Below are 57,671 nucleotides of genomic sequence, written 5' to 3'. Positions count from 1 at the left end.
AGAAGGGTCAAACTGCTCGTTTCGGAGTTTGAGGAAGTATCCGGAGACCCCCCGGCTTCCATTCTTGAGATCCGAAACAGTCAGGTTCTCCTGTTCCAAGGTATCGAAGAAGGTGGCGGCAATGGTAATCATCCGCTCCTTGGCATCGTCACGGATCTGTCGGAGCGTCTTGGTATATTCCTCAAAGAAACCCTCTTCCGTCATCTTCTCATTCAGTTCCTGGCGATGCTCCTTATAATAGTCACGGAAGATCGTCTTTCCAAAGTGTTTGATCTCACGGATGAAACTGGTCTTCTTCTCATCATTGTTACTCCAGCTCTTATCTTCCATAAGACTGTCCATGATATAGCGGAGCAGCCATTGCAGGATGAGGTCGGTATGTTTGAGGTTGTCGATGAGTTGGTCGACAGCCATTTCCTCCACCTGGTCACCACTCAGTCCCACACGGAGGTTTGCCGTCAGTTCCAGCTCATGGGCGAGGTTCCGGAGCACACTCTGGAAGAAGGCGTCGATGGTCTGTACCCGGAAACTGTTATAATGATGCAAGAGGAGATGAAGCGCCTCTCCTGCTCGTTCCCGGATGGTATGGATAGGGAGACTCGTCTCTTGTTGTACCTTCTGTGTATAGTTGTCTGAGTCAGGAAGCTCCTTCCAGATACCATACAACTGGCTCAAGATACGCATCTTCATCTCTTCCGTCGCTTTGTTGGTGAAGGTGACGGCAAGGATGGTGCGATAGTTCTGGGGGTTCAGCACCAGGAGCTTGATATACTCTGTGGCAAGAGTGAATGTCTTTCCGCTTCCTGCACTTGCCTTATAAACGACTAACGGTTTACGCATGTCTACCACTTTCTAAACAGCTCAAAGGTGAATTTGAGTCCGAAATCCTTGAAACTGGCATTAAGGAAACTGGCAAAGGCACCGATAGAGACGAAGCGGTTCGTGATACCATAGCCTATTTCCGCATAAGGTCGCGTATGTTGGATGGAGAGGAAACTTAAATAGATGGTTTCCCGCTCGATGAATTTGCCGATGATAGGAAGGAAGGAGAAGACGAGTAGGGGAGACTCATAGGAGGTATTGAACCTGAAATAATATTTTGAGGTGTTATACCATTCGCTGTTCACCAACTGGAAGTTACCGGTCCAATCGTCCTCCCAGCCACCAGGAAGGTTCTCGTCACGGAAATTAGCATAGTCGAGGAAGTAGGTGGTCTTGTTATTGGTGTACATACCGAATCCGCTTTTTAAGTTGATCCGGCGCAAAGGGTCTAGTTTGAACTGATGACTGGCGTCAAACTCATAACGCTCATAACTAAGTGTGGAGGCGAAGACACCTTTAATACCACACTCGTAATTCAACGTGAAATAGGGACCTTTTCTCCAAGGTGACACATGAAGGGTCAACAAGGGCGCAAAGCTTCGGTAGACGGTAGGCTGGTCATATTCGATCATTCCAGACTCATTGTCTGCCCTGCGGATGTGGTACACTATACCAGCCTTGATCTCCAACCAGTCGAAGGCTGCCACGTTATTGACGGCTTGGATGTAGTTATCTGTGAAATACTCCAGATCCTTATTCTTGAACTCTTCGTCATTCTCCACTCCCGGGTTCAGGTTCTCGATAGCCAGCTTGACACTGTTGTTGGAGATACGGTTACCGTTAGCGACGATGATCTCAGCATATCCGTTACGCTTGGGGTTATACGTCATACGGATGGGAGTATAATGGAAGAACTGCTTGATCTTGAAGTTATAGCCAATCTGTGGCTGAATGGTGAGATAGCGTTTCTTGTTCCAGTTATACCTGGCACCCACTTGGATCTTATAGGACAAGCCCCGGCTGCGACTATAGCTGATATACTGCGGATTGATGATGGGTGAGAGACTGAAATCCGCTCCCATAGCATCCGCATGAGAACTGGTTACCAGGTGGTCTCCGATATTCCATAGCACATCACCGACACTTCGTTTCTTGGGATGAAGGGAGTCTTCTTGCTCCTTGGCTTTCTTTGCTTCTTCAAGGTCTCGCTCCCGATCCTCATCATATTTCTGGTAGATGCTCTTCTCCTCGTCATTCAACTGGAAGGTTCGCAAAGAGTCCATCATCTGACGGTCATTGACTTCATTCAAGGAGTCGGGCAGTGTTGTGGGGGTGTTGTAGGTTGCCAGGAAATGGGAAGAGATACGGTTTCCGGCGAATTTGAAATTCAAGTCTGAGACACACCTCTGGGGGATGACGGTGTTTTGCCCGTCATTGTTGTAAACGGCATCGACATGGAATTTCAACATGTCAAACTCACCGTCATACATGGTATATACGACACGTCCCGTATTGGCGTTCACTAAGGCATATCCTTTCACCAGCTGGGTGTTCTTTAACTTGGGTCGGAAGGCGACATGTACCAGGTTCGCGTCCGAATTATTGATCTCATACCGATAATACCTGCGGTTTTTGCGATAAAACGGTGACAGGATTTTCTCCTCGTAGATGGTCATGTCATAGATGTTCGGTGTCAGGAAGTCAGTGAAAACCGTACTGATCTGTCTCTCATGGGGTATCGTACTACTGATGACCTGCGGCTTGGTATTAAAAGAATGAGCTCCATTTGACTCCATCTTACCATAGATCTCGGAGATATACAGGCGTTCTCCTTTGGCGAAGGAATATAATGTCGGTACCAGGAACATCGTGAAATTACGACGCTCGGTATTCAGCGTGTATCGCATATATGTGTTTGTACCCCCACTACTAGTGTAATGGGCATAATTACGCCTGTAACTCCACATCTTCTCAAGGATGGTGGAGTCATTCCGCACTTTGGCAAAACAAATGGCAGGCATGAATATCAACATGCCTGCCATCATCGTTAGAAGGTATATCTTTCTATTCACACTCCAAAATTACGAAATAATTTTGAAAGCGCAAAGATTTTATCCTAAATATTTCATTAAAATACGTGCATTTCCAGATTCACGGAGTTTTGCGATACTCTTCTCACGAATCTGACGAACACGCTCACGGGTCAGTCCCAGACGGTCACCGATCTCCTCAAGTCCTTTCTCATGACAGCCAATACCGAAGCATTCGCGGATGATGGTGATCTCACGGTCTTTCAATACTTTCTGAAGGACGGTATTCAGCTCTTGTGCCATAGACTCATGGTCAACCTGACGGTCTGTACGGGAATCGTCCCCACTTGCCATCACGTCGAGCATACAGTTGTCCTCACCCTCTTGGAAAGGTGCGTCTATTGACACATGATGACCATCTGCCATCAGACTCTGTCCGATCTTCTCCTCATCAATATTCGTCACCTCACTCAACTCAGAGACAGAGGGGTGACGCTGGTTCTCTTGCTCAAACTTGTTAATCTCGTGATTAATCTTGTTCAGACTTCCAACCTGGTTCAATGGAAGTCGTACGATACGGCTCTGCTCTGCAATAGCCTGGAGAATGCTCTGACGAATCCACCATACAGCGTAGGAAATAAACTTAAAACCACGTGTCTCGTCAAACTTCTGTGCGGCTTTGATCAAACCGATGTTACCCTCATCAATCAAGTCAGTCAGCGTCAATCCCTGATGCTGATACTGCTTAGCAACTGATACTACGAATCGGAGATTGGCTGTCACCAGCTTGTCTTTGGCACGCTCACCCTCGGGACCGCCTTTGCGAATCTTCTGAGCCAGCTCGATTTCCTCATCAATACTGATCAGGGGTGCACGACCAATTTCCACCAGATACTTATCCAGTGCCTCACTAGAGCGATTCGTAATACTTTTCTGAATCTTTAATTGTCTCATTTAAACTTTTCTCTTTTTCCTTAACTGCTTGAGAATCAAGCGCGTGTACTAATTAATACCGTAAAACGCTGCAAAATTACAAAAAAATACAATACGTTGTTCTCCTGACACTCATTATTTTTCTTAAAAATGCTTAATTGCCCGTTTCCTCTCTCTAAACTTCGATCCTTGAAGGTGCCGCCTTCGACCCTTGAAGGTGCCGCCTTCGACCCGAGGAAGCGGCACCTTCAAGGGCAGGAAGTGCCGCCTTCGTAAAACACCCCTACAAGGTGCTTTTTATTCCGATATCTCCTATCTCAGTAAATTCACTGAATTTGGTGAGTAAATTCACTGAATTTACCGAGTAAACACACTGAATTTACTTTCATAGGAGATACATTATAGGAGCAAAACCACCAATCGTTGTCACCGTTGCCACCTCGTTGTTACCCGCAACCACCTGATTCCCAAACAGTTTTGCAAGGCGGAAACGGTGACAAGGGTTTTAAAAATTACGTGGGGAGGAAACTAATTATTGCCGATACCGGCAAGAAATCATCATAAAACTTCCAAGAAATTAGCTTTTATGCGAAAGAATCGCTACCTTTGCATCAAATTTCTGTACGAACAGTATGAAATGGGTTCAAAAACATCTTACGATAGTCATCAGGATAGTAGCATTATTGGTGATTGCCGGTGCTTTGCTGCTTTTCGAGAGTGACCAACTTTGGAAGGTGCAGGAGAAGAATCTCTTTTTCTGCACGACATTTTTCTTGAGAGAGCAGTTGGTGGTACCAGGTGGTCTGCTGACTTGGATAGGCAGGTTCTTCACACAGTTCCTCTATTATCCGTGGTTGGGAGTGTCACTGCTCTGTGCCTGGTGGTACTTGCTGATGAGTCTGACGAAAAGGACTTTCCGCATTTCAGACCGATGGACCGTCTTGTTGCTCATACCCGTCGTGATCCTGTTGATCAGTAACATGGATATGGGCTACTGGATTTATGTCCTGAAACTAAAGGGACATTTTTTTGTGACGACCATCGGGACGACGATTGTGGTAGCGCTCCTGTGGGTGTTCCGGAGGATTCCGGACCAATACTGTCTGCGTGCTGTCTGTATCCTCCTCACCACCATCATTGGCTATCCGCTTTTCGGTATCTATGGACTGGTTGCCGCCTTGTTGATGGCACTCTGGTCTTGGCGGTTGTCAGCGCATCGCATGAACGCTATAGCATGTAGTGTGGCTGCTGTCGCAGGTGTTGCTGCCGTTCCCCTGTTCTGTTACCGCTTTGTCTACTACCAGACGAACCTAGTGAATATCCTATGGGCAGAACTACCCGTCTTCATCACTACGGAGGAGTATCCAGCCTATTACATACCTTATTATTTATTGGCGCTCTTCTTCGTCATCCTGATTGTGAGGTACCATGTTGACCGTCAAGAGGTGAGACCCATGAAGAAGTCCTATTATCTTGCTTGTCAGGCTGCGCTAACCATCCTGATGGTAGGTTGTGTCTACCATTTCTGGATGAAGGACGAGAATTTCCATCATGAGCTTACCATGCAGCACCATATCGCCCGATGTGACTGGACGGGAGTACTGGAAGAGGCTGCTGCCCAGGAGGATGAGCCGACACGCTCCATCGTGATGATGCGGAATATCGCCCTCTCCCGTATCGGTAGACAAGGGGATGACATGTTCCTTTATAAGAATGGCTCTAAGATGTATGCTGCCCCCTTTATGATGCGTCTGATGCTGGTGGTCGGTCCGCAGGTCTATTACCAATATGGGATGCTGAACTACTGCAACCGTCTGTGTATGGAAATTGGTGTCTTGTTCGGTTTCGGCGTGGAAGACTATCGGTTGATGGCAAGCTGTGCCCTGTTGAATGGTGACAAGCCCCTTGCCCGTAAGTATATTGGTGCTCTGAGAAAGACACTTTTCTATCGTGACTGGGCAGAGAAGGCTGAGACACTTTTAGATCATCCCGAACTGATAGCCCAGGATGCGGAGCGTGAGCCGATAACCCACATGCTTCATTACAAGAACTCACTGGGTGGTGATCAGGGAAATACTGAACGGTTTATCATGACAGAGCTGGCGAACAGTACGGATACTACTGACCCCGTCTTTCAGGAACAGTGTCTGCTTGCCACCTTGTGGACCAAGAACATCAACCAGTTCTGGTATCATTTCAAGGAATATGCCCTAAGACATCCGCGAGGTCCTATTCCCCGCTATTATCAGGAAGCCGCCTACCTCTATGGTCGTAAGGAACGCAGACCGGAGGTGGAGGCGATGCCCTTTGATACCAGTGTCAAGGAATCTTTCCGGCGTTTTATGTCTGTGGCACCTAATTATTATAATGAGGATATGGAGGTGGTCCGTCAAGGATTATACCCCCTCTTCGGAGACACCTATTATTATGACTATTATGCCATGAAACAGTTGCCGGAGTATTAAATAAAGAAAGACAGAGAATGGAGAGATTAAGAGAATTAGCATATATCGGATGTTGTCTGATGATGATGGGCTGCGCGAGTCCTTCCGTACCAGAGGTATATACCGACTCCAGGGAACTGCCGAACATCTATCCCGACTATACCAACGTGACTGTTCCCATCAATATCGCACCGCTTACCTTCGAGTTTGACGGGGAGGCAGATGAGATGATAGCCCGTTATGCCGCAGGCGATGAGGAACTCGTCTTCGCTGACAAGGTACAACCGGAGATGGCTGACTGGCGTATGCTGACGGAGAAGGCGAGGGGTGGTGCCATCAAGGTGGATGTCTATACCCGTAAGGGTGACCAGTGGACACACTACAAACCGTTCAGTATCTTTGTGTCACCAGACAGCATAGACAGTTACCTGAGTTATCGTTTGATCTATCCGTCATTTGTCAATTACGAGTCGCTGACCATCAGTCAGCGTTGTCTGGAGAACTATGACGAGAGTGTCATCTATGACAATATGCTCTGCAGTCTTGAAAAAGGAGGACAGTGCATTAACTGTCATCACTACCAACAATATAACCCGGAGCGCATGCAGTTTCATGCCCGTCAGAACCTCGGCGGTACAGTCATCGCTTATGATGGACAGGTCAAGAAGGTGAACATGAGTAACGACTCCATTCTAACGGCGGGTGTCTATCCTGCGTGGCATCCTTGGCTGAAACTGATCGTCTATTCCACGAACATGACCGCCCAGAGTTTCCATACCGTACATCATAACAAGATAGAGGTATATGACTCACAGAGTGACCTGATAGCCTATGACATAGACAAAGGGGAGGTGACGAATCTGGAGAATGACACCACCGAGCTGGAGGTGTTCCCCGCATGGGCTCCCGACGGAAAGACCCTCTACTATTGCAGTGCCCACTTTGAGTGGAAAGACTCTACCTTGTCTGAGATTGATGAGATCATCAACCGTTCGCAGGAGATCAAGTATAATATCTATCGGAAGCGTTTCGATCCGGAGACGATGACCTTCGGTCCCCGTGAGCTTGTCTTCGCTGCCGACAGTCTCAACAAGAGTGCCACCCTGCCGCGTGTCTCACCCGATGGTCGCTATCTGATGTTCGCCCTTGCGGAGTATGGTGTTTTCCATATCTGGCATCATGACGCTGATCTGTGGTTGCTAGACCTCCAGACGGGTGATGTGAGAGCCGCAAAGGAGATCAACTCACCTGACACAGAGAGCTACCACTCCTGGTCGAGTAATGGCAAATGGGTCGTTTTCAGCAGTCGTCGTGACGACGGTACCTATACACGTCCTTTCTTCGCACATATCGACAAGGACGGACACGGTACCAAACCCTTTGAGTTGCCTAGTGCCGACCCGGATATGCATCGTCAGTTCATGAGATGCTATAATATTCCGGAGTTCATGCGAGGTCCCGTCACCATTAAGCCGCAGTCTTTCGCCGATATCATCAAGAGAGAGGGCGAGCCTGTGAGATATGTACGGACACTGACTCCTAAGAAGTAAACTGTTAATAATGAATACTCAATTACTTCCTATGAAAAATATATTAATGATCATGACGGTCTTGCTGTTGATGGCGTGTGGCAGCAAGAGAGGGGTGGGGATGGTTGGAGAAGATATCCAGAATGATTCTCTGGCACTGATACAGCCACAGTATGCCAAAGGCTTCTCCGTGAAATATTTGGAGAATGGCATCCGACTGGTGGATGTCGAGGATCCGCAGAAGGATGAGGACAAGATGCCGGTCAGTTATCATTTCGCCCTGGTGGAGAAGGGTGGTGATGCTGACATTCCTGAGGGATATACGAAGGTGGAGGTCCCTGTGGAGCGCACCATCGTGATGACGATGTTGCAACTCTCGAACTTCACGGCACTGGATGCCCATGAGGTGGTGAAGGGTATCACAGGAACCAAGAACCTGTTTAACAAAGATATCAAGAAACGGGTGAAGGATGGAAGTATCGTGAAGATCGGTATGGAGGGAAACTTCGATCCGGAGTTGATTCTTGCCGCTAACCCGGAGGTCATCTTTATCTCTCCCTTCAAGCGTGGCGGTTATGATGCGATCAAAGAGACGGGTATCACGTTGATTCCCCATCTGGGATATAAGGAACTGGATCCGTTAGGACAAGCGGAATGGGTGAAGTTCGTCGGACTGTTTATCGGAAAGGAGAAAGAGGCTAACGAACTCTTTGCAGGTATAGAGAAACGGTATCATGACTTGAAATCGAAGGTTGACAGTTCTAAGTTTAAAGAACTTCCTACCGTCTTCAGTGGGGAGATGCATGGTGGCAACTGGTATGCTGTGGGTGGAAAGAATTTCCTTGCCCGTCTGTTTCATGATGCTGGTGCCGACTATGTCATTAAGAATGAGGACACGGGAGGCTCGAATATCGAGTTTGAACAGATGTATGCTATGGCAGCGAATGCTGATTATTGGCGTATCCTGAACAGTTTCCCTGATACGTTCTCGTATGAGGCTCTGAAGGCTTCCGAACCTCGTAACGAACTCTTCAAGGCTTTCAAGGAGAAGAAGGTCATCTACTGTAATATGAAACAGACCGCTTATTACGAGTCGACACCGGTAGAGCCTGATGTGGTGTTGAAAGACCTCCTCGCTATCTTCCATCCGGAATTGGTGGAGAAGGACTATAAACCGAAATATTACCAGTTGCTGAAATGAGAAACCGTGTCTTCTCCAATATCGTCCTGCTGTTGTTGAGTATCCTCTTGTTGTTTGTGCTCAACCTGTTATTGGGTACTGTCAAGATACCTGTTTCAGACGTGGTGGCTACCCTGATGGGCAGTCAGGAGGTGTCGGAGATCCATCGTAACATCATCTGGAGCTCTCGTGTGCCACAGGCATTGACGGCAATGGTGGCTGGAGCGGGACTCGCTGTGAGTGGTTTACAGATGCAGACCGTTTTCCGCAACCCGTTGGCAGGTCCTTCTGTGTTGGGTATCTCCAATGGTGCTTCCCTGGGTGTCGCCTGTGTCGTGTTGATGTCTGGCTCTTTAGGTGGTGTCGCTCTGAGTCGGCTGGGATATATCGGTGATGTGGCGATGTCGGTGGCAGCCATTGTTGGTTCCCTTGCTGTTATGGCTCTCATCCTCTATGTGTCCCAGAAGGTAAAGGGTAATGTCACGCTGTTGATTATTGGTGTGATGATCGGTTACCTTGCTACGGCAGTCATCGGTGTGTTGAAGTTCTTCTCTGCTGAGGAGGATATCAAGGCGTATGTGGTATGGGGCTTAGGTTCTTTCTCCCGTGTCTCTGGCAACCAGATGGTACTCTTTGTCGTCCTGATGGCAATCCTGTTGCCGATGAGTATGTTGTTGGTAAAGACGATGAACCTGCTGTTGTTAGGTGACGGCTATGCCCGTAACTTAGGATTGAACATCCGTCGTGCCCGTATGCTGGTCATCCTCTGCTCTGGTGTGTTGGTTGCCATCGTCACAGCCTATTGCGGACCCATCATGTTCATAGGTCTTGCCGTACCACACCTCTGTCGTGCTATCTTCCGCAGCAGCGACCATCGTATCCTGATGCCCGGAACTTTGTTGGCTGGTGCCGCCTTGGCACTCCTCTGTAACCTCATAGCCCGTATGCCAGGCTTTGAGGGTGCCTTACCCGTCAATAGTGTGACGGCATTGGTAGGTGCCCCTGTTATAGCGAGTGTATTGTTCCGTCGTCGTCAATCAATAGAAGAGTAAGTGCTGTATGAGGCACTAACGGTTGACAGTGCTGCATACAATGTTGGAGGACGACACGACAGAAATCCTCTATCTTCTCTGGAGAGATTCTCTCCCATAGTTCTCTGGCAAGTGTCAGGTTGGTGAGGTCGATAGGACAACCCGCTTCTTCAAGCATAGATGCTATAAAGGTCTTGTCCATCACCGTCTTCTTGCTATGGGTATCCAAATTGCCGGCTGCTAACTTCACAGCCTTTCCTAACATCACCCCCAAAGTGACTTGTCGGAATCCTAGTTCATGAGCAATCTTCAGTGTCTCACCAATATAGTTGCCGTACTCCACAAATGCTTGTGAGGGCAGGGTAGGATAGTATGCTCTTACAAACCGCTCACTCTTCGCTCCGCTGTTGATGACGACACGATCGGAACCACTTGCCTTTGCCACCTCCATACACTTACGGATGCTTTGGATGAAAGCCTCTTCAGAGAAAGGTTCGACGATACCGCTGACCCCGATGATCGAGATTCCTCCCTCAATACCCAAACGGGGATTGAAGGTGCGATGAGCAATCTCCTTTCCACCTGGTACGGAAATGGTGACGGTTAATGATTCCTGGTTCCTGGTTAACGGTTCAATATTCTGGTGTATCATCTGACGGGGACCTTTATTGATAGCTGGTTCACCTGGGGGATAGTCAAAACCAGGGAGGGAAAAACGTCCCACACCTTCACCGCCTTCAAAGACAATTCCCCCCTCGTCTATAGGAGAGGGGTTGGGGGTGAGGCTCACTCTTACCTCAATACCATTTGTCACATCAGGGTCGTCACCTGCCTCCTTGATGCAATACGCATATCCATCGCCATAACCGACAGATACCATAATGGTCTCGCCATCAGGTAACAGTATAGGAACCTCAGCAGGAGTCTCGCCTTTTATCAGTCTTGTTGTCGCGGCGACAGCGGCAGCCGTCGCACAAGTCCCTGTCGTCAGTCCACTATGCAGGGGGAAGAAGTCGGGAAGGAGTTTCTCCACCGCCCGTCGAAGACCATGTGGTCCATTGACAATATGATAGATACTGGGTGTAGCAGGACGTTTCAATACGATGATACGCATTCCCTTTGCTTTTGCGACATCCACTTTCTCTTGGAAACCACCAGACAGTCCACTCTCTTTCAAGAGGACAGCCTCTGTCTCCACATCAATTACCGCACTATCTTCATAGAATAGCAATTGCTCGTCTGTCGCACCTTGTTCCTTGGCAAGACGGATAGAAGACTCACGAGGAAGAATACGATAATATACCTTTATGCCTTTAGCTTCCAGAGGTTTCAGTTTCGCAATCGACTGTACCCCAGTAGTGGCTAGTAGGGAATGAATATCCGTAGGAACTTGGGAATAGTCGTCAATCCATGTCAGATTGCTGTCCCTTTGTGGAAAGATACGTTCATAGCGGATAGCAGGAACTCGTAACTCCTTTGCCACTTCAGCAACCGTCTCGTGCAGTTGTCTGGCAAAAGGATGGGCGGCATCAACCAGCAATTGGATATCATGCTCCCTACAAAATGCAACCATCGCATGATGGTCTAAGGCTCCATGCAATCGAATACCATGATGCAGCGAGACATCCTGCTCACCAGTCTTGGTGCTATAATAATAAGTGGCACCTGCCTTTTCGAGTACCTCTGCAGTTCTGCGGCCTTCCGTTGTTCCTCCGAATACCAGTATCATGCAGGCAAATGGTCTTTGCTAAATCTGTAGCTTATGGGAATAATTCTTCTAAGAAAGCCGCGGCTTCCTTGTCTCCCTGTCTTGCTGCTTTCTCCAACAAAGACTTAGCCAGCTTCTCGTCTTTCTCGACTCCTATGCCGTCATAATAGCAGAGTCCTAACAGTTTCTGGGAATTGGCTAATCCCTGGTCTGCGGCTTTCTTCCACCAGATGAAAGCCTGCTGGTCGTTCTGTGGGACACCATTACCTTTGTAATAACAGAATCCTAAGTTGTTCTGGGCGTTAGCATATCCCTGTGCAGCCGCTTTCCGATACCATTCAACAGCTTGTTTGTAGTCCTGGACGACACCATCGCCATTAGAATAGAGGACGCCTAAATTATACTGGGCAGCGGGATAGCGTTGTTCTGCCGCCTTTCGGAACCAAGCGACGGCTTGCTTATAGTCTAAGTCGACACCCTCACCATTGTTATAGCAGAGTCCTAAGTTATATTGTGCCATCACCTGTCCTTGTTCCGCAGCTTTCTGATACCATGCGACAGCCTGTTGGAAATCCACTGCGACACCCATACCATTGTAATAACAACGTCCTAAGTTATATTGGGAGTTTTCCTGACCTTGCTCCGCGGCTTTGCGGTAATAAGCAACAGCCTGCTTGTAGTCCTGAGCGACACCTATACCGTTTTCGTAGCAGTAACCTAGGTTATGCTGTGCGTCAGCGACACCCTGTTGTGCCGCTTTGATCCACCAGCTGACGGCAAGTCTCTCGTCCTTCGCGACCTCCCTTCCTTTATAATAGCAAAATCCCAGGAGGTATTGGTCCTCGGCGTTTCCTTTCTCGGCAGAAGCCTTTATTTTCTGGAAGTCATTAGCATCTTGTGCATAGCACATCATCGGCAATATAGCCAGTAATATGAATAATAGCTTTTTCATAAGGTTTATTAATTGGTTTGATGGGACAAAGATACGAATTCTTTTGTGAAACAACAAATTATTACAACATATTTTGCAGTTGACGATGAGACAGCGTAATCATGCCTCACCCTGTCTGAAGAGGTGGGTGAAGTATTTCGAATAGAGCTCGGAGAGTCCTTGGCGATTGTCAATAGCCTCACCCACCACTATCATCGTGGTGAGTGTGAGGTGGTTGTCATGAATGATTTTCGCTAAGTCTTTGAGGACACCCCGGTATATCTTCTGGTCTTTCCATGTGAGGTGATAGCAGACAGCGACTGGTGTGTCCTCTGGGTATTCCATCAGTAACTCTCGTTGTACGTCATCCACGATGGAGGCACTGAGGAAGATACACATCGTCGACTGACTCTTGGCGAGTAGGTGCAGTTGTTCTTTCTCTGGCATCGGAGTACGTCCCTCACCACGTGTAAGGATGATGGTCTGTGTACGTTCCGGGATGGTAAACTGACTGCGTAGCTCTGCTGCTGCGGCAAGGAAGGAAGAGATACCAGGAGTGATATGATAGTCCATACCCTCACGGTCGAAGAACGCCATCTGCTCCTGAATAGCCCCGAAGATACAAGGATCGCCCGTATGCAGGCGGACGATGAAGTGTCCTTTGTCGTAATGCTCCTTCATCAACGCACACTGTTCCTCTAACGCCATATCAGCAGACGAGCGAACCACAGCACCGGGTTTATGGCAGTCTGTCAACTCACGAGGGACGAGACTGCCCGCATATAATATCAAGTCGGCACGCTCCAGCATTTTCCGTCCTCGTACACTGATCAAGTCTGGGTCACCAGGACCAGCCCCCACGATCTCGATATGTCCCTTCTTCTCCCTCAGATATTTGTAATCGATCGCTAATGCAGCTGTCCAGTTCCTTCCTTTCACCTTCGGGACGATGAGTTTTCCGTGGTTAGAACCGAGAATGGCTGCTGCCTCGCAGACACTGGGTGTCCCGACATGTTTCGCGACAGTATCGCTGGGGTTAGGAACTTCCACTTTCGCCAACTCCTCAGCAGTGTAGAACACCAGTTCCTCCCCTAAGTCATCCACTAGCATCGCACAGAACTCCTCATCCTCCTTCACGTCGATGGTACAGTATCGCTTATAACAGGGCAGCACCCCGATCTGACTCATGACATCGTCAATCTCATCATAGATCTCCTCATAGTCATCGGGATGATTGGCAAGTCCAAAACCTAAAGCAGCAATCATGGGCACGAAATGTAATTCGAGTATGCCACCAGGAGGGCAGAGGTTATATGGGGTCACCATAATCAACAGACTATATTTCTTAGGGTCTACCTCAGCAAGACTCTTGACGATGGTGACATGTGAGGGAAGTGTCTTCTCCAGATAGTCAGTACCCTCATCACAGATCTCCATCAACAAGGCTGTCGGCTTTTTGTTGACGAAGGCATAGATGCACTCGTTCATATCATCATCGCTCGCGATCGCCCAGTTGAAACGTTCTGCGAATGTGTCAAGCGCCCATAATCCGGCATTGTCGCTCTGGGTGGTGATGACAGGTCTCGCTCCTAATATGCCGGATACCTGTTGGGTGAGGTCATTGGCTCCTCCGATATGCCCGGACAATACAGAGACGGTATGTTGACCCGACGAGTCGACACAGACGATAGCAGGATCCTCATGCTTGTCCTGGATATAGGGTGCGATGGTACGCACACAGATACCCATGGCACCGATGAAGATAAAGGCATCAAACTTCTTCCATTGTCTGCCGATATCTGAGCGTCTAATAACTTGAGCGTGTAATTCTCTTCTGAGTAGGTCTGCTATATCCTGCCCGGCATCACTAATGGGTATAATGGCTATCTTCTGCATCTTAATATTGTTATAGGGTGATTGTCGTTGAATTGTATTCTGACAGGCGGGTCTTGTCGGAGTCCTAACGCCGCACATGCCTCGTCCCACAGTTGGTGACTGTCTGTGGTCACCTTGGGGGCAATGACGCTATTCATCACGATGACGCCATCAGGAGCAAGGATCGTCTGTACCTTTGCCATGATCTCCTTCAGTCGTCCTCCGTGTCCGCCGATGAAGACAGCGTCAGGAGACCCGTTCCCAACTCCTTTCTGTTGAGGGAGGGGAGATGTAAGGAAGTCTCCGATATGGATGTTGATCCCTGGAGTCCCGAAGCGACGGGCATTCTCCTGAATGATGGTCTCGCACTCCGGGCGTATCTCGAAAGCCTCTACCTGTAGGTGTGGGAATTGCAGTTTTGCTTCGATGCTGACACTCCCCGTACAGGCTCCTATGTCCCAAAGGATATGTCGCTTGGGCAGGTCGAGTGCCTGAAGTGTCAACAGACGAACGGGCATCTTCGTGATCATCTTCTCCCTGCCGTCAAGGAGGGTAAATGCTGCGTCTGGAATACCGAAAGTTTTAGTTGAGGGTTTTGCGTGTAGTGTATAGAGTATGAGACAGTTGGGTTGCTCGAACGATTGACGGACAACGTCTGTAAGGGGTAGGGTCGTCACCTTCTCTTTTTGGGGATTTCCAAGATGCTCACCAACACACATAATATAATCCTCATAGCAATAGTCCAGCATCCGTTGGGCGATAGCGGCAGGTGTGTGTTCCTTGTCGGTCAGGACACCGATCTTCCCAACTCTTTCTATGAGTGCCTTGTCGAACTCCTGCCAAGGACGACCTGTCAGGGATACAATACGCATATCATGGTAGGGTATCACCAGACGGTGAGCCAACAGCTGCAGGGAGTTGAAGGTAGGATAGACTATTATCTCAGCTCCAGGGAATTCACGTTTCAGGGTGTTTGCGAAACCGAAAAACAAAGGATCGCCTGAGGCGAAGACGATGAGAGTTGAGAGATGAGAGTTGAGAGATGAGAGTTGGTATTTTTTGAAGACAGTATCAAGGGGGACAGTGATGTCTATCCATTCAACCTCTTTTGGCAATAACGGAGCAACGATCTCATGATGACGCTTGCCACCAGAGAACACCTTCCCTTGCTTGATAATCTCCATCACCTCAGGAGGAAACCAAGGTTTCGGATGATCCGTGATACCTATGACAATAAATCTCAATTTTATAATTATTACATTTTATAATTGTTTAATTTTTACATTTTACAAGTCTCTCCCCGGTTTCAACAGTGCGGCATCATCAAAAGTCAGTACAGCATTGCAGAGCGTAGCGGCAAGATTACTACCACCCTTGCGTCCCTCAACGATGATCTTGGGGATATCCTTAAAAGGTTTCACCATGTGTTTAGACTCTTTCACATGGACGAAGCCGACAGGTGCCGCGATGATACCAGCAGGACGAGCCTTGCCTTTACGGATGAGGTCACAGAGCTCCATCAGTGCTGTGGGAGCATTACCAAAAGTGAAAAGAGCATCTGGATGTTCTTCTACGGCAAGACGGATACCTGCCTGTGTGCGTGTTATTCCATAAGAACTCGCCAATTCTGCTACACGAGGGTCGCTGAGATAACACTTTGCCTCAATACCCAGTCGTTGCAAGGCTCCTTTGCGGATACCGCTGGTTACCATCGTGACATCAGTGATGATGGTTCTCAGCGTACCGTCCTTTATCTTGTTATACAAGGTCTCTACGGCACCTGGATCCGTATAGAGGATATCCTCCATCTCAAAGTCGGCAGTAGTGTGGATCGCATGGAGCAAAGCCCATTGATGATCCAAAGGATAATCCTTCCTCAGCTCACCAGCGATGGTGCGGAAAGACTGTATCATGATAAGCTGTCCAGGTTTCTCCTGACTCCTGTCTCCTCTCTCCGGATTCCCGTAATATCCGCGTGGTGTGATGATCTTGCCGTCAGAGATATACGACTGTGAGTTACCTATCAGGATGACGGTAAACATGTCGATGTCCTCAGGATTGAACTGGGCGAGGGTAGTGACCTTCACTTCCTGTTCCTCACGACCAGCCTGACGGACATAGCCTACAGGGGTGTCTCCGGAATGTTCCTGGAGGAATAACTCTTGCAGGCGGTAGAGCTGCCAGTACCGTTCATGACTCTTGGGATTGTATACCGCCGTCACGAAGTCGGCAGTGGCAGCAGCCTTGATACGCCGCTCGATTGTTTCCCAAGGTGTCATCAGGTCACTCAGGGAGATGATGCACATATCATGTCCGATAGGGGCACCCAACAGGGAAGCGGCTTTCTGGAAAGCGGAGATTCCAGGTAAAGAACAGATCTCTATATCCGTCCCACGCTGCTTCCTCATTTCATAGATGAGTGGTGCCATGCCATAGATACCGGCATCACCGGAGGAGATGACGACGACCGTCTTGTCTTGCTCGGCGAGGTCGAAAGCTTGTTCGGCACGCTCACGTTCTTTCTTCATCCCCGTGTCGATACACTCGCAATGCTCCTTGATATAGGGTTCTATAAACTGGAAATAGTATTTATACCCGACAATGGCGTCTGCCTGTCGCACAGCCTCCAGTACAGCGGGTGTGATGTCTTCCTGACTGCCGGGACCGATGCCTGCAATGATAATCTTTCCCATAATGATGGCAAATATACAGAAAAAAACCGAGAAGTGGATATTTTTATTGCTTAAACTTTACTTTCAGTCCGACCACCAGCATACGACCGGGGGTATACAGGGCATATTTCCGATTGGTGGAGTCAATACGACGGTCTGCCTTGTCGAAGATATTGTCGATACCAATGCTGGGCTCGATGACAGCCCATTTGGCACAGTCGATGGTATGGGTGGTATGCAGGTTCCATACACCAAAGCCAGGGGCATCCTCATCATCTGGATAATACGTCTTCGACTGTAGTCTGCCGTTCAGGTTGATGTTCATACGGTATTTCCCCCATGTGTGGTGATAGTTGGCGGCAATAGTAGCTGCATGACGGATGCTCCGCTCTAAAGTCGTCCACTCCTCCTCACTCTTGGTACGGGCATAGGTATAGACATAGTTGGCAGAGAGGTTAAAGCCCTGGAAGAGATTAGCGGAGGCGTTTATCTGGAAACCTTTCACATCTCCCTCGTCACTGTTCTGGTAGAGGGAGTAGCGTTCCAGTTTGGCAGCCTGGTCCGTCGTCATCTCAGGGAACTCTGTTTGTAGCATCAGCAAGGAAACGTCATCCACATTGATGTTCTTGCGCACGACCATGTCCTTGATACGGTTCAGGTAGCCAGTCACACTGACAGCGATGATGTCTGTACGGTATTCCGCGTTCAGGGAGAGATAATGACTCTTCTCCGGAGAGAGGTCTTGGTTACCGAAGATGATCTGCGGTTTCCCGCGGTTGACAGAGAAATAATGATAATACAGCTCGTCCAGACCTGGTGCCCGGAAACCAGCGGAGTAGGTCGCGCGGAGACGGAAATTACCGGGTGCGTACATCAGGGTCACCTTAGGTGTCAGATGGTTCTTGAACGTCTCATGATGTGTCATACGTAACCCGAGTGTCGCCGTGAAGTCCTTGAGGAATCTCATCTCATGCTGGGCATACGCCGCGATGTTGTAGACATGTTGCTCGATATTCCCGGAAGATGCCGTGAGATAGTCTTTGTGCCAGTCTGCTCCGAAGATCGTGGTGGAATTCTTGTAGAGACCGAGGATCGCCTTTACCTGTCCTTCTATAGAGCGTTGCTTCTTCGACTGCACATAGTCACCGACAGTATAGTCCTTGGTGGCGACGTCATATTCCTTGCCATAGCGGAAACGGTCGACGGTGAAGTCTGCCTGTATGGAGTTCCTGTTATCGAACTTATAGATACCGCCGACATTCCAGCGGAAACCCTTATTGCGCATCTCATAGTCCGTACCGCCTGTGATGTCCTCACGGGTCTCCGGACGGTCCGTGATCTTATAGGAATAGTCCAAGCCGGCGTTCAAGGCAAGGTGCTGACTGGGTGTGTAGGTGAGTTTCTGACTGAAGATACTGGAACGGTATCCAGTGAAGTAGGGGGCTATCGTCTCCTGTGTCTCCGTATCAGAGCCCTTGATATACTCCAGGTTGTTGTTCTGATAGCTGTCAGCACGATGATGTGCGAAAGAGGTATAGGAACCGATCTTTCCCTTATAGATGTCCAGACCTACACTCTCCGTCAGGACTCCGTGACCACTGACTTTCGTGTCGTTGGTGACAGCAAGCTCTGAGGTGGTGGGCTGGTCTGTGATGATGTTGATGACACCGGCGATGGCATCACTGCCATAGAGGGAGGAGGCTGCTCCGTCAAGGACCTCTATCCGTTTCACCCTTGACATGTTGATACGGTTCAGGTCGACATTATTGGAGATGTCGCCAGACAGTTTCTGTCCGTTGATGAGAATGAGGATATACTTGTTTCCTAATCCGTTCAGACGCAGGAAGGTACCCATGGAGTTCGGTGCCATAGACACCTGGGGCATCATTCTCGTCAGGGCCTCGTCAAAGGTCGTGATACCCTGTTCACGGATTTCCTGGTTACTAAGGACATGAACAGGTGTCGCTGTGCTTTTCAGTCGCTGGTGATGACCAGATCCTGTCACGACGACAGGGTTCAGATTATAGGTGCGACTCGTCATCGACGAGTCTTTTCTCTCCATCTTATGGATCTGTGCCTGTGTCATCATGCAACAAGACAACAGACAGAGTATAACTATTGTTTTTATCTTTCTCATGAATTTTTTTGAAAGCGGGAGATGCTATCTCACGACAGCATCTCCCGTCATAAACTTATATAATAATACTTCAGTATGGTTATTAATCCTCAGGTGCCGTTGTCGGTGTGGACATCGCCTCGTCAGTACCTAACTTGTTGATGGCGTCCGACGTGTGCTTCTTCCAGAGGGCACGGACGGCACTACGCTCGGCAAGACCGGGGATATACTCGTCTCCTGTCTTGTAACTTCTCCAGCATGCCTCCTTGAAAATGGTCTCGTAGGCTTCAGTCTCGATGCCGGACTCATTAAACAGTGAATACCAGCTCTCGGGATCATCTGCGTCAGCCATGTCGTTATGGGCATGGTCACCGGCGATAGACATCAGGACGAAGAGCTGAGCCTTGGAAGAGGTGTTGGCAGTATAAGTGATTGTCTTGGTGACATCACCGACCTGATAGTGGAATGTACCACCGTTGATATGCTCCAGGACATCCTCTGCGTAGGTTTCATCCATATCCACCGTTCCTACGTAGTAGTGAGAGCTGATGGCACGGAGATAGGTCTCTAACTGCAGGTAGCGGATGTTACCACCATAGTAGTCGTAACCCTCGGGGTTACCATGTCCCATGAAGGCGACGATACCCTCAGCCACAGCAGCCTTGATGTCTGACTCGTTGTTCAAGGTGATGGCGAGTGTCTGGGCGTCGCTCTCCTCAGCCATCAGCGGAGTACCTACGACAACGTTCCTGTCGAGACTCTTCATATAGGCTTTCGTGAAGTCACCGTTGCGGTTGTTCATGAAGTCTTTCACATAGCTGTCACGGACGCGGCGGTATTCCTCACCAGGGATCACCTGCAGCGACTGGACGATAATCTGCTTGTAACCGGCAAGACCGATTGCTGTCAACCAGTGCTCTGGGTCGAAGTAGTCCTTGGGTGCTACATTCTCACCGGCACGTGCGTTATTGATACAGATAGCAGAAGAGAATGAGAGGTAGACATCCCAGCCGGGGAAACTGCTCTTATAGTCTGCGACCACTTTGTCGAAGGTGTCGTATGCCTGTTCCCAAGTAGAACCGAAGGCAACGAGTAAAATGACTTTGTCGCTTCTCTTCTGACTGTTAACGGTATTGTTGACAGTCTGTTGGTACTTGTCGTAGTTTGACCCTTTTTGCTCATTGTCATCACTACTGCTACATGCTGTGAATGTCATACCGGCGATAAGTGCCATCATGGCAATCATTAAGAATTTAATTTTCTTCATTGTCTCTTGAATTTAAATTAGACTTGTATTTATTAGTAAGTTTCTTTCCTTTGTTAAAGCGGATGACCAGCGAGGCATAGACCGTAGTGCCAGGGGTTGTCGTCCCCAGATGCAGTCCGTGGGGAGTGCGGTCCACATAGTTGAAGATATTGTCGATGCCTGCCTCCAGACGGTAGTTCTTCCCAAACTGATGAGAGGTGGAGAGCCGCCAGAGCTGGTATCCCTTGCCGTCTCCGTCAATCTGGTAATAGCGTTTGCTGGACATGCGTCCGTAGATACCGATGCCCAGATGGTAATAGCGTGAGAAGTCGTGGTTCCAGGTCACATAGACATTCGCTTTGTGATGTGCCATACCGTCGATAATGACCTCTTTCATCGTCTCGTCTTCCGAGTCATACTGATGTGCCTTGGTGTCCAGATAGCTATAGGAGCCGCCAGCCGTCCACTCCTTCGTCTGATAGCGGACGGTGACATCGACACCATAGGTCTTCGCGTCTTCCATATTCTGATACTGACGTACCCGGATGGGGTCGTACTGGGTGATCAACTCACCTGGAGCATCCTTGGTGGGGATGGTGACGAGGGTGATCATGTCGTTCACCTTGTTATAATAGGATGCGACGGTCATCGTCAGGTTTCCGATGGTGTATTCCGCACTCATACCGAAGTAGTTGGAGTGCTGTGCCTTCAGGTCTGTGTTACCGAGATACAGGTAGACTCCGTTCATGTTCTTGATATACTGATAGTGCAGCTCCTTGGTCGTAGGGGTCTTATACCCCTGGCTCCAGGTGGCGCGCAGCCGCAGGTCACCGAGTTTCAGCATCGCCGAGACCTTAGGGGTCAGACGGAACCCGAAACCCTCGTTTCTTGTCAGTCGCAGACCAGCGGTGATATGGAGCGGGTTCAGTAGTGCTAACTCATCCTGCACGTAGAGGGCCTCCGTGTTGTCTGTCGCCTTGCCGCTCGTGACTCGCATGGGTGCCTTCAACCAGTCGTAGCGATAGTCGAAACCAGCACTCAGCCGTTGTTCGTAGGGTAGGGTGAACACTCCTTTCAGGGAGACGTTCGTCAACCGGTGGTCGCTCTGCAACTCCTTGTCGCCGGGGAAATAGGGGAAGTAGTTGGTGAACCGTCCGTTCACATAACCGTCTGTCAACGTGGTGTCTGTATAGACATAGTTATACGCATGTTTCTTCCAGTCCACGTCGAGGGTGATGACATCCCTCGTCCCTCGGTCCTCCTTTTTCGACCCTCCTAAATACCATTTTCCGCCTGCCGATATCGACGCGTTGTCATATTGGAGGTCGTAGGTCTTCACATCCACACCGGGATGATGCCCACAGGGTCGGTAGATTCGTTTCCAGTAGATGCTGCCGTCGGCATATACCTCAATGTTCGGGGAGAACTGGTAGGTCAGGTGTTCTGACACTTGCCAGTTGGTGTGTCGGTTGACCGTTTTGTTACGGGAGTCCGTGATATGATACTCCGTCTGGGAGATAGCTTCCTCTGACGTGTTCTGCCATCCGTCGGAATGCTGCAACTGGAAGTTGGTGTAACTCGAGAACTTCCCATAGTTCAGGGCGAGTCCGTTATGCTGGCGGATATCCCCGTACGAGCCGAAACGGGTGGTGTTCTCCAACATCAGACCTTGTTCTTTGTGTTTCTTGGTGATGATGTTGATGACACCAGCGATGGCGTCCGACCCGTAGAGGGCTGAGGAGGCACCTTTCACGATCTCTATCTTCTCGATATTGTTAGGGTCAATCAGGGAGAGGTCGTTCTCTCCTCCGTTATCACCATGCAACCGTCTGCCGTTGATGAGGATGAGCACATACGAGTTACCCAGTCCGTTCATCTGCAGCCGGGAACTCATATCGCTCTCGCTGAAGTCAAAACTCGCCGTCAGTCCGGAAAGGATATCCTCGATACTCTTTCCCGCATATTGCTGGAGCTGTCGCTGACTGATCACCTCCGTCTGCACGGGTGCGTCTTTCAGGAGGTGCTGTGTACCAGTACCTGTCACCACGACTTCCTGTAAACTGTCAGCACGCCACACGTCTGTCTGTGCCCATGCACCAACAGCCAACAGCCAAAGGCAAAAAGCCAGTCCCTGTCTTAGTTTCATCATACGTCTTTGTTTTCCGCCTACGCATCTTCCTGTGCGGGCGTACATTTATAACATTATAGGCAGGTATTCTGACTCTCCTCAGTCTGCTTTACCTTCCCGGTCTCCCAGTGGCGTTATACAAGCAAACTCTTTAATGAGGATTACAGCTGCAGGTACAGTTCCGGACTCTCACCGGATTCCCTTACATCAGGCGGCATCAGCCACCAGATTGCCATTTCCGGGTGCGAAGGTACGAACTTTTTTCGATATTTGCAAATTATTCCACTATTTTTTGTGGTTATGACCACCTCTGAACCCTGAATCTTGAACCTAAAGAGCATCAGATGGTGGAAGGAGAGTTGTTTTAGAAAGACAAACCTCATACCTAATTTAGGTATGAGGTTTGTCTTTTCCTGATTTCAATTCCTCTTCTCGAATCCAAGCGGCTACGCTCTTGTGCAAGCGCTGCTTGAAGGCGCTGCTGAAGGTGCTGTAACTGTGGTAGCCACTCTTCTGTGCCAGCTGTTGGGCGACGATGGGCTTCTGTGCTGCGGCAAGCTCGCGATAGCGGGCTATGAAGTGACGGATGCGAAGGTCGTGGATGTATTCATAGTAGCTTGTGTTCTGACTAGCGAAATACTGGCTGAGATAGTAGCGGTTCACACCGACGGCAGCCGAAAGTTGTGACAACGTCAGGTCTGTCTGCAGGTAGAGTTGTGTGTCCTCACAGTGCTTCGTCAACAATTGTCCGATATGGGAAACCTCGCCCTTGGGAGAAGGATTCTTACTAAGGCAAGCATCTCCTTGGGCGGAGCAGGGGTTGAGGCTGTCGGTGCTCAGGTCTTTCAATGTCTCCACACGCCACAGCAAGAGACCCGCCAGCGGGAATCCGATGAGATGGGCGATGGTGCACATCACGTAGTTGTCGGTATATTCATAACTCATGAGCAGTAGCATGAGACCGATGAGCAGTGTAAGACTGAGCCACACCTCCTTGTGCTCCAGGTCGGCGTAGTTATCACGCAGCCACCGCCCATATTGTCTTACTGCCACCACCATATATAAAATAAATGCCACGGCGAGGACTAGCCCATAGATCTTGTTCGGTGTCGTGAGGTCGACAGATGGCAGGAAGACCTGCAGTACTGAGAGCATCGCACAGGGTGTTATGACGACAACAATGGGCAAAAGAGGTCGCTGTCGGTCCTGTAACATAGTCAACAATGTGCCGACGAAGACGGGAGGCAATGCCATGCAGTCGATAGCGACAAGCAGTCCGTAGATTACCGAACGGGTGTCGTTCGAGTAGGTGTAGAACAGTATCCACCAGATGTGTGCCACTGCCATGATGCCGAATAAAGCCGCAGCCCAGCGACGTAGTCGTGCGGGCGGTGTGATGTCGGGTGCAATAGCCTTGCCCCGACACAGCAACAGGTAGAGGAACAAGACCACTGCTACGGCAGTTCCTGCACCGTAGAGCAGGAGATACAGTATCGACAATGGAGTTATCTGTTCGGGCATATTGTTATATTATTGTTCCTTTGGTATGCAAAAATACTACTTTTTTACAGAAATCTGTCGACTTTTTCAAATAAAGTTTTGTTTTTTTGCCATTCATCAACGGTTTCCGATGTTGAAAATGCGTTAATTGAGGTTGAAATTACGTTAATTGACAAATCTGTAAAGCCGGTCAACTCTCAGTTAATGCAAAAAAAGTCTCAGTTAATGCAAAATCCTCGCTTGCGGCGATTTTGACCTTGCTAGTCTTGTTTTTTTTGACTACCTTTGGAACTAAAATTATATATATACGATTACTAAATGATAATTATGAAAAAGAGTTTAATTGCTGAAAATGCTACGGAGTTCGACTTTATTGAGCCATCCACCTCATGGAAATTCAAGGACATCAAGTGTAAATAAAAAAGGAATTTTTGCAGATGAAGAAAAAATATAATTTGAGACCATGCATGACTGTCGTCAAGATGAGGAATCATCAACTTCTGGCAGGAAGTCCTGATCCCCCCGTAGAGGGCGAGGGCTCTGACTATGAATGGGGAGATTAAGAATTAGAAAACTTAAGTTAAGACAAAAGACGATGAAGAAACAAATCCTATATGTTACTACGATGCTGCTCTTTGCAGGTTGTTCCTCAGACGTTGCTACCGGTCCTTCTGAGACCGATGTGTGTCAAGGCGTATATGGTTATATGCCAAGTTATGAATTTGGCGACCAGTCTGACGGCGCACTGATGCGTGTCACGCTGACTGCCGGCGACAATGGGCTGTCATTTGCCTGGAATGCGTGTGATGAAATTTGTATTGTCGGCTCGTTCAATGACGATCTGCAGAGCACGACGCACAAAGCCGCGAGCAGTACCTCCTCGGGCAGTCTGCAGACTGGTTTCAACGGCGGTGCCTTTACCCTCAATCCCAGTGCTGTCTATTATTCCTACTATCCCTACAACAGCTCTACTGACGGAAAGACTAACCGACAGATTTTATTAAAGACCCAGACGCAGACGGGCAACAACAGCACGGCACACCTGGGCGCCAAGAACTATATGGTGGCTCCGAAGGTGACCACCGATGCCGAAGCGTCGTGCCTGTTCCATTTTACCAATGTGCTCAGCCCCTGCCGCTTCACGCTCACGTTGCCAGCTTCAGCCAATGGCAAGACCGTCAGCGACCTGACCGTGACGCGCTATGCTGACAACAACCTTTATTTTCCCACCAAAATCACGGAGTATTTCTCCGGGTTGAATTCCGAGGATAGCGAAAACAAAAAGGCTACGGGTATGACCTATAACGAGGGTATCGATGCGAACTTCAAGCAATGCAAGCAGTCGCTGTCCTTTACTGATTGCACCATCGATGACGAACACACCCTCGTGGCTTGGATGATGCTCTTCCCCAAGAACCACTCCACGGGTCGCTACCATGTCACTGTGAAGTGCAGTGACGGCACCGTCTATGCCGGCACCGTGGCTGGCAAGAATCTGGTCGGTGGCAAGGCCTACCGCTTCAATGCCACATTAGGTGAACAGGTTGAAATGACAACAGGCGTGTCCTGGGCTGTTCGCAACGAGGGTGCCACATTGCCTTACGATCAAACATCAGAGGTAACATACGCCAGTCTGTCGGATGCCATCAAGGCTGCCTTGCCCACGGAGGAAGAGGCGCAGGCACTCCTTGACAACAGTGATATCCTCACTGGTCAAGGCTACAACAACAGTGGTACGTTGGTAAGTGGTGTCTATTTCCGCGCCAAGAGCGGAGTCAGTTCCAACCCTGCCGGCAATATCATCTTCCTGCCGTTTACGACCAATGAATCAGGTGGATATTATTGGCTCAGTGGTGGAACGAAAATTCTACATATAGGTACCGACGGCACAGCCAGCATCACTACTGGCTCTTCCGCCGCTGTCCGCACCGTGACCCGATAGCATTCATTGATAACTATTAATTGACAATATGAAACACTTTAAAATTTTTCTAACTGTCGTTTTCGTCATGACATCGGTCGTGACGATGGCTATGGACTACCCTGATTTGGTGTTAGAACATAGAAGGACCACCAATGAACCGTATCAGCAATTCTCCTTGAGGCTTGATGCGCTGTATGGTATTGACAACTATCTGACAGAACACAAATTCTATTTAGGTCAGAGGTCAGGCTATGATATTCTCGGTGCGTCGTCTTTTGAATATGCAGGTTTCAATAATCGTCGGGACGATGACTTCACCGGCTCATACGGAATGAATGACATTATTTTCGAGGATGAACATTATGTGGTTGTGCTCACGAAGATTGAAGGCTTTGACAACCAGACTGCCACCGTGTGGGTGTATAAGCGTGAGGATCCGTTGGAAGACTTTTCCGTCAAGTTTGAATGCTCTTGGAAAAGTAATAACGCTAGTGAGAGTTGGTATACAAAGTATTTGGACTTTTACGCTACGGCTGACGAAAAAAAGAAGTTGAACGAGATGCAGCTTATTCAAAAAGAGAGTAGGGTGTATTTCGTGTCACCCGAGACCATGGTCATCGATGCCCATTTCGGGACCTCTACCAAAGAACGCTATTTTGATGTGTCTGGACAACCTCAGGATGCTGCAAAAAACACGTTCAACGGCAAATCGCCCAAGCAACCGTCAGGCAAGTATGCAGTCAAGGTGAATAAGAACGTGGGATTGTATGCTATTTCCCATCCCTACAAGGTCTCTCTGACAGAGCACATGTCCTTGCACGAATATTGTACGCAGACTTTTCCTTCCAAAATGTTCACGTCCAAGATTTATGCGCAGCCCGCTGACCTGAACTGTGCGCCAGACCAGTATGCCAAGAGCGTTACGCTGACCTGGAAGATGGCTGATCCCAAGATCTATGACTCTAATGATGCCGCCTACGCAGGAAAATGGTATGTCTATCGCCGCAGGAAGGGCGAGGGTGACAGTTCGTGGACCCTGCTGAAATCGGTATCCATCAAAGATGCGGATGACGTGTTCAAATATGAGGATAAGGATGCCCAACAGCTTGAGTTCAATACGCCCTACGAATACAACGTGTGTTTCTACCCCAACTATTGGTTGGAGAGCCGTGGCCATGGAGGCACTGTGGACCCCGAGAAACAAGCCCCGATGGCGGAGTTCAGTAAGACCGCGGAAACTCAGATAGCAACTATTTCGCCACTGATTGGCAATCCGGAGGCAGAGCCGTTAGAAGACAGAATCAAGGTGACGTGGAATCACCACTATGTCCCCAAGAGGACCTTCAACGGCACCTTCCCCACGTTTACCATACAGTATCAGAAGACCAACAGCTCTGAGTGGGTGGAACTTGCCAAACTGAAGATTTCGGATCTGGAGCAGGAATCCAAGGTTGACGGCAGCTTAACGGAAACGTATGTCCACTCAGAGGGTATCGAAGCCTCGTGCATCGGCTACAAGTACCGCATCGTGTTCGACCGTGGCGACAATGTTTCTCCTTTCATGAGCACGTCCACCGTCTCGCCCACCAGAATCAGTAGCGGAACCACCGTCACCTCCCTGGTGACCAGCAAGGGCATCGATAAGAATGGGTGTAACCTCACGTGGAAAGCCCATCAGGTGAGCTCTACTCCCACCACGTTCCGTGTGTCGCGGCGCGAGGTGCGCGAAACGGAGTTCTATACCATCTATACAGTCCAGGGCACCGGTTCCACTTATTCTTACTATGACCAGGGCTGTGAACCAGGCATATATTATGAATATCGCGTGGAGGCCTTTACCGATTGCGAAGGACAGCTGACCTGCAACAACTACAAGTTGGCTATCGGCTTTGCACAGAACTATGGTACCATCAGCGGACAGGTGCTCTATGGTTCGGGCGACGCTGTGGATAGCGTGCGTGTGACGCTGACGCCCAACTCTAGCACAGAGGATGCTCATCCGTTCTTCTATGCCACACAATTCACGGATCAGAGCTATGGCATACAGGTTCCCTTTGATGATGAGAACGGTCTCAGGGAGAATGCGCTTGAGGGTGACTATACTATTGGAATGTGGGTAAAGACAAATAGTGAAAGATGCCATCTTTTCAACATTGTCGCTGAAAATGGATGGGATGTGAAACTCTTTAAAGACAATAACGGCCTGACCTATCTTTTGCACGATACCTTTACCATTACCAAACTTAAGAAACATCCAAAAGCCAACAGCTGGAACTATGTATTCCTAAAGTGTAAAAGAAGAGGCACTGAAGGCGATTTTTATGGAGACTATACCTTAGGCTTTATAGACGAAGAAGGAAAACTTTATGAGAACACGGTCGTCAGCGGACCTGTTGCCAAAAGCAAGCCAAAGGTAATGGTGGTAGGCATGCAAAAGGTAGATGAGAGCTTAGGGATCAAAGACCCTTATAATTATATGACGCCAGACTCTACACTGCTGATTGATGAGTTCCGCGTCTATAGCCGTGCACTGAGCGACAACGAAATCCTTCGCAGTTACGACCGCATGCTGTCGGGCGACGAGCAGGGTCTTTCCCTCTACTGGTCTATGAACGAAGGCTATCAGACGGGATATGTCTATGACCGTTCGAGAACCAACAGCGTACCCAACAAATCTCATGGAAAGGTTGTGAGCGGCGTGGCATACACCGAGGATTCACCTAACCAGACTGACCAGGTTTCGACTTACGGACTGACCGACGAGAATGGCTCGTATGTCATCACGGGCATTCCCTATTCCGGCAATGGCATCAACTACACCATCACACCGTCGAAAGGCGTCCACGAGTTCAACAGCTCGAAGCAGACGCGCTACATCAGCAACCATTCATTGGTATATAGCGGTGTGAACTTCACCGACGTCAGCTACTTCCCCGTGCATGGCACCGTGCGCTATGCCGGCACCACCATTCCAGTGGATAGCTGCACCTTCGAAGTCGATGGTACGCCGTGCACAGCAGAAGGCACTCCTATCATGACCGATGCGGAAGGTAAATTCACCATCAGCGTGCCCATTGGTGATCACTACATCACCATAAAGCGCAACAACCACGTCTTTGTCGATAAGGGTCGCTACCCCGCCAATGGCAAGCACACCTTCAAGGCAGAGACCTACAACCTGGACTTCGAGGACGCTACGCTGGTGAACTTTGCAGGGCGTATCGTGGGCGGTTACAAGGATCAGAATAAGCCGCTGGGCTTCGAACAATCAATGAACAACATCGGACGTGTGACGATGACGCTGACTCCCACCGACGACCGTTACTATGTGAATGCGAAGAAGACCATCGACGGCACCACCTTCACCTACGACTTCAACGACGAACGGGTGGACGTTGCCTGCAACAGCAACAACAACATTGAGAGTCATTCGTATCGCGGATTCGGTTCGGTGGAGGAGTGTAAGAAGATCTACATTGAGACCGATGCCGAAACGGGTGAATTCTCAGCTATGTTGCCTCCTATCAACTATCAGATGAGTGCCCAGAAACTGGTGGCAAACAGCGACATCGTGGTAGGCGAAAGTCGCACCATCGACCTGAGTAAGTTCCATCTGGCTTCTGCCGACACGCTGTTTAGCGAAACCAAGACGACGGATCCTGCTACTGGCAAGGTAACCGTTACGAAGAAGGCAGAGAATGTTTATGAATATCAGAAGAAGTATATTGCCGACTACCATACGACGCCCGTGTTCAAGGTGAACGATGGAGAGCCTTTTGGTGAAAAGAAGTACAAGGGTCGTGACGAGGACGGCGTATATGAAGTCGATGGACTCTACACCAAAAACGGCAATACTATCAGCTATAAGCTGGGCTATCCTGTGTTTGTGACGGAAAATGACTACGACTTCGAAATCGAGGCTTACGAAAGCTATATGAATGCTGACAACCCGAAAGCAGAAGAGGACAATCAACCACTGTCTGGATGCTTTGTGCAGATCAGCAATGCGCTGTCATCTTCCACCTCAATGGTGATGGTGCCACAGACTCTTCCTGACGGCACCAAGTTTGAGGAAGGTACACCCGTTGGTGAGGAAATCAATGGTGTGCAGTTGGACAGCTTGGGCCAGGCCACCTACCAATGGGTCGCCGGTTTGCCCAATACCAACGCCAAGACGAACCACGCACTGAGCATTACGATGAAACTCTTCGTCAGCGGTAAGCAGTATGACTGGGTTCCTGACGACAATTCGGGCATCCAGTGGCGTGCCGACGGTACCAACACGGGACCAGGCATGAAGGGTGTCAACGTGGGTGCCATCAACATGGGCAATAACTTTGTGACCCTTGCCGCAGACCAAGTGATGATGGTGCTGCGCGACCCGCCAGGAGCGAAATCAAGTGCTACATGGAAGAAGGGCTCTACCCTGACAGTCAAGAATTCCAGACTGGATGGTCACGGTGCACATACGAAAGACGTCGTAGCAAAAGCGTGGGGTAAGGGTCATCAGCAGGTGAATTTAGCCACAGGTGCTATAGAAGTTGCGAATTACAAACACACATTTCATGGTGGTCTTGATGTCACTGGTGGAAAATACTGGGAAGACATCAATACCGAGACATTTACCACGACACAGGACATCTCTACCTCGAGTGGTACTGAATATGTGGGCAGCTGGGGCGACCTCTATGTCGGCAAGAGCCGCAACCGCATCTTTGGCGATGCCCGTCAGGTGTATATCCCGAGGAGCGCGTCGAAAATCGATGTCCGTAACGTCACGGGTGTCCAAGACTCGGTGAAAACCATCTTCATCTACTCACAGTTGGAAATCCTCAGAAATATCATCCCCAACTATAAGGCGCAGATTAAGAAACTGCTGAAGGACACCTACGGACAGCCTCGCAAGTCGCGGTCGGAAATCACTACAGTACACTACTACAGCAACCTGCCTGAGGACCACCCGAACTACGGACGCAGCAATTTCGACCCTGTCTTTGGCAGTGCTGCCGGTGTCAATGATAATAAGGAGGGACCGAGCTATGCCTTTGTGGCTCCTGAGGGCAAGAACAGTCAGGACACCATCCAGTTCATGTTCGAACAGATTAAGGCGTGGGAAAACATCATCAAGCGCAATGAGCAGGAGAAGGTCATGATGTACGAGGACCGCAACTCGTCGGATGTGGCTTCTGAGAATATCTCGTTTGACGGCGGTGCTTCCGTCACACGCTCCTATACCTCGTCAACAGACAGCACAAGTGTCACTAAATGGGACTGCGAGGAGCATGTCATTGTAGAATGGAACAGTGGCACAATATGGAACGGTGCAGGCGTTATCTTTGAGACGGCTAACAACACCATTCACAAGCAAGCGGAGAATGAAACCACCTCGAACCAGGCAACGCAGACCTTCAGCTTTACACTGGGCGATAATCCCTATTGTGACCATTCGGTAGATGTGTATTCCAAGAAATCGGAGGACCAGAAGAAGCAGTTTGCCACGACATACTATGGCTGGGGTCCCATCTTCCGCACACGAGCCGGACACACCTATGGACCTTACGAGGACGGAGACTCTACGCTCTACTTTAGCAAAGGCGAGGAAATCATGGCGAAGACCATCCAGATGGAGGTGCCGCAGCTGATTATCAACGAGCCTGTACAGAGTAATGTGCCTAATGGTGGTTCCGCCTTCTTCAAGGTGAAGCTCAGCAATCAGTCCTATGCACAGTCGGATCACTACTTCAGACTGGGCTTCAAGCCTGATACGAACCCGAAGGGTGCCGTGCTGACGGTGGACGGAATGCCGCTGCTGGAAGGCTTGAAACTATACCTACCTTATAATAAGACGATAGAGAAGACCATCGAACTGAAGCAAGGCGACGGTGGCACTTTAGACTATAACGACATCAAGCTGTATCTGCGCTCCACGACTCAGGACGATGCCACCAGCCACTGGCCGGTCATCGAGTCGGTAGTGCCCATCAGTGCCCACTTCGTGCCTGTGTCAACAGATGTGTCCCTCCATATTGATCACCAGGTGGTGAACACGGCGACGGGTACGACGGTGAACTTCCAGGTGAGCGACTTCGACATCAATCATACCGGACTGAAGGCATTGCGCCTGCAGTACCGCTACAACAAGAACGACTGGGCGATATTGAAGGAGTGGGTAACCGGTGAGCCCCTGCCCGGACAGGAGAGTCTGGTAGATGCCGTACAAGCTGGTGGTGGCATCCTCAAGGTGCCTTTCGACATGAAGCAGTATGTGGACGGCAACTACACCTTCCGCGTGCTGTCTGCCACGAGCCACGGCAATGAAGAAGAGGTGACGAAGACATCGGAAGAGATAGAAGTCATCAAGGATACGCACCGGCCGACGTTGATAGTCCTGCCCATGCCTTCTGACGGCGTGCTGGATAGGGCCAGCATCATCAGCGCTGAGTTCAACGAGGATATTATTGGCGATAAGGTGACCCAGGACAACAACATCGAGGTCAAGGGTACGCTGATTGAAAACAGCAAGAATGTCTATCAGGTTGGTCTGATAGGGCAGAACATCGCTGAAAACCAGTCCATGACAAAGAACAAGATAGACCTGCGTAACCAGTCGTTCACGGCGGAATTCTGGGCAAAGAACGCTAACGGCTATCTGTTGACGTTTGGCACCAACGAAACGCTGACGGCGTTGGGCGTCAATGGGAAGCAACCCTATATGGTCATTGCCAATGGCGGTGCCGTCGATGAGCAGGGCAAAGCCGTCGAACCGTTTGAAATAGCAGCCAGTGAGTCGCTGACATTCAAGGATGACGAATGGGTGTTCTGGCAGCTGTCTTACAAGGCAAAGGACCCACAGGTGGAAACCAGTAAGAACACACTCTCGCTGACGGCCTATTATGGAGACCAGACGAAGAAGGTGTTCAACGAAACGGCAGTGCCCGACATCCTGAGCAATGGAAAGATGACGGTTGGCAGTTTATCTACTACCGAGTTTGCCGACCTGGCACTGTGGAACTATGTACGTGGCGAAGGTCAGGTGCAGCAGGGTATGAAGCGTAAGAGCGGACTGGAGAGTGGTCTGTGGCACTACTGGAAGATGGAAGAGGGCCACGGCGAGACGGCAGAGGATGTCGTGGGTGGTAACCATATCGAAGTGCCCGCCAACGGCTGGTTCATCGATAACGTCAACTACAGTGCCCACCTCACCGCTGACAAGCATCTTGCCATCCCGATGAACGACATCAACATGGACGATGCGGACAGCTATGCACTGGAGTTCTGGTACAAGAGAGATACCCAGCTTACGGAAAAGACCGACCAGCAGATTCTGAATACCAGCAACAACGGTATCACCATGAGTGCGAAAGCCAATGGCCATATCGCTCTGAAAACCGTCATGAACGACGAAGAGCGGACCTATGAGTCGGTAGGAGCCTTTGACGACGAGTGGCACCACGTGCTGCTGAACGTGCAGCGCGGCATCTCTGCCATGGTCTATGTAGACGGCACCAGCCAGATGGCCCTGCAGGAAAAGACGATACCCGGACTTGCCTGCGACAGCCTGTACTTTGGCGACGGTCTGACGGGCGATGTCGACGAGGTACGCATTTGGAGCGGCCTGTACAGCAACCAGGTGCTGACCGATGAGCGCTACAATATGATAGACACCGCTTCTGTCAAGGGACTGGTGCGCTACTATCCGTTCGAATCATCCTCACTCGACGAGGGCAACCAGGTAGTCACATCCTTCTCACCGCATAACGCTATTGAGAAGAGTGACGTCACCATCCATGACCTGAAGGGCAGACTGGTGAAGGCTTCGACGATGCCTCCGCTGAAGGTTGCACCGACACGCAGTAACCTGTTCTATACGTTTACGGCTTCTGACCGCAAGATAACGATTACCATCGACGAGGGAGTGCTGAACAAACTGGAGGGCACCACGATCAACATCTCGCTGAAGAATGTGCCTGACATCAACGGCAACAGTTCGAAACGTATCTCGTGGAATGCATACGTGCGCAAGAATCCGTTACGATGGGGTGAGCTCCAGAAGATTGATATTACAACGGAAGAAGGCACGGAGAAGACCTTCACCAGAGATATCGTCAACCTGAGTGCTGCCAATGTGAACTGGACGCTGAACATGCCTTCGTGGCTGTCAGCATCACCTTCCAGCGGCACCATCAATCCTAACAGCGCTGTCGCCATCGAGTTCACCGTCAGTGCCGACGTTCCGGTAGGTAAGCTGTCGGAGAACATCGGTCTGACAAATGTAGCCAACAATATGACGGAACGCTGCGCCATCGACCTGACTGTATTGGGTAACACACCAGGATGGAGTGTCGATAAGAGCGACAAGGAATTCAGTATTCCGATGACGGCATGTCTGGTTGTGAACAATGCTTACAGCGAGGACGAGTCCGACGTGGTGGCAGCCTTCATAGAGGATGTCTGTGTGGGTGTCAGCAATGTGCAGTACAACAGCCGCCGCAACAGCAACTTCGTCAACATGACCCTCTATGGCGGACAAGACCAGTTGGGCAAGAGCATCACGTTCAAGGCATGGGATGCAAACCACAACGTGACCTACTCACCGCTGGAGCGCAAGAATGGCGGAAAGATGATATTCACCGCCAACGCCACTCCTTTCGGCAGTTACGACAATCCGGAGGTGCTCGTTGCCGGTTCGATGGTGGAGCAGACACTGGATCTGAAGGAAGGCTGGAACTGGGTGAGCTTCTATGTCAACAGCAAAGGTCAGAGCCTGAATGACGCCCTGCGGTTTGCCGATGGCAAGATAAGTACTGTCAAGACACAGATACATGGTGCGGAATGGAATCCGAACCTCGACGACAGCGGTGTGCCTTACGGCTTCATGGGACGTGACCTGGAAGACCTGAACGAGAATTCGATGTATGCCATCAAGGCGCTGGAGGATGTCAGCGTCACGATATCGGGCACATTGCTCACAGGTGCTGAGGCTATGCAGACCGTCAAGAAGGGATGGACCTGGATCCGCAATCCGTACTTTAAGAACCAGTCGGTCACCTCTGCCTTCTCAGGCTTCACTCCTACTGGTGACGACGTACTGCAGACACGCGATGCCTATGCGCAGTGGACGGAAACCTATCATCGTTGGGAAGGTCTGATGACCAACTTCATGCCCGGAACGGGATATAAGTACTATTCGGGCAGCAGTGAGTCGAAACCCTTGTTTGACGACATCACCCTACAGAACACCCTGAGAGCCAGGAGAGTGGGTGATGACGGAGAGCAGTCGTCGGGCGACAACTACGGTTATGCCGACAATATGCTTGTCATCGCCAAGCTCGTGCTAACCGATGCTGTGGATGTTGACATGGACCAGGTGGCAGTTACTGCGACGAACAACAGTCAGGAAACATTCACAACACTTCCCGACCGTGGATTCTATGTGATGACAGTAGCGGGAGAGGACAACGCGACATTCACTTTCGATGCTTTGGTGAACGGGACACATCGCCAGCTGTACGCATTCGTCTACACAGACGATGGTCAACAGGAGGATTGTTCTATTACCTTCGAACCGGATGCTGTGACAGGATCATTCACTTCGCCCATCATACTTACGGACAATAAGGATTTAACGGGCATCAAGAAACTGGACACCGACCAGAACGGCGACTATGAGGTATATACCATACAGGGTTACCTCTTGTTCAAAGGCAAGAACAATGCTGAGCAGTTCAAGAAACTGGCTCCTGGTGTCTACATTGTCAACGGCTCTAAGTACGTAAAGAAGTCTAATTAACAAACAACACAATAAGACTTTAAGGTTAATAAGAAAGCCCGGGCATATTCGCCTGGGCTTTCTTATGTCACTTACCCGTCCCATGACATATCTAATTATTCCACTCTTAACCCTTAACCTTGAACCCTTGAATCTTGAACCCTGTACCCTGAACCCTTCCAGTATCTGTTATAGGGGTATAACAGCTCTTAGTATCAGTCATACTAGGCTTTAGCACAAGTGATGGCAGATACTGGAGTGGGGGATAGAAGGCATCGGAATCAATAACCCCATTTTTATGCGTGACAGTGACAGTTGTGACAGTAAGTTTTGGTTGAATTTTTAACAGTTTAACAGTTAACAGTTAGCGAAAAGAAAAAATCAATCACAAATCACAGATCACAGTTACTTGTTTTGAGATTGACCGAAGAGGATTTTTTTCAGTTTTCAGCAAGCGGGACAGGAAACAGAGTGGAAACGGAAACGGAAACAGTTAGCTTAAAGTGAAAAAATACTGGTACTAAATTTATTATATATATATAATATATATATTATATATATATAATAATATATACATAATAATAAATCTGACTTCATTGAAAAATCAATTTTGACCTAACTGTTTCTGTTTCCGTTTCCGTTTCAATAACTGTGATTTGTGATTTGTGACTGCCATGATCCATACGGAATAAGTTGACTCCGCACCCTGGGAATCGTTGACGAGTACCCCTAAGTTGGTTGACTCTTTTCCTAGGAACGTTGACTTTCACTAACTGTCATCTGTCACACTGTCACGCTTTAACCCTGCCATCGGTTAAGTATTTTGTATAATACCAACTGTTAACTGTTAAACTGTTAAATCACAGTTTGCGATTTCAGATTTCAGTAAGCGAACGAACGAACAGCGAACAGTTTACTAAAGTAGAAATATAACTAAAAGTTTATATATTATATTATTATATATATATTATATATAATATATATATAATATATATATAATAAAATTAGTGGTCAACATTTTTTGGCAAATGGAATAACTGTTCAACTGTTCGTTCGTTCATCCGTCATTTGTCATAGCATTCAACGTTTTGACTTACTGAAAACTGAAATCTGAAATCAATCATTGAAAACCGAATCAGAAAATCGGAACTGTTATTTGTTAACTGTTATGCAAACTTTAATCTGTGCACAATGATACATTTTCAGAATTATATAATATTATAATATTATATAATTTATATATTGTACAGACAGTGTCTTGCCCCTATCCTCCCACTAAAAATACCGCAAACCTCGATAAATAAAGGGCGCAAGACTAGTTGGAGGTTAGGGGTTTGGCTCACACAGGGACAGTCCCCTTGTGAGTACTGCCTGAAGATGCCTCCCAGCAACTGCTCGAACTCGGGGTTGTTCAGCACGTAGCGGTTGAAGTAGGAATGGTCAATCTTCAATGTACTGCATGATGAGGTCGGCCATCTGCTCCTCAGTTTTGCCGTCGGCAGAGATGACGAGCTGGTAGTTGCGGGTGTCGTAGCGCGAGGTGCCGGTGTACTTCTTCACGTAGTTCTCGCGCATCTTGTCCACCTGGTCGATGATCTTGCGGGCCTCCTCAGGCGTGATGCCCTGCTTGCGGACCACGCGCTCCATGCGGTGCTCCATCGAGGCCTGGATGAGGACGCTCAGGTGGTTGGGATGCAGGCGGAACACGTGGAAGCCGCTGCGGCCGGCCACCACGCACGACTCCCCGGCGGCGAGGTCCTGCAGGATGAGCGTCTCGGTCTTGAACATCTCATCGGTAGTCAGCAGGTCGGTGGCATCGCCCTTCTTCGGCATGTAGTAGTCCATGCTCATACCCGAGTCGATCTTCAGGATGCGCTCCACGTCGGCCCACCAGCTGTGCTTACGGCCTTTCAGGCGTTCAATCTCCTCAGGGCTGATGTGATACTTCTCCTGCAGGGTCTTGATGACGGCCTTGTCGTAGAAGGGCACGCCCAGTTTCTCTGCCAAAAGGCGGCCCACGGTGCGGCCGCCACTACCTAACTCACGATTGATCGTGATGACAAATTTCTCGTTCTTGTTCATTTTCGTATTATTTACTGTTAGTGATTATATGATCAGTTTCACACGGAAGCCGCGCTTGGTCTCTTCCTCTATCACCTGGCGGCACTGCCCGGAGAGCTCGCTGCGATGGGCATCGTTCAGCGGTGTGGCAGTCATTTTCTCCACCATGAAGTCAAGGGCCGTGACGAGCGACTGCTCGCTGTGTGTGATTCGCACGGTGATGGGGCGGTAGGGTGCCATTGCGCCGTCGAGCATCTTGCCGATCAGCTGCTGGGCCTTCTCTTCCTTCTCAGGGATGGCGTACTTGTGGCAGAAGGCACTGACAGCCGAGTGCATGCCGAGGAAGTCGAAGTCAGGGCCGTCAATCTCAAACACCTCCTTGCGGATGCGCTGTATGAAGGCCTTGGTGGCGCTGTGGACGGGCGACTCGAAGATCTGCCGGGGCGAGCCGTCCTCGTGGATATAGCCGTCGTACATGAAGAAGATACGGGTGCTTACATCGTGGGCAAACTTCATCTCGTGTGTGACGATGAGCATCGTCATGCCCTCCTTGGCCAACTGACGGATAACGCTGAGCACCTCGCCCACCATCGTCGGGTCGAGAGCCGAGGTAGGCTCGTCGAAGAGGATGACGTCGGGCTTCATGGCCAGAGCGCGGGCGATGGCCACACGCTGTTTCTGTCCGCCGGAGAGGCTCGACGGATAGACGTCGGCCTTCTCGGCCAGTCCCACCTTGCGCAGCAATGCCAGTCCCTCCCTGCGTGCCTCTTCCTCTGGCATACGACGCAACTGGCAGGGCGCGAAGATGACGTTCTCCAGCACCGTCTTATGCTCGAAGAGGTTGAACGACTGGAACACCATGCCCATCTTCTGCCGCAGCCTGTTGACTGGATAGCCTTTGGCGAGAATGTCTTCCCCATCGACGACGATACTGCCGCCGGTAGGTTGCTCCAGCAGGTTCAGACAGCGTAGCAGGGTGCTCTTGCCCGTGCCTGAAGGCCCGATGATGGAGATGACCTCGCCGCGATGGATGTCGACGGTGATGTCGCGCAGCACTTCGAGCGAGCCGTAGCTCTTTCGAAGGTGAACAAGCCTCACCTCCGCCCCCATTCCCGAGCAGAGCTCGCCTACCCGTAGCCTTTCTCCCAAGGAGAGGGGAGTAGAATGTAACGTAGTGAAACGTCTGCGGCGGAGGAAGAACCACGTGCCGCCACCTATTATAATAATTAGGATAGCCAGTTCTCCCCAAAGGTAATCACGCCCCTCTCCCTTTGGAATGGGGGCGGGGGTGAGGCTTAGTATCCCTGCTTCCCCTTTTCGCGTGATGAGCACGATGTGCGACTCTACATAGCCGTCGGAGAAGAGCACCTGCTTCTGTCGCTCCTTGGTGACGCTGATGGCGCCCATGGCCATGTCGGCCTTGCCCGTCTGCACGGCAGGAATCTGTGCGGCGAAGTCCATCACGAGAAATTCCAGTTTCCAATTCCTACGGTTGGCCCACTCCGTCAGCAGGGCGGGCTCCAATCCAGAGGGCTTGCCGGAATTGATAAAGTTGAACGGCGGCATGACCGGATAGGTGGCCACGCGCAGGGTGCGCCCTGTACCGCGCTGCTCGGGGATGGTCAGGGCCGAGGGGTCGTCGGACTGCTGCCAGCGGTCGTAGATCTTCTGGTAGGTGCCGTCGCGGCGTATGTCGGCCAGGAACTGGTTGAAGTCCTGCTGCAGGGCGGTGTTGCCCCGCTTGAAAATGGCAGCCACGGGAATGGACTCCAGTCCGGCGCCCACTGAGTCCACCTTGTCGGCTATTTCCCTGTTGAAATCCAGCGACAGGCTCTCACTGCCCGCCACGTCCACCTTGCCGCTCTCCAGGGCAGCCAGCAGGTCGGTCGTGGTGGTCATGCGCAGGATGTCGGCATCGGGAGCCATGCTGGTGACGGCGATGTCCTGGATGCTGCCGATGATGACGGCCACACTCTTGCCCTTTAGCGCCTTGAAGACGGGAGGCACCTCTGACGACGAAATGCCAGATCTGTTGGCAGGAGCATCGCCTCCGTCCATCGTGGACATATAGCCCGCCAGACCTAACAGTGTCAGCACCACTGCCGCAACCGTAGCTTTCATACGTTGCCGCTGCACCAGTGACTGAAGCAGCATTCCGATGAGCCACGCCATAACGAAATAGATAATGGCCGTCACGATGAGGGGGAAGAAGGCATCGAACGTGCGCGAGCGTATCAGGTCCGAGGCTCGCGTCATGTCGGCCACGGCAATGTAGCCTACAATGCTCGTGCCCTTCAGCAGACTGATAATCTCGCCTTGATAGACGGGCATCACCGCACGGACCACCTGTGGCAGCACAATACGGAAGAACGTCTGCCGCTGTGTGAAGCCCAAGGCCAGGCCCGCCTCCGTCTGTCCGCGGTCGATGCCCTGGATGGTGGTCCGCAGCATCTCGCTGATGTATGCCGCAGTATTCATGGCGAAGGTGACGATGGCCACCACGATGCCGGTAGCATCCACTGGTGCCATCACCACATAGTACATCAGCATGAGCAGCACCAGCACCGGCGTGCCCCGCATCAAGTCGATATACACCCGTGCCACTTGCTGCAGCCATCGGCGGCGGCTCATGCGCATCCAGCACACCAGTCCGCCCAGTATCGTACCCAGCACGGCGGCAAAGAGCGTGATAAGCAGCGTCACCTGCAGACCGTCGAGAATCATGCGGTAGCGATCCTCCACTATCAGGTTGTTGCTGAAGCTCTCAGTCACCTTGCTAAACATATCCATAACGCTTTTCAACTTTTTTATTTTGTCATTCTACTTTCTTCAAGTGCGCGGTGATGGTGTAAGTGGAGCCGTCGGTGCGCCGGTGGAAGGCTTTATTGACCATCTCGCTGCCCGTGCAGGAGACGATTTCCCAGTTCTCGTGCCGTCCTTCCTGTCCCGGCTTTTGCCAGCGGAAGCAGAACAGGGGGCCGTCGGCGAAGTATTCGTTGTAGGTCGTCTCCTCCTCCACCCACTGGCCGTCGATGAGGTCGTAGAAACTGGCGGTGCCGTCGCTGCGGTACAGTTCGCGGTAAGGCTCAGAAGATTCGTACTCGGGATTGTCGCTGGTGAAGGTGATTTCCCAGAGACCCAGGACCGCCTCGGTGTAGTCGGCCTCGGTACGGGTGAAGTGCTCCTGGCGCGGGCCGTATGTGGCTGTCACCTGTCCGTCCTTCGAGAGCGTGATCTTGGCGGTGAAGCGCAGGTCGTCGCCGCTGACGGTGACAGCGGTCAGTTCTACCACCGACTGCTGTCCGTCGGCCAGGCGCGATGTCATCGTGATGGTGTTGCCGCTGATGGTCAGGTCGGTCTCCTGCCTGTAGGTCCACACGCCGCTCTCCGCCATCGACATGCTGTAGAAGCCCTTCAGCGCGGAGCCATTCTTCGTGAAGGTATAGACCGACTTCATGTCAGTCGTGACCGTCTCCCCGTCCGTGTCGGCATGAATCCACTTGCCGACAATCTTTTCGGCGAGGCTGTTATCAACTACCGGATTGTCATCGTTATTACTGCACGATGTGAATGCACTTGCGCCGCAGATACAGAGGGTGGCGACGAGCACCCAATTCATCATCTTTCTCATTTCCGTTTAGTTTTAATTGTTTACTGTTATTCCACTTTCGTAATCTGGAACGTGGCGGTGCAGGTAGCGCAAGCCGCCCAATGCCTGCCGGACTGACACAGATCACAGGGACGGTTCCTTTGATCAACTTTCTTATAACTCGGTGTCGTATTGTGCGTTATAAGCGTGGGTTTTATAGTAATGTGTGGCAAAGATATATAAATTTCTCGACATCTACAAGAAATCACCCATTTTTTATCCCTGCCATTGGTTGAGTATTTTGTATATATGAATATTATCGGAATAAACTTTTGTCGTTTGAATAAAAAAACTTATCTTTGCAAAGAAATAAGGATTATGCAACAGAAAAAAAATGAGTAAGAGAATCGTATTGATGATGACGCTGCTGCTGAATGTGGCGGTGATGTTGGGACGCCCCGCGTATTCGAAACCCGTCGATATACTGCAGCCTGACGGCACTACGGTGACGTTGGTGATGCATGGCGACGAATTTCAAAGTTTTACAACGACTGCCGATGGCTATACGGTCGTCAAGGGTAGCGACGGCTTCTACCGTTACGCCGTGAGGCAGGGTCACGTGTTAGCGGCTTCGGCTTTTGTGGCTCGTAATGCCGAGGTTCGTCAGGAAACTGAGAAGGCGTTCTTGAACAATATCCAGAAGATGGAACGTCCTGAGATGTCGGAGACTGGCAAGCAGTGGAAGAAGCAGATTAGCAAGATGTATCGTTCGACGTATGATAATCTGGAACACGGCCAGCGTCGTGCCGTTACGCCAGGCACTATCTCTGAACGCATCGACTATTCGAAATTCAAGGGACTGGTGCTACTGGTGAACTGGAGTGACAAGACCTTTAAGATGCAGGCTCCGCAAGGGTTCTATCAGAAACTGACCAGTGAAAGGAATTACAAAGACGACTCTAAGTCGGTCTATCCCTTTAATATCAAGGGTAGCGTCCGTGACTATTTCTATGACAACTCATTAGGTATCTTCGATCCTACGTTCGACGTGACGGGCCCTATCACCATTAATATTTCTTGCGAGTATCCCTGGCCGAAGGATGAACTGGGTAATATCAGAGAAGGATGGGGTGAAAGGGCCGCTGAAATACTGAAGGCTGTCATGACTGAGGCTGACAAAACGGTGGACTTCAACAACTATGACCTGAATAACGACGGTTTCGTTGATATGGTGTATATCATCTTTGCGGGCTATGGTAGTTATATGATAGGTAATAACATGAAGTATATGTGGCCCCATGCCAACAACTACGCTGATTATAATGACGCTGGGCAGAGATTATGTGACTATTTCAACTTTCCGTCATTCGATGGAAAGAAGTTCGGGCGCTATGCCTGTGGCGTAGAGATACAGGACTATGAGTCGCAGTCCGATAAGCATGCCTATGCAGACGGTATTGGCACCATGTGCCATGAGTTCAGCCACGTATTAGGTTTGGCCGACCACTATGGCTCCTTTCTTGCACATACTCCCGGCAAATACGATTTGATGGATGATGGTGTAAATTTTAATCAAGGTCTGTCACCTGTGGGCTACAGCGCCTTTGAGCGTTATGTGTTAGGCTTTGCCGACAATACCGTCACGACGCTGGAGGTGGCTGGCAACTATTCGTTGGAGCCGTTCAATACGTCAAATAAGGCGTTCATTGTCAAGACACAAAATGACGGTGAGGTGTTCTATGTGGAGAACCGCCAAAAGCAGGGCTGGGATGAGTCTTTGCCCAAGCATGGTCTCTTGGTGTGGCGCGTCGATACCTCTGATCCCCAGAAGTTCATCTCTAATACCGTTAATGTGGGTATGGGCGACGAATGCCTGCAATTGGTGGGCAATGCTCCCTATATGGGTATTGACCTGATGCCTGCCACCAATGCTAGCTGGAGAACCAAGGAGGCCGCTATTGACCTCTTTGATATCACAACCAATGGCGGTGTTATCAGTTTCCAGGCTGGCAAGGATCTCTATCCTTTAACCATTGAAGATTTCGAGGCTACTCCGCTGAGTGAGAGTGGTGCGACAGGAGTGGCCGGAAAGTTCTGCTCATGGGATTTGACGAATGCTGCTGTGGTACAGTCACCATTGTATTATGGCAACGGAGAGCATGTCGTACGCCTGCAAAAGGATGGAATGCTAAGTTCATCTGCTATTGAAAAGGATTTCCGCAGCATTTCGTTCAGAATTAGGAATTCAGAAGAGTATAACCTGCGCGTTTTTTTCCGTACCAGTACAGATGGTACGACATGGACGGCACTGCCAACTGCTGAAAGTTATTATACAATACCGGACTCAGAGCCCCTGGATTTTTTGTTCTGTGACATCCCCAAGGGTACACGCTTCCAGATTGCTGTCACAACGGATGATTCGAAGCATACTTCGGCCACTTGCTATGTCGATGACATTGTCGTGACATACAAGAAGGATGCTACGGGCATCGAGACTGTCAAGGACAAGAACATCGATGTTCATGCTCCCACCTACAACATGGCTGGCCAGCGTGTTGACAAGAACTTCAAGGGTCTCGTCATCAAGGGTGACAAAAAGTTCGTGATTAAGTAAGCTGAGCTACTTTACCTCCCTAACCCACATGTTTTATAAGGTGTGCCCTATTGGCGCACCTTTCTTGTATCTTTTTGACCAAAATCTTGCTATAATTCAAAAATCTTTGTATCTTTGCAAAAAATATGAATCATGACATACCTGAATCAGTTTCACAAAGAAGCAGTGGAGAGGAAACTGCGGAAAATAGTAGAATCCATGAAATCTCCGATGAACTCCGTCGACGCTGCGAATTATATGAAACACAACTTCGAAATGGCAAAGAATATGTAAGCCGTTTAGAAGTTGAACAACGTGTTGCCGAGCAATATGCCAAAGATAATGGTATATGGCTCCCAATGAATGATGTCTTCAATATAGGCGTTCCAGGACCAAGTGGAAACGAAAATGATATGAAACCTATATGGCTGCTATTGGATTCACAAAGCAAAAAAATGAAGGGCGTTTCACTAATGATGAGTTTGTGGTATGGGATTTAGTACCAAGAAACGTTCTTAGAGATAAAGACGTTGATATCTTTATCATCGATGCAGAAATAGCTAAGAACCAATAAAATGATACAATGATGAAGACAATTTCGAGGATGATGATGACTGCGGTGTTGCTGCTGGTGGCACTGACAGTCTATGGGCAAGATAAGCACTCTGAGACCTATATCCGTCAACGTATTGCCACAATCTATCAGGGAGTTGGTAAGTCAACTTATGACGCCGATGGAAATCGGGTGGATTATATTCAAAGCCCTTTCAATCGTGACAGTGCGTACTGCTCTCAGCAATATTATGCATTGATGAAGCAGGCTCTGGATATATGTGATAAGACGGATGACGTCTTGTTTGACTACGACCATTGGGTCTGCGGACAGGACTTCTCTGATGATTGGAGCTGCAAGGTGGCGAAGGTCTATAACGTCACAGACTCTACGGCTCTCGTTGATCTTGTCATTCATAACTTCAGTGATAATGAAACAACTATCGCCCTCCGCTTTGAACGTGGTGACTGGTATGTCGATGATTTCAGCCCCACAGATGATGGTGAGGACGACAAGGCTTATTTTCGCCGTATCATATCGGAATATGACACCAAAAACCGTGAACATTAAAAAGAACAGGTACTACTGATGAAGTTTGAGGGCTGAAGTATGAGGGAACTTTTGGTTCAGGGTTAAGGGCGAAAGATGTAAGATGGCTGATGTCTGATGTAAGAAAGTGCACTTTTTTGATGAAATGATTGGAGGTTTCAAAATAAGTAAGTATTTTTGCGAAAGAATGTTTAACCTTTACAATCGTGAAGCCCTATGAAGAAAATCTTTTTTAGTTTTTTGTGTGTGTGTTAGCCGGGATGTTACAAGGGACTGGTACATGACATAACACCCTCAGGAATGCCTTTGGCTGCTGAGGAGTTACAAGAGCCGAAGAAAGATATACTTAAAACAATAGAATTATGAAAAGAATCACTTCAATCTTTATTTTGTTGGTCGCCATGATGGTGACATTCCCGATGAATACATCTGCCCAAAGACGTTTTCATAGGTTTTATTTCGACATCATTCTTGACAATGCCAATAACAGGAAGGACTTCAAATACTATGCCTCTATAATTATTCATGACGTACAAGACTTCTATAAAGGAAAGAAAAGAGATATTAAAAACAATTGCGACCTGCAGGTTATTGACCGCTACGGAGAGGTGTATTTTGACTGTCCTATTCTTACCAAGAAAGAGCTCTGGTACGCAGTCTTCTTATGCAATACTGTCGGATATGATGAGGAAGAGAATAATGTGATCTTCTGCGATGTCTCCAAGCGGTATTATTACATCATCACGAAGTATAAAGACTTTCCGGCAATGAAGATATACGATAAGAAACTCAACAAATACTGGACATTGTACGTCGAAAAGGATCAATGTCTGACAGAGAGTCAACGCAGCTATGATTATTTGATGTCTATCGTCAAAGCCAACAATTTCAATGCCTATAAAATAATCAAAGCCAAAACTTCAGATATTTTGAAAAAGAATCTTCTGAAATAAAAAGTGCTCACAAGGAGTGAATGCTTTCACACCAACACTATCTCTATCGAGGGAGATACATGCAACTATCAGCAATAAAGATTAAACTTAAAACGATACGATTATGAAACAATTTTTGTTAATTACGTTAGTATGCCTGTTCGCAGTTGCTGCGGATGTACAGGCACAAGGCAAAATTTATACGTATGATGATGCTAAGAAGGATGCCAGCATTACACTGCCGGTGTATGCTAAGGAGAATGAGTTTTCGGGACGTGTTATGATTATGTCCCCTGAAGAACTGTGGCTGGTGAATCATTATTGCCAACCGGCTGATGCTAAGAAATACGAAAATGTGTTCATCTCTTTCGTGGTTGAGCCCAATGGCACACTCTCTAACATCCAGGTGCAAGGATGGGATGGACAAACAAAGACTAAAACCACCAAGCTGCTGCCATCCGTAAAAAGAGAGGTTACGAATATCATAAGAACTATGCATAAATGGACACCCGCCAAGAAAAACGGCAAAGCCATCCGTTATAGGTATGAGTTCCATTTCATAATACATCATATGGATTTTCCTCACATTGATGAAGAACAAGCAGAAAAGTTAGACCCCAACTATGTATACGAGGTTACTGAAGAATTGCCAGAATTCCCTGGTGGTATCGAAGCCTTCGTCAAATGGTTTTCTGAGCAAGTCAAGCCTCATGAGGAAATAGGACGCTGTGTCGTGCAGTTTATTGTTGAGAAGGACGGTTCTATATCCAATCCGAAAATCAAAAAGTCAGTAACTCCGAAATTGGATGCCGAAGCCATCCGCTTGGTGAAAGCCATGCCCAAGTGGAAGCCTGGCAAGGAAAAAGGCAAACCCGTCCGTGTGAAGTACTCGATCCCCATGACCTTCAAATAAAAACAAATATGCAATCCTCTGATCTAACGGATATGGGTAACCAATGTAGGACTGATAATATGTTCGTAGGTGAGAACCACCTCTGCATTCAGCAACACACTATACTCAACACATCACTGGTTGCTTTTAGTGAAGGAATCCTGAAACAGTCAGGGTATAGCCTTTATAGCGAAGACGACCAGAAGAAAACCTTTAGTTGTGAACTTCCCGTATTCGGTTCTTGCTCTGTCACAGTCCACGACTCTGGCATTAGCAGAAAAGACCTGATAGGACTGGTGATCGTGAAGACCAAAAAGAAAATCAGTGAGGACGAAATGATGCCCATGCTTGAATATATGAAGCAAACCATTGACACGGAGCCATATTACGATGACCATGGATATGGCGGAAGTCCGAGACCTCACGAAATTGATCTCCGCTGGGATCTTCCACAAGGGAGGTTGGACATGACATGGGATGGATTCAGCAATCCTTGTGAAACGGATTGTGTCGCCATCTCTCTCAGAGACTGCGCTTTCCTGCAAGCCGTTGAGGACAAGGATAGTTATGGCTACTCCCATTACGAGGATATAGATTGAGGTACAATATGGATAATAATATATATGCACTCAGAATTAAGAATAAGAGAAAATTATAACATCAATAGCATTCAAAATATGAAAACGTTAGTATTACGATTGGCAAGCCTGTTAGCCATCTTTATGATGTGCGGTATTCAGAGTCCTGTTCAGGCGCAGGATAACAAGATTTACACCTCAAACGTTGATAAATCGCCCATTTTTAATGGTGAAATTGGAAGTGAAGTGGATTATATTATAGACCACTACCGCAGACCCGCTGATGCTCCGGAAAAAGTGATGAATGTGGAGATTGCATTTGTCGTGGAAAAGAACGGGAAGCTCTCCAATATTGAAATAAAGGGGCATCAACACCTGACATCGAAAGGGGTTGAAGAAAGACCTGTCCCACCTTCTGTCAAGAAGGAAGTCATGCGCATATTGACAACGATGCCGACATGGACTCCTGCCACAAAGAATGGTAAAGTCGTCCGCTATAAAATAGAATTCTTTGTGAGTGTGATGGATAGGGAAACGAAAGCCAAAGAAGCAAGAGATATGGCAGAGGCAAGAGAAAAGAAGATCCGTGAGTCAAAAGCAAGCGGTAAAGTGTATGATATTACTGACACTCCTCCTTCGTTTCATGGTGGAGATGCAGCCCTCATTTCTTGGATAAAGGCCAACATAAAGTACCCAGCGAAAGCCAAGGAGAAAGGAGTCACTGGAAGGGTACTCGTTACATTCATTGTTGAAATAGACGGAAGCCTGACGGATATAAAGGTTTCTCGTAACACAGCCCCGGAGTTTAAAGCGGAATTTGAAGCCGAGGCCATCCGCTTGGTCAAAGCAATGCCTGCGTGGAATCCTGCAAGAAACACAGGAGTGGTGGTACGTTACAGATACCCCTGTCCTATCGTTTTCAAATGACACATGTGTCGCGGGACACCCCTGCTCACAAGGGGGCTAGTCCCTTTGTGAGCACAGACCTGATACCTGATTCGGGTATGAGGTTTTGTGTCGAATGAAGGCTGAAGTCAGATGGTTTAATGTCTAATTATTTTGTAGATTGGAATAAAATATTTATCTTTGCGGTGATGAAGAACAGGCATCTGTTATGGAGTTGTGTACAGGGTGAGAATTTATGAGTCCAATAAATATATACTGAATATGATAAAGAAATTTGCTTTTATTGTTGCTGTTTTCGCTGCTGTTGCCCTGAAGGGAATGGCTCAGGAGCCTTTCGCTGTGAAGCCAGCTCCTTTCAAGAAATATGTACGAGTGGAGAAAGGTGTCCAGCTTCATCAGAAACCCTCTGCACAAAGTGCTCGTCTGGCATGGGACGATAGTGAAGAGTCTTCCCTTTTGACATGGCGGAAGGGAAAGTCGCGTCCAGGTGAAATGCCTGTTGATGCCCAGGTTCTTCCCGTCTGGCAGGAACAAGGAGAATGGTATAAGGCACAATATTATGAAAAAACGGTCTTCGTTATGAAGAAGTACTGTACGGATGTCCAGCTACGCCCTTTGAAAGACTTGGGAGACTATCAAGTAGTACGTGTTATCCCTTCAGGTAAATACAAGGATTATTGTCTCTCTCTTACTTATATCTCTGGAGGCTGCCAGCTCTTGTTGGGGAAATATGTCGATGGCATGTTCGTTTTTGAATATACTGCCGAATGTAATGCCAGTCATCAAGGCTCCAACTATATGGATGCTGAAGGTGTTGTGTATTTCAACATGGAGTTGGCGGATGAAGACGGTGACCCGTCTGCTGACAAGATTATCAATGACGCTAAGACCATTGCATTCCTGATGTCGAATGTCGATAACATGCCCCATCATCCCCTTTATGTGTTTGGCATAGAAGGAGATGATCATGTGTATAGCAGCTATGTGGAAGAGTTTTAAGTAATTATTTCTGGAACAACCAGTCGACTTCTCCAGAGGGACCGTTGAGACCGCAGTCGCGGGATTTGATGTCGCTAATGGTAAAGCCTGCCACCATGAGGATTCCCTTGGGTAGATGCAAGGTCTGACGACCGGCGGGCAGGGTGTATTGGTGGATGTTCACCTTTGGCATCTGTACGATACTGATGGCATTGGTGAGCAAGGGCTCTGCCTGACCGTACTCATTACCTGTGGCATCAATCTCCAGTTTCGGGGCTTTCGCCCATTTGGGGTCGTCATCCTTGAAGAGACCGACGAGCAGTTTCACGGGTTTGTCACTCTCAAACTCAATGGTGGTACCTACGATACGTGTGGTGTCACGATTCAGTACGAGTGCCTGCATCCCAACCAGTTCCGGAGCTACAGAGTCGACAGGAGTATCAGGACGGTTCTCGAAGACGACGGATCCTTTCCGCAGGGGTATGAGTTGTATGTTCTTCGTGAAGATTTTCACATTGGCAGGCTGGGCAGGTTGGATATGCTCATCCGTATGTGCCACAGGGTTCTTCAACTTCTTGATATTCTCTTTCAGTGCATCCAGCTCTGACTGGTAGACGACGGCAAGTTCACTCCATGTCTTCATCTTTCCACCATCACCACCTACGGGGATGCGACGCTGGGCTGTCTGCATGGAGTTGGCATAGAGGTAGGAGTCTTGTGTGGACATGCTCAGTGCGTTCCACCAGTACTGACTTTGCTCCAGATGCTCCACGGCTTTCTCCAGATACTTGATGTCCTGTGACCATTTGTAGTTCAGTACCTGTTGTGCTGCCAACACTTTCCAACGGAAAGAAGCAGCGAACATACGGTAGAAGATCATGTCTTTTCTCACACGCTCAAACTCGTCGGCATGACGGGTCGGCTTTGCCATAATGATGTTGACGGCATGTTCTGCTTCTATACCGTGTTGCACGCACTGGTCAACGATATCCAGAGGAAGTTCCCCGACATGTTTTTCTCCTTTCCATTCTTTCTCCACGTACTCGATGAGTTTCTCACCCTGTGGTCCGCAACTCTCATAGAAACCAGGGTAGATGGTGTATTTGTATGGATTCACCAGCTCTCCCATCGTCATACCGAGCAACAAGGTCTGTCGGTTGCCCTCAGTGATACCGAAGCGGCGAAGGAGCTTGGGGGCAATCTCACCCGCTTCATCATAAGCCTTCAACAATTGTCCGGCAGCAATGGTGTCAATACCGTAATAGTCGGAAAGCTGTTGCTTCCAGTAGGTCTGGTCTTGTCCTCGGTCACAGTTCCATGCATAACGTCCCCAGACACGATACCACATCCAGTCGCGGTCAATCTGTAACAACCGTTCTCCGTGAGGAAGCTTGTCAGCAGTATAGGGCCAGTCCCAGTAGGAAGCCTGTGGATAAAGATGCAGTCCCTTTGAATGATGAATCTTGTGCATCGCCTGTACTGCTTTCTGGGTGAAGGCAGGTGACGACCACCTCCACGGCTCCAGGTTGGCGAGGATATGTACATTGTCAATATGAATCGGTGCTGCAGCGGCAAGCATACGATGTGTCTCACCCCAGGGACCACCAGGCTCATAGGTCGTCAACGACTCTCCCGTGTATTTGTTCATCGTATAGATGTTCGGGTAGAGTGGGAGGGAGGCTTTCAGCACGGCAGGTCCATCCGTGTCATGGTTGCGAAGGATGATAGGAGGCGTGTCCGTACGTCCTGACGCCCTCAGACCGTCTTTGATACCAGGAATCACCGTCTCTGTCATCCATTTGATGTCATTATCGATACCCGACATCGCCTCACCCAGACAAACCAGGAATCCCACCTTCGGATATTTCTCGATGAAGGCAGCGATAGACTTACGGGTGTAGTCGGCAATCAAGGGGGTGATAGGACGGTTACGATCTTGTGTCTTCAGACCATAATGGTCGGCGAAGGGTTTGCTGAGGATGATATTATAGAACATCTGGATGACACGGATGCCACGGCGGTCTGCCTCGTCAACGAGGAACCCGAACATCTCCTGGTTCTTCTGCATCGTCTCGTCATCCACCTCTGGCGCAAAGGGGTAGTCTTTGAGTTTCACCAAGGAGGCAAAGGGATGACCATTCCAGAGATAGACCGTGTTCATATTGTTCTCTGCGAGTAAATCCAGATACTTGATCCATAAAGCCTTGTCATAGAACCAAGGGAAGTTCTCGGGGGTATAGGGATATTCGTAGACACGATGACCAGGGAGGTAGACCGTCTTCTGCAACCCCACACAGGCACCTCGCAGTTTCATCTGTGGCACCTCACTCTGTGTGGTCAGGGTGCTGAGCGTGGGATCTTCCCGCAACAGCTCCAGTAATTTGTTGACACCATAGATCGCACCCGCACCATCGTTGCCGATAACACGGATATGCTTGTCTTTTCTGAGGAGTGTGAACCCTTCTGCCTCACCGTTGCCAGCCACTTCAACAGACACGTTGAACTTACCTTCCTTTCCTGTCAACAGACTGGCGGCATAGTTTGTCTGAGGACTCACGTTCTTGACTTTTACCTTCGCGTAGGTAACTGGTGTATATAACAAACACAGTGCGAATATCAGTTTCTTGATCATAGACCTATCTTTATTTCTTGTTTTGCGGGAATCTCTATTTCTTTCTCTCCAATCATCAGGGTTCCGTGTCCACCGTCACTATAGATGGTGACCTCCTGTCGGCTCATCGACACATGAATCTTACCAAAAGGTGTCGGAACATCACCTTCCATCCACTGTAAGTCTCCCAAGACAGGCTTGACGAGATACTCCTCATAACCGGGCTTGGTGGGTTGGACCCCTAAATAATATTTGCCTATCAGATAGATGGGACTGGCTCCCCATGCATGACACAGACTTTTGCCATAGGGGCGACCGTACATGGCTAGATGTTGTGTGCCAGTCTCTTCGGGATTGTATTTCTCCCAGAAGGAGGTAGCGCCCTCATGGAGCATACCACCCCAGTAGTCACGTATCTCCTGCAGGACCTCTGTCTGTAAACCGTCAATGCAAAGAGTCTCCAATTCGTAGAAACGCATATAAGGTGTCGTGATGGGGTCAATCGCAGGGTTGAGCATGACACTCTTCATGATCTCATGACGCTCTTCCTCGTAGGCTAATCCATAGAGGATGGCAAACATATTGGGGAACTTGGTGATCTGTTGGTTCATCTGCCCCTCCTCGATAGCGTGATAATATGCTTTACGCTCATAACTCCAGAATGTCTGTTTGATCTTGTTGCGCAGTGACTCTGCCTTCACACGGTAGTCGGTCTTGACACCTAGGAGCTTGGCACAGACAGCCATCGTCTCCATTGCCTTCATGAGCAGAATCTGTTCAAAGCAAAGTGTTCCACGTTTATGCATGGGGAAATCCACCCAGTCCACGAAGATCCAATCGTCAGACTTTCCTTCTGCCATCCCGTCGCCGTTCAGTCGTCCTTCGACATAGTCCATGAGTGTCACCATGCGGGACCACATCTCACGTACGAAGTTCAGGTCTGCCGTATACAGGTAGTAGTCGTGGATAGACTTAAACCAATAGAACGTATAGTCCATGATGGTGTTGACGTGTGCTGTCACGGGGTCTTTGCCTCGTAACTGACGAATGGTACGTTTCACACATTCGGTGTCGAAACGGAGATAGTAGTTCATCAGGTATGACTGGATGGCATCACCACTCCATGTCCAGCGATCACGCTTGATACCGTCCATAAAGAACTCACGGGTGGTGAGATCCATGGTGTAGGCTGCGGTGTCCCAGATGTTGTTCAACAGCTCGTCAGAACAACGAAAAGAACCACTTCTCTCTTTCTCCATGGGAGCATATTCGAAATCCATTAGTACCTCTTCGTAAGAGGCGTTCTGCTCTGTCTCAATATAGACATAGCGGAAAGCCTTGCTGTCACATATCTCACAAGGGGACTGTCCCCCTGTGAGGATGTCGAGCGTCTCACAGTGCTCCTTGTCCATTGCTTCTTCGGCACTTTCTCCATAATAGATATGGATACAGCCTTTCAGTCCTTTTATCTTCAGATAACCGAAGGTCTCTTTCCCGAAATCGTAGAGGGTACCGTTTGTTGTCACGGCATGACTACAAACAGGATGCTGTTCGCTGCGCTCCAGCCGGTATTGCGAGGGTGGTGTGTCGATGTCGTCAAAGTTCCAGGAGGCTGCTGGCACATAGATACCAGAGCCATGGGCAACACCATTCTCATCAATCCATATCTTATCTTCGTAGGTGACGAGCCATGTGGAGTCGGTATGGATCGTTGCGCCTTCGATAAACAGGGCAGGGGGTGTGGCTTGGTTCCACACTTTGAGATTCAGCTTATGTTTACCTTGTGGTATAGTGAATGTCTTGGGTTGTCCGAACTGCAGTTTACCGTCCAACATGAGATTGAACTGTCCCTCACATGCAATGGTAATCGTCTCTTCCCTGTCGAGGTTGAACTCACGGGAGAACTCCACCGTCACATAGTGTGAGTCCTGTTTCCAAAACGGTGGAAACATCGCACCGCGCTCAGTCCGTCGGTTGTTGAAGATGTTACCCAGCCATATCTCAAAATCGCCAGGGTACCATATCCATGTAGTTTTATTTCTTTCCATTGGAATTTTATTGGTTGCATAAGAAATGTTATTCTGCTAGTCGCATGCCTAGATTGAAATTGCGGAAATCTGGTGTACGGTTGCGTCGATTGCAACAACGTGCACTTTCTGCAATGTAGTCCCAAGAGCCTCCACGGTTGACGCGGAAAGAGTTCTTTGAGTTCATGGGACCGACAGGGTCTTTTTGGGGTGTACCATCATAATGTGCATAACTGTCCTGACACCATTCCCAAACATTACCTGACATATCATAGAGTCCTAGTTCATTAGGTTTACGAGTGCCGACAGCATGATTTCCAAAATCAGGAGACTCTTTGCCTTTATCCCATGCATTAGCCGAATACCAAGCCACCTCTTCAATATGGTTACTGCCAGCATATTTATAGTTCTTGCTGAGATTTCCACCACGTGCGGCAAACTCCCATTGTGCCTCTGAAGGAAGATGAAAGTGACGTTTTGTTAACTGATTTAATTTAGTGATAAACTGCTGACAGTCATCCCAACTGATTTCTTTCATTGGATGATTATCCCCATCGAAGGAAGCAGGAAGATATCCCATAACAGCCTTCCAAAGCCCTTGAGTGACTTCTGTCTCTCCAATGGTATAGTTGCTTAGAGTTACTTTTTGGGTGGGTCGTTCATCGCTGTCCTCATCACCGTCAGAAGTGGTCGCCCCCATAGTAAAAGTGCCCCCTTCAATAGCTACCATGTTGAAATGATACCCATTGACCTCTATGGTTTCATATTTTGAGGCTACTGTTACGTATTTAAATTCGTCATTTCGATTCTCCCAATGGAGAAATTTACTACCTAATAAAATTATGACAAAGATACCTATAAGAGTAAGTACACCGATTGTCAATCGTCGATAGGGTATTGCATAACCTGATTTAGAAGATATATTAATTGTTTCAGTTTTATCCTCTTTCTCCTCTACTATTTGCTGTTGAGCAGACAAAGTGTAATTTAATAGTTGTTGTTTGTCAGAACCAGTATTGCGCAACTGGCTGGCAATAGCCATATCCTTGACAATTTCATCGCCTTCCTCACGTCTCTTCTGTGATGCTTGCAACAAATCTAAACAACGAGTTAACGTTGACTGATCGTTCGTTTCATCCAATAATTCTAAAATGGATTGCTTAATAGAACTGATAGGGTGATTATTAGTATTTTGGTTTTGTGTCATAACGCTAAAAGTTTCTCATACACTTTATATTCTTCATCAGTATAGTAAACAGGATATATCTCGCATCCAAAATCACTATTGAGCGTTGGGATATTAAAGCTCAGTTTTTCCCATGTGCGTTTTTTAGGATCGTAACGACCAACAGTCATCATGACAGATTTCCGACCAATAGTTTTCCACTGTTCTTGTGCGGCGTCTGCAGAGGGATTGATAGTGTATTGCCAACTTCCAATACTCAGTAGTAGGTCTCCATCATGAAGTCCCATTCTATCAGCAGGGAATCCGTGTCGAGTTAAGTGGATATATACAACGGAATGAGCATCTAATGGAATATGGTCGGCATAAACAATAGTGATAGTTTCCTTTTTCCAATTGCTACCCATACGGTTGCTGGAAATATGTTGATCTCGACTTTCTGAAATACCCCAAGGGTCGTTACCATCATAAGCCCAAGAACTGCAACCGTATTCACTGATAGGCTTAACGTAGGAGAGGGCGTCAGTGGTAGATCTTACATTAAGCATTTTATAGTAACTCAGCCTGTCATGCTCCCATTGAGGACAACGGATTGGCTGTCCATGGATGCCACGGGCATAACGTGCCACTTCAATACCATCCTTGTATTCATAGCCTTGTGATTGAACTATTATGGTATCACTATTATAGCAGACTCGGCTAATGAGTAGGTTGCGTGAACTATAGATACAGGAGTCGATAGCGTAGTCACGATGACCTGGTGCAGATAATAACTTGCCGTCAACGTCATAGAATCGGTGTACCACAATACGTTGACCATTAGGCAGAACACGTTGTTCTGTAATATGCTTATGGAAATAATCAATACTATCTAAAACTGGTTTGTCGTTCTTTCCATAATAAGAAATGGATACGGGCTCATAATTCTCGTTCTGTTCAACACGCATCATACGGTATATATTCTTCTCCACATCTATGGTCGTATGTTCTGTAACGCTGCCGAAAAGACGGGCGACATAACTTTTCACCTTAATCATTTGCTTGTGAGTAGAATCCCAACGATAGTCAAATTCGCTAAGCAAGTCCATTGAATTTCCAATATATGCATATTCTCGTTGTGCATAATATTTACGATTCTGAGTGTAAGGCTGACTGGAATTGTCATAGTCATTAGTCCCTATTACACGGTTCAAGTTATCATACTTGATGGCTGTAATAGCGGGACGTAAACTATTATCTACAAGACGCATATCAACACCGTAATAATCTTTACGTATAATATTGCCTTTTTCGTCTTTTGTCTCAACACGCTGATGGTAACCTAGTTTTTTTTGTACAGCACGTTTGCCTTTTAAATCGTAGAATGTATATTTATCGACCTCAGGTGAATATGACCTAACCTCTAAAGACTCTTCTTCTCCAAAGGGATCAAGTGTCCATACTGAGTCAACGCGATTATCCTCGTCATAATGCATACGGTAACCAAAGCAGTCAAGGTCATTTTGTTTAGGAGCCCCACTGTCGTCAAAAAACATATAGCGCTCTTCTTGACCTTTGTTGTTATAGAAAACTTGCATACGGTCAGCCCCGTTGTCACGCACTTGTAAAGGAGCTCCCTTCATATCAGTGTATACCGCCCAGACGTACGAAGGCTCCACAGTCCCATCAGTATTCTCCCGGTCTTCTACGGCTTTAAAATATGTGATGACATACAGTATATTCCCATTGATGTCGTAAGCTTCCATCTTATCAACACGAGCTGTATCTGAATTTTGGATGGCACTAAACTTATAATATTTCGTATTATTAAGCATAGCAGAAAAGGCTTTTCCTTTTTTATCGGACACTTCACTATGTTTAACAAGTGGTGTACGCATTTTGTTATGTAATAACAATCCATCATTACTCATCACTTCAATTGAATTAAAGGGAGTACTTGAACGATGCCCTTTCTTACTTAGCTTATAGCTAACCGAAAGTTTTAATACTTCATCTTTGCTTAGTTTTGGTCCCACACCCACAGGCCAGCCATTGACTTGTACAAATGATTCATAGTAACAATCATATTGCATGACATTCATATAATAATTATAAAGCCATGAGAAGATAGCTATTCCTATTATTAAGCAACCTGCAATCATGTAATTGCGATAGCGACGACGGTCAGCCTTAGCCTTAAGTTCCAGTAATTCGCGCTTATGGTGTTCCTGTTCCATGAGCTTACGACGTTCTTCCTCTTGGGCTTTAACCATCTGCCGGATGTCTCGGCGATCCTTAATGATAGGACATAAAATGTCATGAATGTATTCAAGTCGCATGTCTCCACTATAGGCAAAACGCCTAAGCAGACGTTTCTCATTGCAGAGATAAGTTAGTTCTTG

Annotated in this window: 32 protein-coding genes, 2 pseudogenes and 1 riboswitch (2 of these 35 cut by a window edge); of the genes and pseudogenes, 14 read left to right on the top strand and 20 right to left on the bottom strand. The window is 48.6% G+C overall.

The window, feature by feature from the left end; translation table 11 throughout:
* The 3 genes in view from BM257_RS05740 to BM257_RS05730 are tightly spaced (at most 39 nt apart) and all read right to left on the bottom strand, a layout consistent with a single transcriptional unit that may run on beyond the window.
* Positions 1 to 840, bottom strand: partial view of a UvrD-helicase domain-containing protein gene (locus tag BM257_RS05740; RefSeq protein WP_092069572.1) — the start only. The gene continues 2,388 nt to the left of window position 1, outside the view; 840 of the gene's 3,228 nt are visible here — the first part of the coding sequence; it begins with the start codon at positions 838 to 840; its stop codon lies beyond the left edge, outside the window.
* A 2-nt stretch (positions 841 to 842) separates the two neighbouring features.
* Complete coding sequence (locus BM257_RS05735; RefSeq protein ID WP_143096769.1) at positions 843 to 2,894, bottom strand: DUF5686 family protein; 2,052 nt, start codon at positions 2,892 to 2,894, stop codon at positions 843 to 845.
* A gap of 39 nt (positions 2,895 to 2,933) precedes the next feature.
* Positions 2,934 to 3,806 (bottom strand): sigma-70 family RNA polymerase sigma factor, encoded by an 873-nt coding sequence (locus BM257_RS05730; RefSeq protein WP_092069566.1) that lies wholly within the window; start codon positions 3,804 to 3,806, stop codon positions 2,934 to 2,936.
* A gap of 611 nt (positions 3,807 to 4,417) precedes the next feature.
* Between BM257_RS05730 and BM257_RS05725 the strand changes: the two genes are divergently transcribed.
* The 4 genes from BM257_RS05725 to BM257_RS05710 are packed head-to-tail and all read left to right on the top strand — an operon-like array spanning position 4,418 to position 9,990.
* On the top strand, positions 4,418 to 6,250 hold the full coding sequence (locus BM257_RS05725) for a DUF6057 family protein (protein ID WP_092069563.1): 1,833 nt from the start codon (positions 4,418 to 4,420) through the stop codon (positions 6,248 to 6,250).
* A 17-nt stretch (positions 6,251 to 6,267) separates the two neighbouring features.
* Complete coding sequence (locus tag BM257_RS05720) at positions 6,268 to 7,779, top strand: TolB family protein (RefSeq protein ID WP_092069560.1); 1,512 nt, start codon at positions 6,268 to 6,270, stop codon at positions 7,777 to 7,779.
* Positions 7,780 to 7,810: 31 nt separating this feature from the next.
* On the top strand, positions 7,811 to 8,959 hold the full coding sequence (locus tag BM257_RS05715; protein ID WP_092069950.1) for an ABC transporter substrate-binding protein: 1,149 nt from the start codon (positions 7,811 to 7,813) through the stop codon (positions 8,957 to 8,959).
* Positions 8,956 to 9,990: an iron ABC transporter permease gene (locus BM257_RS05710; protein ID WP_092069557.1), complete on the top strand. Its 1,035-nt coding sequence runs from the start codon at positions 8,956 to 8,958 to the stop codon at positions 9,988 to 9,990. Before BM257_RS05715 ends, BM257_RS05710 begins: the two co-directional genes overlap by 4 nt.
* On the opposite strand, the gene cbiD is transcribed toward BM257_RS05710, so the two are convergent.
* The 9 genes from cbiD to BM257_RS05665 all read right to left on the bottom strand — a co-directional run bounded on the left by cbiD (position 9,944) and on the right by BM257_RS05665 (position 24,166).
* Positions 9,944 to 11,698, bottom strand: a complete 1,755-nt coding sequence (cbiD, locus tag BM257_RS05705) for a cobalt-precorrin-5B (C(1))-methyltransferase CbiD (RefSeq protein WP_092069554.1) — start codon at positions 11,696 to 11,698, stop codon at positions 9,944 to 9,946. The two genes, BM257_RS05710 and cbiD, sit on opposite strands and share 47 nt — an antisense overlap.
* Positions 11,699 to 11,729: 31 nt before the next feature.
* Positions 11,730 to 12,629: an SEL1-like repeat protein gene (locus BM257_RS05700; RefSeq protein ID WP_177216028.1), complete on the bottom strand. Its 900-nt coding sequence runs from the start codon at positions 12,627 to 12,629 to the stop codon at positions 11,730 to 11,732.
* Positions 12,630 to 12,728: 99 nt separating this feature from the next.
* A complete protein-coding gene (cobM, locus tag BM257_RS05695) occupies positions 12,729 to 14,504 on the bottom strand; it encodes a precorrin-4 C(11)-methyltransferase (RefSeq protein WP_092069551.1) in 1,776 nt (591 codons plus the stop codon).
* Complete coding sequence (gene cbiE, locus BM257_RS05690) at positions 14,492 to 15,733, bottom strand: precorrin-6y C5,15-methyltransferase (decarboxylating) subunit CbiE (protein ID WP_092069548.1); 1,242 nt, start codon at positions 15,731 to 15,733, stop codon at positions 14,492 to 14,494. Before cbiE ends, cobM begins: the two co-directional genes overlap by 13 nt.
* A 36-nt stretch (positions 15,734 to 15,769) precedes the next feature.
* Positions 15,770 to 17,182 (bottom strand): precorrin-3B C(17)-methyltransferase, encoded by a 1,413-nt coding sequence (cobJ, locus tag BM257_RS05685; protein ID WP_092069545.1) that lies wholly within the window; start codon positions 17,180 to 17,182, stop codon positions 15,770 to 15,772.
* A gap of 37 nt (positions 17,183 to 17,219) precedes the next feature.
* Complete coding sequence (locus BM257_RS05680; RefSeq protein ID WP_092069542.1) at positions 17,220 to 19,292, bottom strand: TonB-dependent receptor plug domain-containing protein; 2,073 nt, start codon at positions 19,290 to 19,292, stop codon at positions 17,220 to 17,222.
* Positions 19,293 to 19,374: 82 nt separating this feature from the next.
* Positions 19,375 to 20,538 (bottom strand): sirohydrochlorin cobaltochelatase, encoded by a 1,164-nt coding sequence (locus BM257_RS05675; RefSeq protein ID WP_092069539.1) that lies wholly within the window; start codon positions 20,536 to 20,538, stop codon positions 19,375 to 19,377.
* A complete protein-coding gene (locus tag BM257_RS05670) occupies positions 20,525 to 22,666 on the bottom strand; it encodes a TonB-dependent receptor plug domain-containing protein (protein ID WP_255405573.1) in 2,142 nt (713 codons plus the stop codon). Before BM257_RS05670 ends, BM257_RS05675 begins: the two co-directional genes overlap by 14 nt.
* A gap of 40 nt (positions 22,667 to 22,706) precedes the next feature.
* Positions 22,707 to 22,897, bottom strand: a riboswitch (cobalamin riboswitch).
* Between the two features lie 138 nt (positions 22,898 to 23,035).
* A complete protein-coding gene (locus BM257_RS05665; protein ID WP_092069536.1) occupies positions 23,036 to 24,166 on the bottom strand; it encodes a helix-turn-helix transcriptional regulator in 1,131 nt (376 codons plus the stop codon).
* 574 nt (positions 24,167 to 24,740) lie between these two features.
* Between BM257_RS05665 and BM257_RS05660 the strand changes: the two genes are divergently transcribed.
* On the top strand, positions 24,741 to 26,087 hold the full coding sequence (locus BM257_RS05660; protein WP_092069533.1) for a fimbrillin family protein: 1,347 nt from the start codon (positions 24,741 to 24,743) through the stop codon (positions 26,085 to 26,087).
* Between the two features lie 28 nt (positions 26,088 to 26,115).
* Positions 26,116 to 35,859, top strand: coding sequence for a LamG-like jellyroll fold domain-containing protein (locus tag BM257_RS05655; RefSeq protein ID WP_092069530.1), 9,744 nt, complete (start codon positions 26,116 to 26,118; stop codon positions 35,857 to 35,859).
* Positions 35,860 to 37,278: 1,419 nt separating this feature from the next.
* Here the strand turns inward: BM257_RS05655 and BM257_RS05650 are convergent.
* The 4 genes and pseudogenes from BM257_RS05650 to BM257_RS05640 form a co-directional block, all read right to left on the bottom strand.
* Positions 37,279 to 37,920: a cytidylate kinase-like family protein gene (locus BM257_RS05650; RefSeq protein ID WP_092069527.1), complete on the bottom strand. Its 642-nt coding sequence runs from the start codon at positions 37,918 to 37,920 to the stop codon at positions 37,279 to 37,281.
* A 363-nt stretch (positions 37,921 to 38,283) separates the two neighbouring features.
* Positions 38,284 to 39,009 (bottom strand): annotated as a pseudogene (locus BM257_RS15270) (amino acid ABC transporter ATP-binding protein); the annotation flags it as partial.
* A 201-nt stretch (positions 39,010 to 39,210) separates the two neighbouring features.
* A pseudogene (locus tag BM257_RS15265) lies at positions 39,211 to 40,623 on the bottom strand (ABC transporter permease subunit); the annotation flags it as partial.
* 91 nt (positions 40,624 to 40,714) lie between these two features.
* The gene (locus tag BM257_RS05640) at positions 40,715 to 41,530 is read right to left on the bottom strand and encodes a hypothetical protein (RefSeq protein WP_143096767.1); all 816 of its coding nucleotides are present in this window, start codon (positions 41,528 to 41,530) and stop codon (positions 40,715 to 40,717) included.
* A gap of 352 nt (positions 41,531 to 41,882) precedes the next feature.
* On the opposite strand from BM257_RS05640, the gene BM257_RS05635 reads away from it, so the two are divergent.
* The 8 genes from BM257_RS05635 to BM257_RS05605 all read left to right on the top strand — a co-directional run bounded on the left by BM257_RS05635 (position 41,883) and on the right by BM257_RS05605 (position 49,490).
* The gene (locus BM257_RS05635; RefSeq protein WP_092069518.1) at positions 41,883 to 44,102 is read left to right on the top strand and encodes a M6 family metalloprotease domain-containing protein; all 2,220 of its coding nucleotides are present in this window, start codon (positions 41,883 to 41,885) and stop codon (positions 44,100 to 44,102) included.
* A 125-nt stretch (positions 44,103 to 44,227) separates the two neighbouring features.
* Positions 44,228 to 44,581, top strand: a complete 354-nt coding sequence (locus BM257_RS14525) for a hypothetical protein (protein WP_143096766.1) — start codon at positions 44,228 to 44,230, stop codon at positions 44,579 to 44,581.
* An 83-nt stretch (positions 44,582 to 44,664) separates the two neighbouring features.
* A complete protein-coding gene (locus BM257_RS05630; RefSeq protein WP_092069515.1) occupies positions 44,665 to 45,204 on the top strand; it encodes a DUF3828 domain-containing protein in 540 nt (179 codons plus the stop codon).
* Positions 45,205 to 45,545: 341 nt separating this feature from the next.
* Complete coding sequence (locus BM257_RS05625) at positions 45,546 to 46,136, top strand: hypothetical protein (RefSeq protein WP_143096765.1); 591 nt, start codon at positions 45,546 to 45,548, stop codon at positions 46,134 to 46,136.
* Between the two features lie 103 nt (positions 46,137 to 46,239).
* Positions 46,240 to 47,028, top strand: coding sequence for an energy transducer TonB (locus BM257_RS05620; protein WP_092069509.1), 789 nt, complete (start codon positions 46,240 to 46,242; stop codon positions 47,026 to 47,028).
* A gap of 8 nt (positions 47,029 to 47,036) precedes the next feature.
* Positions 47,037 to 47,606, top strand: a complete 570-nt coding sequence (locus tag BM257_RS05615) for a hypothetical protein (RefSeq protein WP_143096764.1) — start codon at positions 47,037 to 47,039, stop codon at positions 47,604 to 47,606.
* Positions 47,607 to 47,684: 78 nt separating this feature from the next.
* Entirely contained in the window at positions 47,685 to 48,512 is an 828-nt protein-coding gene (locus tag BM257_RS05610) for an energy transducer TonB (protein ID WP_177216027.1), read from the top strand.
* A 240-nt stretch (positions 48,513 to 48,752) separates the two neighbouring features.
* Complete coding sequence (locus tag BM257_RS05605; RefSeq protein WP_143096763.1) at positions 48,753 to 49,490, top strand: hypothetical protein; 738 nt, start codon at positions 48,753 to 48,755, stop codon at positions 49,488 to 49,490.
* 4 nt (positions 49,491 to 49,494) lie between these two features.
* On the opposite strand, the gene BM257_RS05600 is transcribed toward BM257_RS05605, so the two are convergent.
* The 4 genes in view from BM257_RS05600 to BM257_RS05585 are tightly spaced (at most 28 nt apart) and all read right to left on the bottom strand, a layout consistent with a single transcriptional unit that may run on beyond the window.
* The gene (locus BM257_RS05600; RefSeq protein ID WP_092069498.1) at positions 49,495 to 52,101 is read right to left on the bottom strand and encodes an alpha-d-galacturonidase; all 2,607 of its coding nucleotides are present in this window, start codon (positions 52,099 to 52,101) and stop codon (positions 49,495 to 49,497) included.
* A complete protein-coding gene (locus BM257_RS05595; RefSeq protein ID WP_092069496.1) occupies positions 52,098 to 54,128 on the bottom strand; it encodes an alpha-L-rhamnosidase-related protein in 2,031 nt (676 codons plus the stop codon). Before BM257_RS05595 ends, BM257_RS05600 begins: the two co-directional genes overlap by 4 nt.
* Positions 54,129 to 54,156: 28 nt before the next feature.
* Positions 54,157 to 55,314 (bottom strand): formylglycine-generating enzyme family protein, encoded by a 1,158-nt coding sequence (locus BM257_RS05590; protein ID WP_092069494.1) that lies wholly within the window; start codon positions 55,312 to 55,314, stop codon positions 54,157 to 54,159.
* A protein-coding gene (locus BM257_RS05585; protein WP_092069491.1) for an nSTAND1 domain-containing NTPase crosses the window boundary here: on the bottom strand, positions 55,311 to 57,671 show its 3' portion. Its footprint extends 1,146 nt past the window's final position; the window shows 2,361 of its 3,507 coding nt (coding positions 1,147-3,507); the start codon falls outside the window, past its right edge; its stop codon occupies positions 55,311 to 55,313. Before BM257_RS05585 ends, BM257_RS05590 begins: the two co-directional genes overlap by 4 nt.

Source organism: Prevotella sp. tf2-5 (genome assembly GCF_900115435.1).
GTDB lineage: Bacteria > Bacteroidota > Bacteroidia > Bacteroidales > Bacteroidaceae > Prevotella.
The sequence above is the reverse complement of the archived record's forward strand: the minus strand, read 5'-3'. Positions and strand labels throughout refer to the sequence as shown.

Excerpts from the sequence above, each read along its gene's own strand:
- BM257_RS05730 (WP_092069566.1), bottom strand. The coding sequence starts at position 3,806 with ATGAGACAATTAAAGATTCAGAAAAGTATTACGAATCGCTCTAGTGAG.
- BM257_RS05725 (WP_092069563.1), top strand. The coding sequence starts at position 4,418 with ATGAAATGGGTTCAAAAACATCTTACGATAGTCATCAGGATAGTAGCA.
- BM257_RS05720 (WP_092069560.1), top strand. The coding sequence starts at position 6,268 with ATGGAGAGATTAAGAGAATTAGCATATATCGGATGTTGTCTGATGATG.
- BM257_RS05715 (WP_092069950.1), top strand. The coding sequence starts at position 7,811 with ATGAAAAATATATTAATGATCATGACGGTCTTGCTGTTGATGGCGTGT.
- BM257_RS05710 (WP_092069557.1), top strand. The coding sequence starts at position 8,956 with ATGAGAAACCGTGTCTTCTCCAATATCGTCCTGCTGTTGTTGAGTATC.
- cbiD (WP_092069554.1), bottom strand. The coding sequence starts at position 11,698 with ATGATACTGGTATTCGGAGGAACAACGGAAGGCCGCAGAACTGCAGAG.
- BM257_RS05700 (WP_177216028.1), bottom strand. The coding sequence starts at position 12,629 with ATGAAAAAGCTATTATTCATATTACTGGCTATATTGCCGATGATGTGC.
- cobM (WP_092069551.1), bottom strand. The coding sequence starts at position 14,504 with ATGCAGAAGATAGCCATTATACCCATTAGTGATGCCGGGCAGGATATA.
- BM257_RS05680 (WP_092069542.1), bottom strand. The coding sequence starts at position 19,292 with ATGAGAAAGATAAAAACAATAGTTATACTCTGTCTGTTGTCTTGTTGC.
- BM257_RS05675 (WP_092069539.1), bottom strand. The coding sequence starts at position 20,538 with ATGAAGAAAATTAAATTCTTAATGATTGCCATGATGGCACTTATCGCC.
- BM257_RS05670 (WP_255405573.1), bottom strand. The coding sequence starts at position 22,666 with ATGATGAAACTAAGACAGGGACTGGCTTTTTGCCTTTGGCTGTTGGCT.
- BM257_RS05665 (WP_092069536.1), bottom strand. The coding sequence starts at position 24,166 with ATGCCCGAACAGATAACTCCATTGTCGATACTGTATCTCCTGCTCTAC.
- BM257_RS05660 (WP_092069533.1), top strand. The coding sequence starts at position 24,741 with ATGAAGAAACAAATCCTATATGTTACTACGATGCTGCTCTTTGCAGGT.
- BM257_RS05655 (WP_092069530.1), top strand. The coding sequence starts at position 26,116 with ATGAAACACTTTAAAATTTTTCTAACTGTCGTTTTCGTCATGACATCG.
- BM257_RS05650 (WP_092069527.1), bottom strand. The coding sequence starts at position 37,920 with ATGAACAAGAACGAGAAATTTGTCATCACGATCAATCGTGAGTTAGGT.
- BM257_RS05640 (WP_143096767.1), bottom strand. The coding sequence starts at position 41,530 with ATGAGAAAGATGATGAATTGGGTGCTCGTCGCCACCCTCTGTATCTGC.
- BM257_RS05635 (WP_092069518.1), top strand. The coding sequence starts at position 41,883 with ATGAGTAAGAGAATCGTATTGATGATGACGCTGCTGCTGAATGTGGCG.
- BM257_RS14525 (WP_143096766.1), top strand. The coding sequence starts at position 44,228 with ATGAATCATGACATACCTGAATCAGTTTCACAAAGAAGCAGTGGAGAG.
- BM257_RS05630 (WP_092069515.1), top strand. The coding sequence starts at position 44,665 with ATGATGAAGACAATTTCGAGGATGATGATGACTGCGGTGTTGCTGCTG.
- BM257_RS05625 (WP_143096765.1), top strand. The coding sequence starts at position 45,546 with ATGAAAAGAATCACTTCAATCTTTATTTTGTTGGTCGCCATGATGGTG.
- BM257_RS05620 (WP_092069509.1), top strand. The coding sequence starts at position 46,240 with ATGAAACAATTTTTGTTAATTACGTTAGTATGCCTGTTCGCAGTTGCT.
- BM257_RS05615 (WP_143096764.1), top strand. The coding sequence starts at position 47,037 with ATGCAATCCTCTGATCTAACGGATATGGGTAACCAATGTAGGACTGAT.
- BM257_RS05610 (WP_177216027.1), top strand. The coding sequence starts at position 47,685 with ATGAAAACGTTAGTATTACGATTGGCAAGCCTGTTAGCCATCTTTATG.
- BM257_RS05605 (WP_143096763.1), top strand. The coding sequence starts at position 48,753 with ATGATAAAGAAATTTGCTTTTATTGTTGCTGTTTTCGCTGCTGTTGCC.
- BM257_RS05600 (WP_092069498.1), bottom strand. The coding sequence starts at position 52,101 with ATGATCAAGAAACTGATATTCGCACTGTGTTTGTTATATACACCAGTT.
- BM257_RS05595 (WP_092069496.1), bottom strand. The coding sequence starts at position 54,128 with ATGGAAAGAAATAAAACTACATGGATATGGTACCCTGGCGATTTTGAG.
- BM257_RS05590 (WP_092069494.1), bottom strand. The coding sequence starts at position 55,314 with ATGACACAAAACCAAAATACTAATAATCACCCTATCAGTTCTATTAAG.